This is a genomic window from Pseudomonas sp. GL_139_B (assembly GCF_057834475.1).
The window spans coordinates 3,400,764-3,456,975 of record NZ_CM174403.1 but is presented as its reverse complement, the minus strand read 5'-3'; the positions used below and the strand labels follow the sequence as shown (position 1 = coordinate 3,456,975).

The window sequence follows — 56,212 nt, the reverse complement described above, 5'->3', positions numbered from 1 at the left end:
TGGCACGCGGCACCCTGTGGGGGCGACTGCTCGCCGAACTGGCGTCGGGCGTTGATTCGCCGCTGCTCGATTCGGTGATGCGCAGGGCACAACCCGGCTGGCTGCCGCCCCGACCACTGCTCGATATCGGTGCCATGCTGCGAATGCGCGTAGAGGCCATCCGGGCAAAGTCAGAAATCTAGAAATCCGGTTACCACAAAAGAACAAAAAGGTGATTCAACATGCGCGTTAACACGATGCCCTTGATGGTCCTGCTCTCCTCGTTTTCGGCAGCCACGTTTGCCGACGAACAGGTCAATATCTCCAACTGGAACGGTTATATTGCCGACGACACCCTGGTCAACTTCACCAAGGAAACGGGGATCAAGGCCACTTACGATATTCACGACAGCAACGAAGTGCTGGAGTCCAAGTTGATGACCGGGAACACCGGTTATGACGTGGTCAGCCCGTCGAACCATTTCCTGTCCCGACTGATCAAGGCCGGTGCGATTCAGAAACTCGACAAGAGCCAATTGCCCAACTGGAAAAACCTTGACCCGGCATTGATGAAAAAGCTCGAAGTCAACGACCCCGGCAACCAGTACGGCTATCCGTATATGTGGGGCACTGCGGGTATTGGCTACAACGTCGAGAAAATCAAAGCGATCTTCGGCAACACCGATGTCACCCGTTCCTGGAGCCTGTTTTTTGATGAAAACAACATCAAGAAACTCAGTCAGTGCGGCGTGGCGATTATCGACAATCCGACGCAAGTGCTGCCGATCACCCTTAATTACCTCGGCCTGCCACCGCACAGCCATGAACCGGCGGACTACAAGAAGGCCGAGCAGGCTTTGCTCAAAATCAGACCCTACGTGCAGTATTTTCATGCCTCCAAATACATCAGCGATCTGGCGAACGGCAATGTCTGCGCGGTGATCGGTTTTAATGGCGACGTGGTGCAGGCCGCTGCCAGCGCCAAGGAAGCCAATAACGGTATCAACATCGCCTATTCGATTCCGGACGAAGGCTCGACGCTGTGGTTCGACATGGTGGTCATGCCCAAGAGCGCGCCACACGAGAAGAATGGCTACACCTACATGAACTACCTGCTGACGCCGCATGTGATTGCCAACATCAGCAACAGCATCCACTACGCCAACCCCAACAGTGCCGCGGATGAGTTCGTTGAGCCCGCCGTGAAGCAGGACCTGGCGATTTACCCGCCAAAAAGTGTGCTGGATAAGTTGTTCACCGTAGAGGAATTGCCGGCGGCCATCGCACGGTTGAGTACCCGGTTGTGGACCAAGTTGAAGACCAATACCTGATTGCTGTTTGGCCTTGGGTTCCATCGTAGGAAGCCAAGGCAATGTGTCCTCGGCCACGTCGCTTCGATAGTTCCATCAAGTGATTGAGCCAAGGGGGGATTTTCTTCTACTTCTCCCCAGTGCTGGAAGCTTTTGCCCACCAATGAAACGTTTGGAAAAACACATTCAGGCCACCCGTGAGGCCATGATCTTGTAGTCCGCGTCCTACAAAAACTTAGGAGTTGCCGCCGTTAACCTACAGCCGCACCTGCGCAAACTTCGCCGCCTCTTCTTTGTTGTTGTCGGTGGATCACCATGTTTGCGTTGGGTATGCGGTTGTCTCGGTTGTCGGTTTCGGTATCGAGTGCTTTGTTGGTGTTGGGGGCTATGCCGGGTGAGGCTGAGGCTACTTGCTATTGGTACTCCGGTTGCTACAAGACGACACAGTCTTGGGATCTCAATAATGATACCACGGTATTTTTCGGCAATAACGGCGTGTTCAGTAACAGTAGCGTAACTAATAGCCAAGTCGAGCTCCACGATACGGGGCGGGCAACGGGCATCACGGTCAAAGACAAGGGATTTCTGGAGGCCGGAGAGGACAGTTTGATCGAGGACAGTACTCTGCAAGTCGGTGGTGAAATTGAAGTGCAGGGCTCGGCCAAGGCCATTCGCATCACCGTCGAGGGGGGAACCCTGGAGCTCTATGAAAACGCTGTGGCCGAGGACAGCACTGTAAAAAAAGGTCGCATATTCGTAGACAACTCGGCCAAAGCCATTGGCACCACCGTCGAAGACAACGGGGAGCTGAATGTCTTCCACAATGCTGAAGCCCATAAAAGTGTTGTGCAAGCAGGCGGTCGACTTCAAGTCGAGAACACAGGAAAAGCAGTTCACACCACAGTGCAAGGTAAAGGGCGACTGAACGTCTACCACAATGCTGAAGCCCATGACAGCATTGTGCAAACAGGTGGTCGCCTGGAAGTCGGCGACTCGGGCAAAGTCATTCGCACCATCATCGACGGAGGAGTGTTGGATCTCTCCGACGGCAGTGTGGCCGAGGACAGTACTTTAAAAAATGGGCATATGAACCTATTCCACTCGGCCAAATCCATTCGCACCACGGTCGCAAAGGGCAACTTGTATGTCGGCGATAGCGCTGTGGCGGAGGACAGCTCTGTGGAAGGAAGTGGATTTATAACTCTGACTGGCAAGGCTAAAGCCCTTCGGACCACCGTCGACAGCGAGAATGGCTTGTATCTCGACAATAACTCTGAGGCCGAGGACACCACGGTCAATAGAGGTCGAATATCTGTAAGCGTCTCAGCCAAAGCCACTCGCACCACGGTCAATGACGGGGGGGCGATGCTGCTGGAGAAGGGGGCCGAAGCCATTGACACAACCATCCATCAGGGCGGCGAGTTGAACCTCAGGGGCAACGCGGCGCTCAGTGGAAACAATCAATTAGATGGCGACGTCAGTTTTGCTAAGCTCGACGGCTTTCACACGCTGACCATCAATGGTCCGCTTAGCGGCAACGGCCGCTTCTTGATGAGCACTGATCTGGCGTCCCGGCAAGGTGATTCGCTCAAGTTGCACGGGGCGGTCAGCGGAAACCATACGTTGGTGGTTGCCGACTCAGGCAATGCGCCTGCCGACGCGCAGCAGGGTTTGATGCTGGTGGATGGCAATGGCGGTGATGGTAACTTCAATCTGTTTGGTAATTACGTTGATGCTGGCGCCTATCGTTTCCAGTTGCAGCAGGAAGATAATGACTGGTATCTGGCCAGCCTGAACTCTCCAGAGGTGCCAATCACGCCCGAGGTGCCAATCACTCCAGAAGTGCCGACCACGCCCGAGATGCCAACTACTCCAGAAGTGCCGACCACGCCCGAGGTGCCAATCACTCCAGAAGTGCCGACCACGCCCGAGGTGCCAATCACTCCAGAAGTGCCGACCACGCCCGAGATGCCAACCACTCCAGAAGTGCCGACCACGCCCGAAGTGCCAATCACTCCAGAAGTGCCGACCACGCCCGAGATGCCAACCACTCCAGAAGTGCCGACCACGCCCGAGATGCCAACCACTCCAGAAGTGCCGACCACGCCCGTCGTGCCGAACGCACCTGACGCACCTAACACGCCGGTCGTGCCTAATGATATTCCCAAACCGAAACCGCCTGTACCCAAGGCGCAAACCCTGAGTAAAGGCGCCAACGCCGCCGTGGCCAATCAAGCCGCCGGTGCCGCCTTGATCAGTGCCCAGATGAACGCCACTACGGCGCATTTCGCTGAGCTGCGATCCGGTAAGGACAAAGGTGGCATCTGGACTCGTACCTATGGCGCCAAACAACGTGTGGATACCGGCACCAGTCGTGCCTTCACGCAACAGCTCAACGGCCTGGAAATCGGCGCCGACACCGCCGTGTCCCTCGACGAGGGGACGCTGTACGTGGGTGGTTTGATCGGCGAGGGTCGTGGCCGGCAAGATTTCGGCGAGGCCAGCAAAGGCAAGATCGACAGCACCACGCTCGGCGGTTATGCCAGCTACCTGGACCGCAGCGGGTTGTATGTCGATGGCGCACTGAAATACAGCTATCTGACCAACGACATCAACATCACCAGCAACCTCGGCGACAAGGTCAAGGCGGACTACAAGAATCACGCCGTGAGCGCAGACGTTCAGCTCGGTCAACACCTCGAACTGGGTCAAGGCTGGTTTGCCGAACCCCAGGTCGGGATGCAAGTCGCGCACATCAGTGGCGGCCGCTACACCGCCAGCAACGGCTTGAGCGTCGAGCAGGATTCGATGGTCTCAGTGCAAAGTCGCGTCGGCGGGACATTAGGGCGTGATCTGCAACTGGCAAACGGCGTGGCCGTCAAACCCTATGCCAAAGCGACCTGGGTCACCGAGCATGCGGGCGACAGTCACGTAAAGGTCAGCGGTGCGAAGCTCGACAGTCGCCTGCCGGGTTCCCGTGCCGAAATGGCAGGCGGAGTCATGGTGGCCGCGGCGGACAAACACAACGTCTTCGCTGAAGCGGGCTACACCAAAGGCAACAACATCGAGCAGCCTTGGGCGGCGACCGTGGGTTATCGCTACAACTGGTAATTCAGCGTAAGGCGGTAGTCGCTGTCGAAGCTTTCGGCAGCGGCTACAGGCAATTTCACAGCGCGCGTTTCGGCAGTTTCCAGTTAGGTCGAATGAAGTGACAGGTGTAACCGTTGGGCACTTTTTCCAGGTAATCCTGATGCTCCGGTTCGGCCTGCCAGAACGGGCCAGCGGGCACGATTTCTGTCACGACCTTGCCAGGCCACAGGCCGGAAGCATCCACATCCGCTGCCGTGTCCTCGGCCACATCGCGCTGTTCCTCGTTGAGATAGAAAATCGCCGAACGGTAGCTGAGGCCAACGTCGTTACCCTGACGATTGGTGGTCGAAGGGTCGTGAATCTGGAAGAAAAACTCAAGAATCTGGCGATAGCTGATCACCGCCGGATTGAACACGATCTCGATGGCTTCCGCGTGGGTGCCATGGTTGCGGTAAGTGGCATTGGGTACATCACCGCCCGAGTAACCGACCCGTGTCGAGAGCACGCCGGGGATTCGTCTGATCAAGTCCTGCATGCCCCAGAAGCAGCCGCCGGCCAGAATTGCGGTTTCGGTTTGCGTGGTCATTGCACTCACTCCTCAGTATTCATCGATTTGATCAAGTTGTTACGCAGCGTCACGATCGCTTTTTGCATTTGGACGAACTCGTCCGGCGTCAGACCTGTCGCGCCGGCGAGGCCCATTTCCGGGCGGCCTTCGCGCAGACCTTTGCCTTCCTTGGTCAGGTTGATCCGCACCTGACGCTCATCCTCGGGATCGCGCTGGCGCTGCAGGTAGCCCATCGCTTCGAGCTTTTTCAGGATAGGCGTGAGGGTGTTCGACTCAAGAAACAGCTTTTCACCCAGGCTGCCGACGGTCTGATCATCTTCCTCCCACAACGCTACGATGGTGATGTATTGCGTGTAGGTCAGGCCGAGTTTTTCCAGGATCGGCTTGTACGCCTTGCCGAAGGCGAGGTTGGTGGAATAGACCGCAAAACACAGAAAGTCAGAGAGCTTGGGGCTCGTGGGTGCCGCTGGGGCGGTGGGTTTCATCTGTCACCTCATTCGTCGAAGACTGCTGTCGCGCAAGGCTGAAATATACCTCGTGTGCGATGGTGTCGTAAGGGCGGTAACTTCAAAAATGATCAACGGCCAGTGGCGGGCTCGACTCAGTGCCGAACCCGCCGCGCCGTGATTTACGCCGTGAGCACGTTCAAGTCCACGTCGATGTTGCCTCGCGTTGCTTTCGAGTACGGGCAGATTTGGTCAGCAGTGTGGGCCAGTTTTGTCGCGACCTCGTGCGACAGGCCAGGTGCGCGCAGCGTCAATCGTGCTTGGAGGGAGTAGGCCTCACCGGTCTGGCCCAGGTCGACTTCGATGTCGACCGACAAATCCGCTGGCAGCACCACGTTCATGTCATTGGCGACCAGCCCGACGGCGGCGGTGTAGCAGGCCGACCAGGCGCCGGCGAACAGTTGCTCGGCAGTCGGGTGCGGCTGGGTCGCAGCAAACACGTGCGCTGGCGTGGTGTTTCCGGGCGACGAGAGCGCGATATCAAGGCTGCCGTTGTGGCCGCGCGAAGTGTGGCCGTTGCTGCTGGCGGTGGTGTGGGTTTTGCCGGTGGCCAGGACTTTTTCAATCTTGCTCATGGTGATTCCTTAAAAATTCGGTAATTTGTGTTTCGCATACGCTTACATCGTATGCGATATATGTGGGGTTTTAGACGCCAATGACTGGCTCGGTTACACGGTGCTTCAAGCCGTGAGGACGTTAATGGCCACGTCGATGTTGCCGCGCGTTGCTTTCGAGTACGGGCAGATCTGGTCAGCGTCGTGTGCCAGTTTTGTCGCGACCTCGTGCGACAGGCCAGGTGCGCGCAGCGTCAATCGTGCTTGGAGGAAGTAGGCCTCACCGGTCTGGCCCAGGTCGACTTCGATGTCCACCGCCACATCCGAGGGCAGTTCGACGTTCATTTGCTTGGCGGCGAGGCCGACGGCGGCGATGTAGCAGGCCGACCAGGCACCGGCGAACAATTGCTCGGCTTTAGGGTGTGGCTGGGTGGCTTCGAACACATGTGCAGGCGCTGCGTTGCCAGGCGAAGAAAGCTGGATGTCGACGGTGCCGTTATGGCCGCGCGAAGTAACGCCAGCAGCGCTCATTTTGGTGTGAGTCTTGCCGGAGGCCAGGACTTTTTCGATCTTGCTCATGGGATGAATCCTCAACGTTGCAGTAGGTTTGATATTGTGACGCGTACGTTTGTATCGTACGCGATGTAATAATAGTCCCGCAGACCCCCACCGGTGTCAAGGGGGAGTAGGGCGCGTTCGCGACGAGTGGTCAGAAACGAAAAAGCCCGCTTAACGCGGGCTTCGGATTTCGAGTAGGTGGCCAGTGCTGGTTTCTGGCTTACAAGGTTTATCAGGACTCTGACAGAACAGTGTTATGTACTTCTGCTTCACACGGCGTAAGGGCTGGATCTCAGCGCGGAGATCTTTCTAACCGTGTACCCTTCGGGACGTGCCCCACGTCTCCTTGCTATCCGCTTGCGCATCAGTCTGCGTCTTCACCTACATCTTCAGAATAGCAAAGCGTGCGCGGTGTAAAGCGTGCTTTTTAGATCGATTTGATCCTGGCAAAAAAGCCGCAGGACGGAAAAATACTATCGGTACAGCCTGCCCCCAAAAGACAGGCTGTCACCGCAGGCCGGATCAAATCAGATTGATCTCGACGTCGATGTTGCCGCGGGTCGCTTTGGAGTACGGGCAGGTTTGATGGGCGGCGTCCACGACGGCCCGGGCGACCGCCTGATCGAGGCCCGGAAGGCTGACAATGAGGCGTGCCTGGAGGAAAAAAGCGTTGTCGGTCTTGCCCAGGTCAATTTCAGTATCCACGGCAACGTCGCTCGGCAGAGTCACCTTCAACGCAACCGCCGCCTTACCCATTGCGCCGATAAAACAGGCCGACCAACCCGCCGCCAGTAGCTGTTCCGGATTGGTGCCGCTGCCAGACGAGCCGGGCGGGGACAGCTTGATGTCCAGGCGTCCGTCCGAACTTTTCGACTGACCGTCACGGCCGCCGGTGGTGTGGGTTTTTCCGGTGTACAGCACTGTATCGATTTGATTGATCATGGCAGGTTCCTGCTGAGGGTAGAGGGCTTCATCATTCAAGTCGCAGGGTTCTGGGAAACCCTTGCGACGAAGCCCACTTTTGCATCCTCATGTCGTGCGTATGTGTCTTGAACCGGCCGTTATGTATCGCTGTGTAAGATCCGCGTCGAACATACAGATCAATACAAATCTGCGCGTCGTCCTTCAAACCTGCACGAGAGGTCATTCAGCAAGCAAACGAAAACCGGGAAAGCGAGTTCTTTTTCATTAAGATCAAGAACGTCTTTCCCGGTTTTCCGTGAAGCGCTTTTTTATGAGTGAGTCAGGTTTGACGTCACATCATTAGTAGAACCGATCAATCACCCGAACTTCGTTCTGGTTCTGCAGCGATGCCCATGCCTGTTTCAGCGTGTGCAGAACATTACCGATGAAGTCCTTGTCGGCCGCCGCTTTCTTGCCGACATAGCCCTGGCCGCGACGGTACATCTTCAGGCGGGCGAGCAGGTTCTGGTTGTTCTGGTCGAACTCCGCTTCATGAGCGTGAGGCGACAGGCAGTCGATATGAACCTGGCCCGATTTGCTGATCCACAGAATGTGGCTGTCGAGGCTGTCTTTTTGCGCCGCGAACATACGAGCCAGTTCATCGATAGTAGGTTGGTTGTTCAGATTCATAATATGCCCCTTGACCATTTGGTGATTTTTCAAAGTTGAGTCGCTAATACAAGTAGCCCATCGGTTAGTTGATCCCTGGCACCGAAACCAGGACGTCAGCGGTCGGCCGTCGAATTCAACGGGGGTCCCGCGTCTGTTGCATGTAGTCGTGTTGAATAACTGCTACGCGTTAGCGTCACAACGAAGAGAAGCAGCGATAACCTTCTGGCCACTGCCGACTTTTGAGGGTCGGCCACAAGCTTCATGAGGATTGATCGCCAGCGCTTCTCGTCCTTGTACTGGACGTTCGGGCCAGGTCAGCTTCTTCAATCTGCCTTGTGGGCAGCGTGTATCCGGGAAAAACAGCTCGGCGGTCAGACGAGCTTGCTCAAACATGTTGCGGTACTCCCGATCGGGGAGATGTCTGCATCATGCAAGGGCAAATCGGAGGCGTCAACCACTATGTAGTGAATATTTTAATGCACTACATATTGTCGGACAAAACGGATTGGAATGAAAAAGCGAGGGCGGAACACGTCCGTCAGGCCGACGGCTGCGGGCTCTGGAAGCGGTAGAACGTGCAGGGATAACCGTCTACTGGCTGCTGATGCAGGGTGAATTGATTGCCCGTGAGATCAGGCATCACTTTGGCCCAGAACCGCCGTGCAGGCGGGTTCGCATCGATATGGAAAATCTGCCATTGACCGGGGAATTGGCTCAAGAGGGTGGAAGCGACAATCTTCGCGACTCCTTGGCCACGGAAGCGCCGACTGACAAAAAAGTAGCCGATGTTGTACTCGGCGCCGTCGATGTGGGTGTCGTTATCCACGGTCACGAAACCGGCCAGCTCACCGTCCACTCTGATCAGAAACGGTTGGGTCGCGGGGTTGCGCCAATAATCCTGTTTGGGCTGGATACTAAAAAAACCATGCTCCCCCAGTTTCAGTGGCAGCCATTCGCTGAAGTCGTAGACGTAGAACTGCATCAGGTTTTCGAGGGTGTCGAGGTCGTCGCGCTGGGCGGCGTGTAACTCTATCGAAGGCATTTGAAGACGCTCCAGATTGCGCAGGGCCGTCCGTGGTCCGGTCAGGATCTTTCAGCGCGATGCGAAGTCATACTTTGCGCCTTTCCTGAGCGCGAAGAACACTAGACCATCACCGTCCGTTCGAAGTGCAATCAAGCCTTGCTTGTCGGTTTCGCTGTGCGTTTGGTGCCCGTCGAGGGTTTGCGTGTCGCCTGTTTGCGTTTTTTCTTCCACGGTGCAGCACCACTACCGGCCGGGCTGGCCGGCCCGCTGATGGTCAGGCTCAGACCCGCGCAACGGGCGACTTGCTTGCTCATCCACGCGGCCTGTTTGGTGACGAATTCTTCCAGGCTCATTTCGCCGCTCTGCACCATATCCAGCGCCTGTTCCCAGATCGCGGTGGTGCCGGGGTCGGCAATTGCGCGGGGCACGGCATCGATCAGGCTGAAGGCCGCTGGGGTGGCGGCCAGTGCTTTGCCGTTCTTGATCAGATAACCCCGGTCGAGCAGGCCCTGGATGATCGAGGCGCGTGTCGCCTCGGTGCCGATGCCGGTGGTGTCCTTGAGCTTCTGTTTGAGCAGCGGATCTTCCACCAATTTGGCCACGTTCTTCATGGCCTTGATCAGGTCGCCTTCGGTGAACGGTTTGGGTGGTTGCGTCCACAGGTCCTTGAGCTTCACGTCAGCCACCGCGCAATCGAGCCCTTCGGCCAATGCCGGCAGGGTTTGTGGCGCGGGCGCCTCGCGACCCTTGGCGGGCGCCAGGGCTTCCGGCAGGGCACGTTTCCAGCCGGGCTCGACGATCTGCTTGCCAACAGCGCGCAAGGCTTCACCGGCGCAGTTGAAATCCGCCTGGGTACGGTCGTATTCATGATTGGGCAGGAACTGCGCCAGATAACGGGCGCGGATCAGTGTGTAGACCGCCCGCTGTTTGCCCACCAGCCGATCCAGATTCTTCGCCGCCACCGTCGGGATGATGCCGTGGTGAGCCGTGACCTTGGCATCGTTCCAGGCCCGTGAGCGCCGTTGCGGTTCCAGGTAATCGTTCAGCGCGTTCAGGGACGGATCGGCCTGGCGCAAAGCAGCGAGAATCCCCGGCGCTTCACTGTGCTGACTCAACGGCAGAAAACCGCAATCGCTGCGGGGGTAGGTGATGACCTTGTGGGTTTCGTAGAGCGCCTGGGCGATGTCGAGGGTTTCCTGGGCGCCGAGCCCTAACTTCTTCGAGCAGACTTCCTGCAAGGTGCCCAGGTCGAACGGCAAGGGCGCCATTTCACGCATGCGCTCGGTGCGCAGTTTGATCACGCGTGCAGTCGCTGCATTGCCAATCGCTTGGGCGGCGTCTTGCGCCAGGGCCTGGTTCAGGCAGCGGTCCTGATCGTCGCAAACATCGGAGGCAGCGCGCCACTGTGCCGTGAACGCCGTGCCGTCGTGCAACAGTTGCACGTCGATGGCCCAGTAAGCCACGGGGACGAAATCGGCAATGCTGCGATCACGGTCCACCACCAGCCGCAACGTGGGTGTCTGTACCCGCCCCACCGGCAACACGCCCTGGTAACCGGACTGACGCCCCAGCAGCGTAAACAACCGGCTCATGTTCATCCCGATCAGCCAGTCGGCGCGGGAGCGGCCCAACGCCGAATGATAAAGGCTGAAGGTCTCAGCCCCTGGCTTGAGCGCGGCCAGTGCCTTGCGGATCGACGCATCGTCAAGCGCCGACAACCATAGCCGGCGGATCGGCCCACGATAACGGCAGTGCTCGACCAGTTCGCGGGCGATCATCTCCCCTTCGCGGTCGGCGTCCGTGGCGATCACCAACTCATCGGCTTCGCCGAGCAAGCGTTTGACGGCTTTGTACTGGCTGGCCGTGCGCGGCTTGACGGTCATCTTCCATTTTTCGGGAATAATCGGCAGGTCCGCCAGTACCCAGCGTTTGTAGCGCGCGTCATAGGCGTCCGGCGGTGCGGTTTCGAGCAAATGGCCGATGCACCAGGTCACCGTGACGTCTGTTCCCAGCCAGCAGCCATCGCCCCGACGCTTGGCGCCGAGCACGGCCGCAATGTCTTTGGCCTGGGAAGGTTTTTCACAGAGGTACAGCCGCATAACCACCATCGTTCATCAAGTGCGCAAGAGGCGCACAGAATGGCCGCAGATGAGCAATCGATCAATCTTTATCTGTATGGATGTACAGCAAGTCTGTTGCGTTTGTTTGCTGCCGCCCACACGGCCCGTTCGGCTGCGAGCCCGTGGTGAAGGCGAATTTTGGGTTATACCTGACAGGTGTGGTCTCAGGTTTTGGGGCCGCTGCGCGATCCATCGCGGGCAAGCCGGATCGCCGCACCGCACGCTCTTACAGGTTCATCACTGTCATGAGGAACGTATTCCATGAAAAGTTCCGGTCCTAGTCCTGTCATTACCATCGCCGAGCAGCCGGGCTGCCTGCTGGTGAAGTTTCATGGCATTCAGGTGGCCGCGTCCGCGCGCGCACTGGTGTTGTTGGAAGCCAATTACCCGCCGGTGTATTACGTGCCGCGAGAGGACATCGACGAAAAGTATTTCGCCCGCACCGACCACACCAGCTATTGCCCCTACAAGGGCGATGCCAGCTATTTCAGCTTGCAAGTCCCAGGGCATGAAGGCGCCAATGCGGTTTGGAGTTACGAGAATCCTAAAATATCCGTTGAGCAGATACGCGAATATGTGGCGTTCTACCCGGATCAGGTGAAGTTCGAGTTACTGGACGCCGAGGTCTGAGGATCGTTTTCCCAAGGTGTGTGGCGAGGGAGCCCCTCGCCACAAAACCCCGTCAGTTTTTATCGAGATCGACGTTTTTGGTCTCGCGCAAACAGATCATTCCCACTACCAGGCTCACCGCGGTAATCACCACCGGGTACCAGAGCCCGTAAAAGATGTCCCCGGTGTAGACCACCAACGCAAACGACACGGTCGGCAGGAACCCGCCAAACCAACCATTACCGATATGGTAGGGCAGTGACATCGAGGTGTAGCGGATGCGCGTCGGGAACAATTCGACCATCAACGCCGCCAGCGGCCCATAGCACATGGCCGAGATGATGATCAGGATCACGATCAGCGCGACGATCATCGGTTTGTTGATTTGCTGCATGTCAGCCTTTGACGGATAGCCGGCGAGGGTCACCGCTCCACGCAGGGCCGCTTCGTCGAAGCCTTCCAGCGTCACGTCACCGACACTGACCTGCACGCCGCTACCAGCGGGTGCGGCGGCGCTGGCGTACGGCAAGCCTTGCTTGACCAGAAAGGTTTTGACCTTGTCGCACGGGCTATCAAATTTCGCCTTGCCCACCGGGTCGAACTGGAACGTGCACGTTGCCGGGTCCGCCAATACGGTGATCGGCGCCTGACGGCTGGCCTGGTCAATGGCCGGGTTGGCGTAATGCGCCAGGGATTTGAAGATCGGGAAATACAGCGCAGTGGCCAACAGCAGGCCGATCATCAGCACCGGTTTGCGTCCGACCTTGTCCGACAGCCAGCCAAAGAAGATGAAGAATGGTGCGCCGATGATCACGCTGACGATCAGCAGGCCGTTGGCCAAGGCCGGGTCCATTTTGAGGAATTGAGTGAGGAAAAACAGCACGTAAAACTGCGCGGCGTAAAAGGTCACCGCTTGCCCGGCGTTGATGCTGAACAGGGCAATCAGCACGACTTTGAGGTTTTCCCACTTGCCGAAGGAATCGCGCAGCGGCGATTTGCAGAGTTTGCCTTCGGCTTTCATTTTCACGAAGGCGGGCGATTCGTGCAGGCTCAGGCGAATCCAGGTCGAGATGCCCAGCAGAATGATCGAAAACAGAAACGGAATGCGCCAGCCCCAGACTTCGAACTGGTCGCCGGTGAAGTAGCGGCAGCCGAGCACTACCAGCAGCGACAGCAACAAGCCGAGGGTCGCGGTGGACTGAATCCAGCTGGTGTGGAAACCGCGTTTACCGATGGGGGCGTGCTCTGCGACATAGGTGGCAGCGCCGCCGTATTCACCGCCCAGGGCCAGGCCCTGAAGCATCCGCAGCGCCACGAGGATGATCGGCGCGGCGATGCCGATGCTCGCGTAGGTCGGCAGCAAGCCGACGCAAAAGGTCGCCAGGCCCATGAGCACGATGGTCGCGAGGAACGTGTATTTACGCCCGATCATGTCCCCCAAACGTCCGAATACCAAAGCGCCGAAGGGCCTCACCACAAAGCCCGCCGCGAAGGCCATCAGCGCAAAAATGAACGCCGTGGTGTCGTTGACCCCGGCAAAAAACTGTTTGCTGATTACCGCCGCCAAGGCGCCATAGAGGAAAAAGTCGTACCACTCGAAGACCGTCCCGAGCGATGAAGCAAAGATGACTTTGCGGGTGTCGCGGCTGATCGTTTCGACCGGCACGGCTTCTAGAGGCTGAACATGTTCTGACATATCGGTATCCCTCTCAGTGATTGTTTTTGTTGTTCCACTGGTGTTGCGTGTTCCTTGCAGGGGTAAAGCTCAATGCCGCGAACAACGTTCAATCCCTGGAGGACTGCAAAAATTCCCTGTGGGAGCGAGCCTGCTTGCGATGGCGTTGTGTCAGACACCATCAATGTTGCAGTTCCACCGCTTTCGCGAGCAAGCTCGCTCCTACAGGGGCTGTGTTGGCGGTAGTTTCGAGTATTAGTTGCGCCGCTTTTTCAGCAATCATCAACGTCGGCGAACAGGTATTGCCCGAGGTGATGCGCGGCATGATCGAGGCGTCAGCTATGCGTAATCCAGGAATGCCGTGGACCCGTAACTCGGCATCAACCACCGCGTCAACGTCGTTGCCCATCCGGCAGGTGCCCACCGGATGGAAAATGGTGGTGCCGATCTGCGCGGCGGCTTCGTGCAATTCTTCTTCGGTCTGCAAGCGCGCACCGGGCAAATACTCGACCGGATTGAAGGCGTGCAGCGCCGGTGCGGCAACGATGCGACGGGTCAGACGAATGGCGTCGGCCGCCACGCGCAAGTCCTCCGGGTGGCTCAAATAGTTCGGCTGGATCAGCGGCGCGTCCTGCGGATTAGCAGAACTGATGTCCACCCGGCCACGGCTTTGCGGCCGAAGATCGCAGACCGAAGCGGTAAAGGCAGGGAAGGGGTGCAACGGTTCGCCGAAACGCTCCAGAGACAACGGCTGCACGTGGTATTCGAGATTGGCCGAGGTCTGTTCCGGCCCCGAGCGGGCGAAGGCCCCTAGTTGACTTGGCGCCATGGACAGCGGGCCGCTGCGGTCATACAGGTAGCGCAGGCCCATGCCCATTTTGCCCCACACGCTGGCGGCGATCTGGTTCAGTGTCCGGGCATTTTCCAGCTTGTAGATCAACCGCAGTTGCAGGTGATCCTGAAGATTACCGCCCACCCCCGGCAGCTCATGGGCCACGCCGATCCCGAGTTTTTGCAGCAGCGGACGAGGGCCGATTCCGGAGCGCTGGAGGATGCCTGGTGAACCGACGGAGCCGGCACACAGGACGATTTCCTTGCGCGCCTTGAAGGTTTTCGCCTGACCTTGCCAGCGTGTGATGACCGCTGATGCGCGGCCGTTTTCCAGTAGCACGCGGTCCACTTCGACGTCGGTCAGCACCGTGAGATTGGCGCGATGGCGAATCGGTTTGAGAAACGCCTTGGCTGCGTTCCAACGGACCCCGGCCTTCTGATTGACCTGAAAGTAGCCGCAGCCTTCGTTATCGCCCTGGTTGAAATCATCAATGCTGGCGATGCCGCTTTGCTCTGCAGCGCTACGGAAGGCATCGAGAATCGGCCACGACAACCGCTGACGCTCGACCCGCCAGTCGCCACTGGCGCCGTGAAATTCAGAGTCGCCGGCAAAATGGTTTTCGCTCTTTTTGAACAGCGGCAACACGTCGTTCCAGCTCCAGCCCGGATTGCCGTCCGCGGTCCATCGATCATAGTCGCCCGCCTGGCCGCGCATGTAGATCATACCGTTGATCGAAGAACAGCCGCCGAGTACCTTGCCGCGCGGGTAACTCAGGGTACGACCTTGCAGGCCGGGTTGCGCCTGGGTTTTGAAGCACCAGTCGGTGCGCGGGTTGCCGATGCAGAACAGGTAACCCACGGGAATGTGAATCCACGCGTAGTTATCGCGGCCACCGGCTTCGAGCAACAGCACCCGGTGTTGCGGGTTGGCCGACAGCCGATTGGCCAGTAAACAACCGGCCGGCCCGGCGCCGACCACGATGTAGTCGAATTCATCCAGGAGAGTCTGCATCCCTGACCTCGTCTTGTTGTTCTTGTTGTCAGTCATCCTAGTTGTTAGCTTTCGGCAAAAGAATGTTAGTTTTTGCGCAGCCGCTGTGCGTTTTTAAACAGCCTTGCCTCAAGGACGGATCATGTTCGACTGGAATGACCTGCGGTTTTTTCTCGAGTTGCAGCGCAGCGGGCGTTTGCTCACCGCTGCCCGCCGTTTGAACACCACCCACGCCACGGTCGCCCGGCACATCGAGGCCATCGAAAAGAGCCTCGGCACCGCGCTGTTTGTCCAGCATGCCCAGGGTTACGAAATGACCCCGGCCGGCGAGGCGCTGCTCAAACATGCCGAAGCCATGGAAAACGTCGCGTTGCTGGCCCAGGAAGAAATCACCCAGTCCACCGCGCCGCTGGGCAAGATTCGCGTCGGCGTCACGGAAGGGTTGGGCATCATGTTCCTCGCCAGCCGCATGAATGGCCTGTTCGAACGCTATCCCGGGCTTGAAGTGGAACTGGTGGCGGTGCCGCGCTTTGTCAGCATCCTCAACCGCGAAGCCGAAATCAGCATCCACCTCGAACGCCCGGCCGCTGACATGCTGGTCACCCGCAAACTCACCGACTACCGACTGGGGCTCTACGCCAGTCAGGCGTATCTCGACCGATCACCGCCATTGCACAGCCGCGAAGACCTCGGCCGCCATGCCTGGATTGGCTACGTCGACGACTTGCTGTTCAGCCAGGAACTGATGTTCCTCAACAGCTTCTGCCGCAATCCGCGCGTGGTGTTCCACAGCACCAGCGTCATCGCCCAGCAACAGGCTGCGCGTTCCGGGTTGGGCATCGCGGTGTTGCCGTGCTACATGGCGATTGCTGATCCGGATCTGGTGCCGTTGTTGCCAGATGAAAGCATCGAGCGCAGTTACTGGATCAGTACCCGGCGCGAACTGCACAAGTCGGTCAGGCTACGGGTGGTTTGGGATTATGTGGTGGGGTTGTGTGAGGCGGAGCAGGGGTTGTTGCTGGGTTAGCGTTCGGCAGCCCATCAGCCACTGGCTGGATCTGCTTGGAACGACTGAGCAGGGCAGGCAGCGCATGTTTATGCCCTTCCAATACCCCCAGATAAAACACAATCTCCAAGGAGTGAGCCTGCTCGCGATAGCGGTGTGTGAGCCAACATCGATGTTGAATGGGCTGCCGTCATCGCGAGCAGGCTCACTCCAGGGATTTCATTAGCCTGACGCAGTGAGTAATTCCTCCATTTCGCAGACGCTTAAACAGCAAAAATCTTGCCTGTTTAAACGAAGCCTCCTGTTACCACCCAAAGGCTACAACGCCTTGCGCCATCGCCTACAGGTAAGACAGAATCCGCCGGCTTGTGCGTCTGGGACACGGGTTCTATCGTGGCTGGGTCACTGAAAAACAGTGATCGGGTTTGGTAGCCCGGTTTATGCCTAGATGCGTGGCGTCACCTTGCACAGTCGTTTTTTAAGACTTTGTTTTTATGGTGGTCATGCGTGGGGCCCATTCGTGGGCGCCGGGTTCTAGTGCGACCGGTCTACCAACCTGCGTATGGCCGCCACCTTTCGTTTGGTAGCGAGGGTGATGGCTCCTTTGAATATTCGCGCTAGAGGTTCCATGATCAAACCAACACCCAATCCACCGGAAACCGATCCGGCATCGCCCTACGAATCCCTCGATTTCAAAAAATTCCACGAAGCGGCCGAACGCGCCCTCGACCACTACCTCAACCCGGCCGCCCAAATCATGGCCAGCACCCACGAACCCGAACCCATGTTCCTCGCCAACCCCAAGTACGACACCGAATCCCTGCTGGCCAACGCCAGCGAATCACTGGGCTCGGCCACCACCATGCTGAGCAATTTCGCGGCGTTATTGGACAACTCACACCGCAAGACCCTGCAGGGGATTACGCAAGTGGTCATGTTGGGGGAATTGGCGGTGAATCAGGCGTTGGATAAGGTTGAGCTGAAGGAGTAAGCACGACCCTCTGTGGCGCGGGGTTAGTTCCTCGCCACAGAGAAGGATCACCGGTTATCCCTGGCTACCAGCCGGCCCGATGCGCCTGGCTATCGGTTCAGCAGAGGTGCCAGCAATGCACACATACCGCGCCAGTGCGAACCTTCCCAGTAAACCCGTTGGCAAGCGTCGCAGCGCAGAAAGTGCGAATAGAGGGCGCCAATGCGTGGCGGCACCTGCGGTCGAGCCAGTTCCGGGCTGATCTCGTGCAGCGGCAGGTTGCAGTGTAGGCACAGGCTGAATGGCCGCGCGCTGCGCGCCAGGTCAAGGCGCTCATACAATTCGCGCAGCTGCAGCGACGGCTTCAGGGCATGCACGTAACAGCCGTGGCTGATGATCCGCCGCTTGAGCAGTGCGCGATCGCGGGTTAGCACGATGCGTCCTTGCTGCGCCGCGATCTCGGCGATCTCGCCATCCTCGAAGCCATTGTCGTAAAGGGTATCGAAGCCGCTCATGCGCAGCAGGTTGGCCAGCCCGCCAAGGTGCGCGTCAGCGACGAAGCGCAGCACCCGTAAAGGTTGCGCACGAACCTTCAGCAGCGGGCTGATGTCCAGCGCCTCGAACTTGGGATACACCGCCAGACGGTCACCGTCGAAGATCACCCGCTCGAAGCCCACCGATTCACCGTTGAGCAGCACCAGCTCGACCTCGGTGTGCGGTATCCCGAGCGCCTCGATCATGTGCTTGACCGTCGCCCCTTGCGCGCACTTGCAGGTGAAGGACTGCCGCCGCCGTTCGGCCGGCAGGAAATCGTTGAGCTCCTCGTAGAAGCGAAAGGTTGCACTGATCATGTTTAACAGTATGGCAGGGCTGCAAGAACAGCGCCTTTTGGCCGGACATCTTGAGACGAGTTTGGTCAGAGCCCTTTCGGAGGAGCCCCGTCGCCGAAAATTGGGGGAGGCAAAGTCTTCAGAGAGACTTGAACACTCGCTGAACGATTTAGCCAATCTGTTGCATTGACCGGTTGGATCAACAGCCTAAAGCCGTCAGTGGACGGAGCAATATCAAATGAGTTGCTATGCTTTGTCTGTTGCCAGTCTCTGGTGGCAGCATCGTGAAAGGAGGCGTTTGAGATGCAACTCATCACGTTGAAAATCGATAAGCCGGATGTAACGAACTTCATTTTGGGTCAGACGCACTTTATCAAGTCCGTCGAGGACATCCACGAAGCATTGGTCAATGCCGTGCCAGGTATCCAGTTTGGCGTGGCCTTTTGTGAAGCCTCTGGCAAATGCCTGCTGCGATGGTCTGGCACCGATACCTCTATGATTGAGCTTGCACAGAAAAATGCGAAAGCCATCGCCGCAGGCCATAGTTTCATCATTTTCCTGGGCGACGGTTTCTATCCGCTGAACGTGTTAAACACCATCAAAATGGTGCCAGAGGTATGCCGTATTTTTTGTGCAACCGCCAATCCAACAGAGGTGATTCTCGCTGAGACGGAACAAGGGCGAGCCATTCTGGGCGTAGTGGATGGCTTCTGTGCCAAAGACATTGAAGGCGACGACGACATCCTGTGGCGCAAGAACTTGTTGCGGCAGATTGGCTACAAACTGTGAATTGCAGAGAATCATTTAATAGCGAATCCATTCACTGATCCGCAGATCCCGTAACGGCGAAAATGTTGCAGGGCACTTGATAGGCTGTGGATTCGACCGGTCGACAACGATGACGCTGGCTGTTTAAATTTGCGGCCTACTCAGTTCAAGGTATCTCCCCTGAATGACTGATTCCATCCAGGGCAGCTGCCTTTGCGGCGCCGTTAAATACCGGATCTTGTCACAACCCCAAGCGCTTTCTCACTGCCATTGCAGCCAATGCCGCAAAAGCCACGGGGCAGCTTTCGCCAGCTATGGCAGCGTGTTGCGTGATGATTTGCAACTTACTCAGGGTGCCACCAGCATCACGTCGTACCAGTCTTCTGAATCAGCATCTCGTCAGTTTTGCCGTCAATGCGGTTCGACGCTGTTCTGGTCGGCGAGCCAGGGTGAATACTCCGACTGGATTTCGATAGCGTTAGGGACTTTGGACACAACATTCCCCTCGGTTAAACAAAAACACGTTCAGGTGAAGTCCAAGGCCTCGTGGTACGAGATTCTGGATCAGTGGCCACAACACCCATGAGCACAATGGGTCGATTGCATCCCTTTGCAATCGGCCAAGAAACAGACACTTCATTGATCCGTTGATATTCTGTGTGACCGATAGGGAGAGAGCCCGCACATGGAAGTAGCACCGCAATTCATCGTCCACGAATCCACCCATTGGATACTCAATCATCACATGTCATCCGCGCTTCCTGGCTATCTAATGCTGGGGGCAAGGGAACATGTCGGCTCGCTGACCGAACTTACGGGCGGTGCCTTGGCTGAGTTGGGCGGCCTGCTCGCGACAATCCAGAAAATTCTTGAAGAGCGACTGAAGCCCAAGTGGCTCTATATCAGTCGATTCGGTCATGACCCACGCTATCCCATCCACTTTCACTTCATTCCCGTTTACCACTGGGTTGAAGATCTGTTCTGGAAGGATGCGAGGTACAGATTGCTGCAGACCTTTGCCACTCCCGATAATGCCCAGACACTGACCGATGGGGCGGAACTCACGCTATTCATATGGCGCGAATTTGGGGAAAGTCCGCAGCCTCCAGCCATTCAAGGCCCTTCGGTGAAGCAAGTCATTGATGAATTACGCCAGGCGTTCAAATAGAGACCCTTTGCGTGATGGGGCGATATCTGCTGGAACAACACCCCCATCCTTGCCCATCACACAGAAGCAATTTCAGGACTTCTTCGCAGCGCACAAGGACTCTTCGATTTCCTGTGCGACCAGGCTTTGTATTCGCCACATATTACGGTCACGAATGCCATGCTCTTTCAGCATAGTCACGGTGCGGAATAGATACTGGGCTGCCGAGCCCCAGTGCCCGGCTGCGCGAGCCAACACCTGTGCAACCTTTTCCATTGGCAACTTGCCTGCGTAGGCCATTCCGTCGCGTGCTGCGACAAAAGCTAGTGCACGCAATATCCCAGTCTCGGTTTTAACCGAAATCCAGCGCGGAACATTGGTCGGTGGGTTGGCGTCAATTTCTCGGAACATTAACAGTCCCAGTTGTTTGAAGTGATCCTGCGCTGGAAGGCGGTATGCCAACCCATTGCAGCTTCCGCCGCGGTCGAGGGCCAACATCAGGGCGGGTAACTCGCGTGTGCCACGCCAGCGAGTGAGTTTCAGGCAGAACGACCGATGCCACCCATAGGCGGTGGCGTTACGGCTTTCCAAAAATTCGAACTCCGGATTCCATATCAGTGAGCCATAAGCAAAGATCCAAAGATCTTCCGGTTTGTATTCACGTAAAAGTGCCTCCACCATCGCATCAAACTCTGCTTTGGTGTGTTCGGTCGTGCCCGGTTCGGGTCCAGGATCGGGCTCAAACCGCTCAACACAAGCGACGAGTTCCTCTGTCAGGTTTCGGCCTATGACTCGCGTTGTTTTTTTCATCGTTCATACCAGGCTCTCAGGGCTGATCAACAAAAAAGTCTAGCACTGCGTGCTGAATGAGTAGGCATGCCATGAGCCTCTATTGGGCTGTGGATTCAACCGGTCGATGGCACAAAGTGATTGAGGTGGCATAAACGCGAAACACGCACACCACCTCAACACCGCGGGATCAGTTAGCCATTCGTCGCTCCCGGCCAGCCGGCCTGATGCAGGGCTTTGAGCAACGTTTCCGAATCCAGGCCCGGCACGGCATGACCGTTGCGTTCGGCGGTGTCGGCGGCCAGCAAAGCATTGATGATGGCTTCTTCCACCGCTTCGGTGGCAGCCAGGAACAACTCGCTGATGTGGTCGTTGTTGACCATGCTCAGGTTGTCGGTAGTCGGCGCGTGCTTACTCTCGTAAGCGGCCGGCGGCATCTGATTACCGGTGGCGAAGGCGATGAAGATGTCACCGCTGTGGTCTTCATTACCGCCACCGGTGCGGGCGAGACCGAGGCTGGCCCGTTGCGCCAGGCGCGTACATTGATGCGGCAGCAACGGCGCATCGGTGGCCAGGCAAACGACAATCGAGCCCATGCCCGGGTGCGGCAGCGAAGCCTTGAGGAACGGCGAGTCGGCCTGTTCCATGTAGCGTCCGACCGGGTAGCCGTCGACGCGCAGTTCGTTACGAATGCCGTGGTTGGCCTGGACGATGGCGCCAACGGTCCAGCCGCCCTGAGCACTGCTCAGGCGCCGTGATGCGGTGCCGATGCCGCCCTTGAATTCATGACAGATCATGCCGCTACCGCCCCCGACGGAGCCTTCCGTTACCGGCCCGCTTTTGGCCGAACCCAGGGCCTCGGCCACGTGTTCAATCTTCACATGGAAGCCGTTGATGTCGTTGAGCAAGCCGTCGAAGGTCTCCAGCACCACCGGCATGTTCCAGTAGAGGCGACCGTCATCCGGCTGCTGCTCCCGATCCAGCACAATCAGCGCATCGCGCACCACGCCCAGGCTGTGGGTGTTGGTGAAAGCGATGGGACTGGTCAACAGACCCGCCTCGCGAATCCATTCCAGGCCGGTGGCGTCACCGTTGCCGTTCAACACATGGACGCCGGCAAAGCACGGTTGCTGGCTGGTGGAACCGGCACGCGGTTCGATAACGGTGACACCGGTCAGGATGTCGCGGCCGTTGGCGGTGCGTCCTCGCACATTGCTGTGGCCGACCCGTACGCCGGGCACGTCGGTGATGGCATTGAGCGGACCGGGTTGCAGTTGGCCGAACTGAATGTTCAGGTCACGGGCACGTGGTTTCATCGTCATTTTCATGATTTCTCTTTTGTTTGATTTGTTTCATCACGGGGCTTGGTCAGTCATCAGCAGAGCCGCGTCTGCCGATCAAGCGCCGGTCTTGACCGTGTTCCACGCGCGGGTGCGTATGCGCTCCATCTTCAGTGGCAGTGGTTCCAGCGGAAATAGCGTGTCCAACACTTGTTTGGACGGATACACACCAGGGTTGTCGCGGATTTTTTGCTCGACAAGCGCGGTGGCATCCTTGTTGGCGTTCGGATAGCTCAGGTAGTTGGATGAATCGGCGATGACTTCGGGGCGCAGCATGTAGTTGATGAAGGCCAACCCTTGCTCCGGGTTCGGCGCATCGTTGAGCTGCACCAGACTCTCCACCCACACCGGGGCACCTTCGCGAGGAATGCTGTAGACGAGGTTGCGATGGTTCCCGGCCAGTTCAGAGGCCTTTTGCGCATCGGCGACACCACCCGCCCAGCCCAGCACGACGCAGATGTTGCCGTTGGCCAGATCAGAGATGAACTTGGACGAATCGAAGTAGACGATATGGGGACGCAGTTTCAGCAACAGTTCCTCGGCTTTTTTGTAATCCTCCGGGTTCTGGCTGTTGTAAGGCAGTCCAAGGTAGTGCAACGCGATGGGAATGACTTCGCTAGGGGCGTCGAGCATGGCCACACCGCATTGACTTAGTTTGGCCAGATTCTCTTCCTTGAAAATCAGGTCCCAGGAATTAACGGGCGCATCTGGCCCGAGTATCGATTTAACCTTGTCCGCGTCATAGCCGATGCCAGTGGTACCCCACAGATAAGGGGCCGCATAGCTGTTTCCGGGATCGTTGCTCTGCAACTTGGCGAGGATTTCGGGGTCGAGGTGGGACCAGTTGGGCAACTTTGAACGATCCAGTTTTTTCAGCACACCTGCTTTGATCAGGTTCGGTAGCAGGTCGCCACTGGCAACCACTACGTCATAGCCGCTGCGGCCGGCCATCAGTTTGCTTTGCATGACGTCGCTGTTGTCGAACACATCGTACACAGCGCTGATGCCCGCTTCTTTCTGGAAGTCTTTCATCGTGTTCGGGGCAATGTAGTCATACCAGTTGTAGACGTGCACGCTGGATTTGGCAGGCTCGTCGGCCTTGGCGCAGGCCAGGCCGAAACTGAAAAGCGTGACCAGGACGAATGGCATGTAGCGAGACGATTTCATCGGGATGCTCCAGAGCATTAACGCCGGGTCCAAGGACACGAGCACTGCTCCTGCTAGTGTGTGAATTTTTGTTGTGGCAGGGTCAAAATCGAATCAATTCTGAACAATCGCTGTGGTTCAGGGGATCAGTAGTTCACGGCGACCATCAGTGTGCTCAATTTGCTCACCGTTCAGGAGCAGGCGGCGGTCACTGAGGTAGTCGTAGTCGAGGCGGGCGGTGCGTAGCAGGTTGAGATCAAGCTCTACCACCTGACGGCACTCTTCGCGCCCCGCTTCGAATAGTGTGCGGCCGAAGGGATCGATCGCTGTGCTCCCACCGGCAAAAACCAGGCCTTCATCGCCGTCGCCGACTCGATTCACCATCACCGCGAATGCCTGGTTTTCCTGAGCACGAGCCATGATCGCGGTACGGTGGACAGGGCCGTAGGGGTCCATGTTGCCGTTAGTGACCAGGATCAGCTCGGCACCGAGTTGGCCGAGGGCTCGAGCACTTTCCGGCAACTCAATGTCGTAGCAAATCAGCAGGCCGACACGGACGCCTTTCCAGAGCGCAGTGGCATAGCGGTCTCCCGGCTGGAGCAGGCCGCGTTCCGACGGCCAAAGGTGAGTCTTGCGATAGTGCAAGGCGATCCCTTGTGGTGTTATGAGCAGGGAAGTGTTGTAGAAGACGCCACCGTCGTTCTCCGCCATGCCAACCACCACCGCGACGTTCCGTTCGCGTACGGCGCGCTGCACCGCCTGCACACTCGGCCCGTCCAGGGGCTCGGCGACTTCAGCGAGTTGTTGCGCGTTGGCGAAACCCATCAATTGGGTCTCTGGAAATATCAGCAGATCGGTATCCACCGCGCAGGTAGCGATGGCCTGCAAGGTTCGCTTCAGGTTATAAGCGGTATCGCCATCGCGACCGGTAAGTTGTATGAGTTCAATCTTCATCAGTGATCCTTTCACGTGTTGTGGGCTCGCAATCGCCAAACTGAACAGCACCCGCCAGGGCTGGATGGAGTATGGAGAGCCATAAAGCGGAAAGTAATCACATCGATGGGGTAACCCCGTATGGGTAGAGTCGTGAGCATTACCTTGCAGGACATGGCCTGGCACCAGGCAATTGGCAGGCTGATTGAGGGACTTGACCGGCCAGGTTTCTGGCTGGCCTTGGTGCGTCTGCTGGACAGATACATACCGGTGGACAGTTGGGTCGTGCTGATTTTCAGCAATGGCCGCCCGCAGGTGCTCGCAGAATGCCCTGGCAAAGAGGGTGGGCCGGACCCGCTCTTTCAGGATTACCTCAAAGGCCTGTATCTGCTCGATCCCTTTTATCTGGCCAACCGGGAAGCACCGCAGAACGGTTTGTTTTGGCTGGCCGACGTGGCGCCGGAGTGCTTCGAGCAGACCGACTACTACCAACGCTACTTCCGCCTCAATATCGTCGCCGACGAAGTCCATATCAACGTCCAGCTCGACGCGGAACGTACCCTCAGCCTGTCACTGGGAAGCGAGGCCCGCTTCAGTCCGGAGCAGATCGCCTTGCTCACACTCGTCCAGCCTTGGGTCGCCGCGCTGATGCGTCAGCGTATGGCATTTGAACGGGAAGTCCTGGAGCAGATCGCGTTGCCGACCCCAAGTTGGCAGAACTGGCTGGACTCTACTGACAAGCAGCTGGATACGCCGCTCTCCGCCCGCGAACTGGAAGTCGGCCGGCTGATGCTCAGCGGCTGCTCGAACAAAGAGATCGCGCGCAAGCTGGCGATTTCCGCCGAAACGGTGAAGGTCCACCGCAAGCACATGTACAGCAAGCTCGGCATTAAATCGCAGTCCGAGCTGTTCTCACTGTTTCTGAATGCGCAGAGTTGAAGTCGACGATGGCGTCAGCTTCCAAGGCCATCGGCTTCGTCGCAGGCTGACAACGATGGTCATCAATTCACGGCTAGACTTCATCACCAACTAGAAACGTCGGAGGCATCATGAGCTTCATTCTCTGGGTCATTCTTGGCACAAACGGCGCACAGCCCGCTACAGCGATCGACCATGCCGAGTACAAGAATATGGAGGCGTGTCAGCACGCAGCCGATCAGCTCAAGGAATCACTGGGAGGGGTTCAATTCCAGATTCACACCCTCTGCACCCCCACGGGAAAGACAAAATAAAGCGCGATCATCAGGCCAGCCAAGACTCAATCTGACGCTTGGTTTCAAGGTTAAGGACAAGGCAGGGAAGGGGTTTTTAGCCTTCACTTGAGACCGGGTAATGGCCGTCCTTTCTTTCGCGAATGCTGTATTTTTTGGGAGATGTTCAGTTTTGGTGTTCAACACCCGGATTCTCACTCTGCGATCAGGGCTCAAGCTGCTGGCAGCGCTGTGCGCGGTGAGCGTGCTTGGCTGTTCACGTAGCGACGAGGAAGGGCAATGCAATGCTGCGGCGCAGGTGCCCGACCGGCAGGTCGTCATCATTGGTATCGACGGCCTGCGTGCCGACGCCGTCAGCCCGACACTGACCCCCTTCCTGTTCCAGTTGGCTGAGTCGCATGGGGTGGCTTGGGGGAGAGTCGATGTCAGCAACGGCCGCACGCAACAGACTTATTCCGCACCCGGCTGGGTCAGTGTGCTCACCTCAAGCTGGGCAAGCGCCCATGGCATTGTTGATAACAGCAGCAAAGGTCCAATCAAAGTCCAAACTGTGTTTGAGCGCCTTCATGGCCTCAAGGCCAATAGTCGCAGCGTTCTCATGACCTCCTGGCGGCCGCTGTACGACTTGGTCGAGGGGCGTTTGCGGGCTTCGCCCGAAATACACCACGCGGCGTTTTTGCGTGAGGACGATGCAGCGATCGAACATGAAGTAATGAGCACCTGGCGAGCCTGTCAGCCCGATTTGGCCTTCATTCATCTCGATGCTGTAGACCAAGCGGGCCATAAAGGGGCTTTTGACCCGTCTGATGCGGGCTACGCTGCCGCCGTGCGAGCAACAGACTCGCGCATTCGTCGCCTGTGGGAGAATGCATTTGCGTCACCCTCCACCCAAGGTGCCATGCCTCAGCGATTGGTCGTTTTTGCCAGCGACCACGGTGGCACCGGCAATGGTCACGGCGGCTATTCAGAAGCCGAGCGCTGGGCGCCGCTAATGGTCATATCGCCGTCTGGAAACCCTGCAGTGAACATCCACAATTTGGTTGATATTGGTCAGGCGTCGCTGGACTTCATTCAGTGAGGGGCCCTGTGGGCGAGCCTGCTCGCAAAAGCGGTGTGTCAGCCAAGATCCATGTTGGATGTGCTACCGCCTTCGTCAGAACGCCGCCCGTAGCAAGCTGAGCGCCAGGCATTAAAGCCTGATGGTCCGATCAACCGTGCCTGGAAAACCGCGCTGGTCAATCACAGCCGCTGCAAGCGCGATAGCAGAAAGAAAATCATCCGCGCACTGCACACCCAGACCAACAAATCTCGTTTATCGAACCAGGTGCACGCTCAATAGCCACGGTCGTCGGCACCAACGGTGAGTGCTGGTTTTAGTTGCAATTGTACGCCTTTGTTTTTAATCAACTTGCAGTTGAACAGATTCCACTTGGGTTCAGGAGCTATTCCATTCATAGGCTCATCAACGACTTGGAGGCTATAACACAAAAAAACGCGTCCGTATAATCCAGATTTAAATAAATACATAATAATAAATTGAAAGCTCATCGCCATTTAATTTCAAATACAGGTCAATTCAGCCATTGCGCTTCGTGAAATCGACTAGGCTTGCTTAACTTTCGCTTAAATCTCATCAGGGAAGGTAGCAATGGCTAAAGTTTCTCGGTTCAGCAATTGGCAACGCCAGTCGCTGACGTATCTATATGTGTTATTGAAATAAGCAAGCCATAGTGTCAGTTTGAAATATGTCGGTCTGCAAATAAGCCGCGACATACAGTGTCTTTTATTTGGCAAAGTTAACAGTGCAGGAATGATCCTTAACCATGAAGGTGAGCATGATGAGTGAAGACAGAAAACCTAATATCGGGCCGCAAGATCTGGCTGCAGTACAGGGCTCGCCATTTCTACTCAGTCAGCAGGAGTGGTATGCCATACAGCGCTATGTGGAGAGTGCGCTGTTGCTTCCCGATGATGAGAAACAAATGCGCAAGGATCTTGCCACTAAGACAAGTACGGGTGAAAAAACGCCCTATATGGGGCCTTTTGACGAGTTCAAACCTTTGCTGGCGGGTTATCAGAAAATAATTCCCCATGTTAAAGTCTGGAACGATAGCGTCTTTCCAAATACGGTCGAGTTGGCGAAGGATATTTCCGACTATGCAACTACCGCAAGAACTTACTATGGCGCGTTGATCCCGCCTATCGAGACACTTTCATTGGACCCTGGTAATACGGCGGCAAAGGACAAAATTGCCAGCATTTGTAAGAAACTCGCCAATGAAGCGAAGAATAACGAAGACAGGGCCATCGCAGTTTTTAACGAAATTAGCCTGTTTGCACAGCAAACCAGCGACGACGAGATTCTGCTCAAGAACCTTTTCCAGGAATACGAGGGGAAGTATGGCAAGCACAGTGCGTTATTAACGGCAAACAGAGAGGAGATGGCCACCCTCGCTGCCAAGATCGAAGAGATGAACAAGCAGTACGAATACGATTGCATCGTCGCCGAGACAACGCCCACCTATGCCTGGATAGTGTTTTGGGTCGCGCTGATTGTTGCGTCCATCTATGGTGACAGGGCCGCCAAGTTGAAACACGAAATAGATGTCAAGAAGGAGAGAGTGGATAAGCTTAAAGCCGAAGAGCAGGTAGCCATGGCATTGATGGGGACGCTCAATGTCGCCCTCAAGGGGCTTTCTGACATCCAGGAGCAAATAGAGGCGGCGTTGCCATGCATTCAGAAAATCAAGGGCGTGTGGAATGCGATTGGCGGTGATCTGAACAAGATCGGCAAGATCATCAAGGATGACATTCTCAATGAAGCTGATCTGAAGGACCTTGGTGTAGAAAATGCCATTGCAATGTGGTCGCAATGCAAGTTGAAGTCCGATTCGTATCGGGCGCATGCGTGGATCACTCCACCAAAACAGGAAGAAAAAACGGCTTGAGGAAATTCCCTCAGTGGTAAGGGGCGGCGGTGCAAAAAGCTTCTTTGTTCAAGGCACGATTTCACGCACGCCCTCGCTCTCCAGCCTATTTATGACAGGAACCGCAGCAATGAACCTATGGCAAACGGCGTTTGATGAAGCTCGCAACACTCCCGCATGGAAGGGTATTTTCCCAGCGCGCAGAGAGAAAATGCTCTACACGCGAGAGGTGAGAACGGTCTCGGACAAATGGATCTTCAGGGATCTGTGTATCGACTTGCAAACGGATGTTGCCCAGAGGCTGGCGGCGGCGGATACCAAGCCAATCACGATCTCCATCTTCGCCGACACGCTCTATGTGCCCTCGACGCTGAGCATGACCTTGAAAAATATTGCGCTAATTATCGTGGCGCGAAATATCGAGGTAGATACCCAGGCCACGCTTAACCTGGATTTCACCAACTCCTTCGGCGCGAGCCTTCTGCTGTTCACTACGAAAGTTAGCGGTCACTTCCAGGTTGAGTCTCTGATGGGCAAGCCAGAGCAGGTTCCTGTCAATGCTCCGCAGGCTGCCGGGCTTTGGATAAAATACGATTATGCTGCGCAAAAGACCAAGGTCCTGGAGCACCCGGCGCTGCTGGGTAAATGGTTTGAAAACGGCTCGCCACTCTGGCTGATGGCCGTGTCCGCTTTCCAGATGGCTACAGTCCTCGTTACGCCCTCCGTGAACAAAAAAAATACACCGGAACAAGAGTCGGCGTTGCGCGAGAAAGCCATTGCTATGCTCGATTTCATCTTGCGTTGTGCGAAAGACGCGGCCCCCGATAACGCAGAGTGGCAGGACCTGGCGCAGGAGAGCAAAGCGCTGACAAGCAGCCTCACGGCAGCCCTCCCTCCGAACCTGGAGTGTGCGCAGACGTACGCTCGCTTGCTGAATCGGCAGACACCCGTATACGAGCGCCAGCGCAAGTTGAAGGAAATCAGGCGCGCAAGCGACCTGAAAAATCAGGCACCGTCGTACGAAATTGTTGCTACAAAAGTGCTGCCTCCAAAACCGGAAGAGATCAAATATATCCGACATGGTGCACAAACAATCGGCGTGAAGGAGTTGAATGGGTGGATGCGTCCGGTCCGACGCGTAACCCTTTCCGGTGTCGAAATAGAACTGGACGATTTGGATCGTAGTGAGTTTCTGAAAACCTACGGCGGTCAGAAGGACATTCAAGAGCTTTGTATTCACGCCGACACGGTGGTTATAAAAACAAAGCTGCATTTCCCCCAGACCGATGTTTTCATCTATTGCCGCGAGCTTTATTTCGAAGGCGCAGATGCTTGTATCGATACACAACCCATCGCTACGGAATATCGGGGGTCACTCGGCAAGGACGGGTTCGATGGCGCCAAAGCCGGCGATATCTGTCTTTACGTGCAACGTTTCGCAACCACAGAAAAAGAATCTACAAAGCACTTCCGCGCAGTGGGAGGCAAAGGCCAGGATCCTGACGAAGGTGATCTTGCGTTTTCTTTTACCCAACGCCATCTGGAATGTATTACCAAGGAAAAGTGGGACGGTTTGTTCAGCTATACCAATCGTAAGGTCGGCGGTGCGACGGTGGCGGCTCCTGATTGGGGCAAATACAAGGAATATCAACCGGCAACAGCGCTCGATCAAACCAGGGGCATCGTATATGCAGAGTTGAAAGTCGATGGCCGAGTCGTTGAAACGGCAGGTACAAAGGATAGCCCCGGCATGGGCGGTAAAGGCCCCATCCCGGGAAGGCCGGGTACCGGAGGCGCCGGGGGCAATCTTTACAGCACTCTGCCGGATGACGTTGCTTCCTATATCGATTTGACTGGAGGCGTCTCTGGAACCCGGATTACCTCCACAAAGGGTGGATGGGGAGGAACACCAGACGCGGCTTACTGGTTCCTTTTTGAAAATAAGGATGTAAACGGCAAGATCGAGTTCGTGCCGACCATTGAAAAGAAAGAGGCGACAACGGGCCCGGATGGCCCTGCTGGTCCCGCCCCCTTGGAGCCAACAGGAAAAGCGGGTAGCTCCAAGCTGTTCGAAGATGTGCCGGTTAGCCCATGGTTGACGACTATCAACCTGAAAACCGCTGTGCAATTTGCAAAAAATGCTCTCGCCAGCGGGAATACCGACCTGGCACGCGAATTCCTGAGCCCTTATCTGGAAGGACTCGAGAAAACACCCGCAAAAGACGACGAGATGTTGCAACTGCAGGATGAAGTGTCGAGTCTGGTTGAGCAGGCGATTCAAAATGTCGACTACTTCGGCAATCCACCCGGATGGGTGCCGATGTTGTCCCTGGAAAGCGCGGTCAAAATCTATCAGAGCATACTGAAATCATCGATAGGGGAGATTTACACCTCTTATTATCTTCAAAAGGCATGGCAGGCTAAGTCAGACCGCCAGGCTGCTGTACAAAATCTCCTTGGCCTTCTTACAAAAAATACCGAAACCACACAAAAATCGTTGATCACGACTCGCGCGGACGTCATCACGACCATTCAGGCATTGAGACAGCTCAATGTCGAGGTAGAAGAGAAACTCCTCAAGCCGCTGGAGCAAATAGAAAAAAGATTGCGCGACAATGCCGACTACCTGATGGGGGAGTCTGAAAAGATGGCAATAATCGCGGCGGCCTTCAAGATCTTCGCTGCGGTGGCTAAAGCGATTCCGCTTCCTGAACCCTATCAGATGGCTGCCGGGGCGGTCGGGACAGTCTTCGATGTGGCGGGCGATTTCGTCAAGGAAGGAGGCTTCACAGACAATGCCTTCAGTAAGTTGAAAAGCGGCGTAAATGATTTCGTGACATCCAATACCGACAATTTTGTGGAGCAGTCTGCAAGGGGGATGGATGACGCCCTGCTGGACGCGAAAAAGGACATAAATCAACTAAAGGACAAGGCGGACGCAGCATCCAGGAAGAAGGATGAGTTACAGGATTCTTACGATGAGAAGAAGAAAAAACACGACGAACTGGTGAAAAATGAAAAAGAGCTGATGGAAAAAAAACGTAAACGTTTGTTGTACGGTCGTGGGTCGCGCAAGGAGGAGGAGGAAGGTCAACTCATAAAAGACTTAAAAAAATATGAGGATGATAGAAAGAAAGAGCTGGATGCCAGCACGACTGATTATAAAAACCAGGCCGGTGAGGTCACGAAGGCCGAGAGCGAAATCAAAAGGAAAGAGCTCGCGCTGAAAGCGTCGAAGGAACAAGTCGATCTGGCGAAAAAAGAAAATGCCGCGAAAGTGAAAAAGGGCATTGAACAGGTTAAAAAAATTGCAGCCGGCGTAGAAACGATCGGCAAAACCGTCAACGAGCTGATGGTGTCGCGATCACAATTAAACAGCGCATGGGATAAAACGCTGGCGAAACTGATGCTCAATGACAAGGAGTTTCAGGAGGTCACCAGTCAATTGGCGGCACTGAACCAACGTAAGACCGCTTTGGCCACCCAGCTATTGACACTGAAAACCAGTCTTGGCCAACAAAGCAATCAAATCTCGAACAACCTGCTGGCGATCAATGTTCTCGGCAGCCAGTTGGGGGGCAGTAGAGATGCCCTCGACCCCGCGGCGATCGCGTACGTGCAGTCGATCAGTCACGAGGCGCATCAAACGCTCATGCAGTTCCTCTACTACGTTGTCAAAGCCTATGAGTATTACACCGTAGAGCCATGGGGCAAACTGGATCAGGGAGCACAAAAACTCTTTGAAAGCTTGCAAAATGTACTCGAACCGTCCGACCAGATCTCCGGGATCGACAATCTCACTGAGGATGAGCAGAAAAAACTTAAGGCGTTGCTCAGTAAACCAGTCGCTTTTAAGGAAAGCATGCTGACGGAGGATGAGTTCAAACTCCTGACGATCGTGTACGAGAAGCCCTTGCGGGATATGGGGAAACGCCTGGCCAGTCAATTGGCTTCAGGATCAGGCCGCTTGTTGAAGGAAGCGCCGAAGACAGTGACATTGGGACGCGAACACCTCCAAGAGCTCAATAGCATAATCAAGGATTCAATTTTCGAGAACACCATACCTTTGTCCCTGATGCGACTGCGCCAGATCGATGAGACCAGCGAGAAGCAGCGCATTGGCAACATCAAGGTCGTGAAGGTTCAATGCAGGAAACTGGGGAAAGCGTTTCCCGACTCCATCACTTTCAAAGTCAGCCATTGCGGAAAGTCGGTTGTGCGGGCTCAGGGCAAGCTGTTTGCGTTTGAGCCAGAGGGCGGTCGTGAGGAAGATCGAGGGCAACAATCAAGTGTCGTTTTCAATACAAGAGGCGGCAAGACCGCAGACGAAGATTGGGTGATCGAAAATGAAATCGGCACTCTTCAGGGCAAGGCTTTATGGCAACCCACTACGGACAGGCAGGAAAATCTACTGACGCAGTTCCTGACGAGTGAATCTGCCAGCCAAGGCATTACGCTTTCAGAGTTTCGCCCAGGCGTGTTCTCAGACTTTGAATTGACGGTCGAAATCAGTCCCCCCGAGTACAAGATCGAGTTGGAGGAGATTCGATTGCAGATTACTACGGAGGCTGGCGAAGTACCGAAGGGACAAAAAATTGTTTGTGTCAACACTCTCCCGGAATTGGCGATTCCAATCACAACGAGCGTGAAGGACATGAGTAATTGTTCGGGAGGGCTAGGGAACTACGTTGGAGTGTTCCAGGATATGCAGAAAATGCGCGTTAGCGTGCCAGAGCGCTATGGTAACTACGTCCACACGGGTTGGTGTATTGATGGAGAAAACAAACCTGACAATGGGCAGAACTATTACGAAGTCAGTAAAAGCTCATACCTGGTGGCGCATTTTGAAGAAGAGAAGTTTTCGGCGAAATAACCCACCCTCCTGGTTGGCATATAGGGGCATGAACTCATGAGTCAATTTGCAGTGTGTGGATTTCCCAAAGTGACTCATGGGTTCAAGGGAGAAAAATCATGATTCGATGCATCTCGACAGCCAGTTCAATGATCTTGCTACTGCTGGTAGCGATGGGATTGGCATTGCCGGTGGCACGTAGCGCAATGGCAGAAGATGCACCTGTTGATTTCTCCCCAAAAGAAGCCAGTCAGTTGTTCGCCATACCCGGAGCGATGTGGTCGAACATCAATCAATTTGCGTTTTTAGTCTGTCTGGACGAGCCGGGGGTGAAAGCAACCCTCAACGACCGCCTTAGCGGATTAGGGGGATACGCTGAGCTTCGCTCTAGTTGCCAGGTTTGGGGCTCGACGACTTTCTCGAAACTGCAGATGCTGGCGACGGAACTTGCCTCTGGAGATATGAAACAACGCCTGCTGCGTCTGCAAAGCTCTGTTAAAAATCTGTCTAATAACGCCAGCGGTGCGCGGCAAGAGTTTGAGCAGGCGGCCGACGATGTCAATAACAAACTGGAAACATTGAATGAGCTCAGCCGGCAGGTGAATCAACAGTCAATGGCTTTTCACAATGCGAGCAATATCGTCATCGGGCACTACAAAAAGAACAATCCACCTGATTCGGCTTGGGTAAACATCGGGCCGAAACTGGAGGATGTTGGTTTGGCCCTGGCTTCCATGGTGGGCCGATGGAATATATTGACCGGCAATCTGGCCTATTTACGCAAGACCGTCGCGTTGCCTGCGGGAACCCCCGGAGTACCGCAGTTGTATGACCTGGACATCGAAGTCGGCCTCCATGCCTGGGATGAGATCGCCCAGCGCGCCAGTCAGTTTCTTAGCAATATGCCTGCACAGAACAAGTATTTGTCCGGGCAGAATTACTATGAAAACTGTCCGCTCGACGAGAGTAAATGGTACTTGATGACAAATATGTTCCTGTCTGGTAAAGGCTATGTACTCACTGCTCAGCGCTCTGGACCCTTGCCCCCAAGGCATACTGGCAAGACACTAATGAAGCCACTCGCACAACAAAATGATGCTAACTATAACGAAGCAGGCTCCCAGCAATGGCGATTTCACCGTTTTGGAAAAGGATGGTGGGGAATTGAAAGTCGCATAAGAAACGATACTGGCTATCCGTTTATTTTTTTACTCGGCAGCAATGCGCAAGTGGAACGTGCGTTGCAGATACAGTGGGAGGCGATTCCACAGGATTATTGGTGGCGTTGCCTGGAAACTAACCGGCCTGGATGGTTTCGGCTCGCGAATGCGGCACTGGGTGACTTAAAGCTTTTAGATACGTTCAATAACGAGCACGCATTTTTTCCTGGAACCATGGGTGACACAAAATTGGATTACAGCGGTCAGTTTTGGAAACTAGAGTCTGCTGGAAATCCATGAAAAACACTGCGCGAACATTAAGAAGAATAGTTGTTTAATAAAACTATCGTCGAACCCATTGGAAAGGTTGCGGCTTGGAAATCATCCTCAAGCGCAACCTTTAATTACCGAGAGAATATTTTCAGAGGGGCGGATTCACATATCAAATTCAATCTTATCCACTTGCCCCGTATCCCCGGTAACCTCAGCTCGATATCGACCAAATTGAAACGCTCCGTGAGCGAATCCTGGGAGATTGTCTGCCCAATTATCCACATTTGTTTGAAATGCCGCAACAAGACCACCTAAGTTATGGTTTGCAGCGAACGCCATTAGATCATTTGCTGCACTCGGACTCCAATGTGCCATGTTATCACCTGTTTGTTAAACGAATGAAATGTAGGGTTGGATATGTTTCATGTCGCTGAATAATTATGTCTGGAAATCACTAATGCGCAACGTGCTAATTGATAGTCTAACCCATTAACCGATAAGTGGTATTGGATTGGCTTGTATTGAATCTATGGATGAAAATTTCGTGTGCTTGCAGGGGTTGGGTTTAGTTGTAGGTCGGCTGCGATATGTAAAATATGAAGAGCTGCCGATTCATCTATAGCGAATCGAAGTAATCGTGAATTATTTTAAATTTGCGACTTTTCGAGTATTTTGTAATTAAGTGTTGCAGTATGAAGTTGTGGAGCTGTTTAACTTGAAAGTAAGCTACTTTGAACGCCCGACACGGGCCAGGATGTCACTTTTGACAGCTGTCACCGAGTAGGGTTGGTGGTTTTCCATACAGCAGTCGTCGTATTTCAGAGGGAAATTTCGAACGAGGTGCTCGCGAGGCGTTCGCCATTCACCAGAATGTGCACAGCATGCACGCCCACATAATGTTTGCGAGTGGTGAGTTCCTTGATCAGTTGGCTACGGCTGACCCGTTCAGTCGCCTTGCCAAGTAGCGTCAATACCTTGAGCTTGAACACCTTCGCCGAGGTGCTGCCATTGGCTTTGACATAATCAATCGCATAGTCGATTACCAGTCGCTGACTCGCCGACACCGTGGATTTCACAACAAACGACAGGGTGATTTTCTCCCCCAACCGAATCACTGCCGGTTCAACCGTCAGCCCAGCAATCTCAACGTCAGCCTTGCCACTGGCCCCAATAATCGCCAACGCCCGCTGATTGCCCTGTTTGATCAAACTGCGCAACGCATGCTTGGCAATCCACGCCGTGTGCTTGTTATCCAGCGCCCAACCCTCGATCAAGTCCAGCACCCACTCAGGATGATCCTTGGTAATGTCATTGAGATGGTTAGCCACGGATTTGCGCACATAAAGGCTTTCATCCGCCTTCAGGTTGTCGAGAATCGCCGCCGCCAGCGTCGGATCTGCCTGGACCTGCTCCAGCCGGAACGACCACGGCAACCGCGGTCGACTGCCTTCGCTGGCCAGACGCCGGACGTGCTCATTCTCATCCCGCGACCATTCCCGCATCAGCGCCAATGAGCGCTTCAAATCACTGCGCAGAAAATACCGAACCGCAAACTCCGCCGAACCAAACGTGGTGAAGTACTTGAGCGCCGCCATCGACTGCTCAAAATCATGTCCGCCATACATCGCCACATAATGCGGCAGCGAAATACTGACAAACCCACTGTTTAGCCGAGGGGCGAGGGCGCGCAGCACCTCAAGCGACTCGTCATACCCCAGCGGCAGCACCGCGTGCAGGCATTCGCTGACCCGGGCCATGCGTTGCATGATCGATAACTCTGCAAGGCCGTCGTTGGCCCTCGTCAGGAAGGCGTTGGCGTTGAACTCGGGGTAGACCGCCGTCATTTCGGTCGCGATGTGCTTGAGACGCTCGGCGTTGAAGATTTCCTTCAGCGCCGGGGCGGGTTGTTCGACGGCAGTCATGGGTGAGTCCGGTTGTGTGGGCGGCTCAGGTTATCGGGGTACTGATGAATGCCTCAAGTGTTTCTGCTTGTGTGGTGAATTCGGCGATTCGCGGAAAGCGCTCGGCATCGACCTGATCCGGCACTACCAGATTGGTGAAGCTCCAGGCGACGGCCAGCGTAATCCCGTCCTGGGCAATCAAGGTGCCGTTCGCTAATGGCTGCTTTTCCAGTTCTCGCTCAAGTGAAGAAAACGCCGCCGCCAATTGCCCTTCGACGCGTTCCACCCACGGCTGGAACTGGATTTCGGCCGGACGCAGGCTGCGTTCGTAATATAGCTGCACTGATTTCTCGCACGCCGCCAGCGCCAGGCCGATCACGCGCAAGGCGCGCAGCCGTTGCTTGAAGTCGCGGGGCATCAGGCTTTTGCCGGGGCCGGCCAAAGCTTCCAGGTAGTCGATGATCAGCGTTGAATCCATCAATACTTCGCCATCGTCCAACACCAGCGTTGGCGCCTTGACCACCGGGTTGATCTGCTGGAACTGCTCGAAGTGCCTAAACACCGACACCGATTGGTGTTCCAGGTCGATGCCCAGGTGTTTGGCGGATATGGCCACACGCCGTACATAAGGCGAATCCAGCATGCCGATCAGCTTCATTAATACGTTCCTTCAGAGGACCATTGCGGGACGGACAACCTTAGCTCAGGTTGCGCGACCTGCAACAAGCGGGGGCTGGTATGCCCGTTTGTCTTCTATATACCGCCTTTCGATTGAATTTCTTGCTATAAACGCACTCCGATAACGGCGGCAACGGTTGCCATAGAGCACTTTTGCGCACCTTGTCGGACAAATTCGCTGACTTTTCAGTTGCTGGGGCCTCAAGTCGGCCTTAGACTGCCGCCCCTCGTAAATTGAGTGCCGGGTGGCGCTTGGAATAAACGGCGCCTTTGCGGCGGACGACAGAGGTCCGCCGGAACGCTCCCTAATTCGCCTTAATGCACGTTTTTTTATAGAGATATCAATGACAAAGGACAAGTTGCTGGCCATGCCGGCGGATGACTACATGAATGCTGAGCAGCACGCTTTTTTCTCCGAGCTGTTGCAGAACATGAAAGTCGAAACCCATGAGCGCATCGAACAGAACCGCATCGCCATCGAGAGTCTGGACACCCCGGCCGATCCGGCAGACGCGGCTTCGGTCGAAGAAGAGCGCACCTGGCTGGTGAACGCGATCGATCGCGACCAGCGCATGCTGCCTCAGTTGGAACAGGCTCTGGAACGCATCAAAGAAGACAGCTTCGGCTGGTGCGACGACAGCGGCGAGGCCATTGGCCTGAAACGCCTGCTGATCAGCCCGACCACCAAGTACTGCATCGAAGCTCAAGAGCGTCACGAACAGATCGACAAGCACCAGCGTCAGGCCTGATTTCGTAGCGTCACGCATCGCGGGCGAGCCTCACTCAAAAAGGAGAAGGCTGGCCCGCGATGCTTTTTTTCGTCTGTAAAAAACCTCGCGCACCTCTGTTGATCTGCTGCAATACCCACGACTAATGGACCATAGATAATGGCCTTGTAGTGGCGTTAAATGCGCAGACAAAAATCAGAAAAGCGTGGGGTGACGAAGATGACGAGAGACGGATCTCTGGCAGCGGCAGCGTCTGCGCCAGTACTTTTGCCGAAAAGCCGTTGGCTGACGCCGACCCTGCAAAGTGTCGCATTGATGCTTTTGTTGTGCGGCATGGCACTGGGTGGCTGGTCGCTTTACCTTGGCTTGCCCTTGGCCGTGTTAATTGTCTGGTTGCCGCGTCTGCGCTCCCGCGCTACGTCCGAAGAGACCTCGACGGACAACTCCGGCCCCCTCGCCGCGTTGACTCGCGACCTTTCCTACACCACCAGTCATAACGCGCTGTCTGCTGCTGGCGTGGCTTTTTCGGTCAAGCAACTGGCAGACAAACTGCAATCGCAACTCAGCGCGGCAGCGCAAATTGTCCGCAATGCCGAGGTGATGATCGCGACCGAACAGGCTACCTCCAAACTCAGTCGCGAAGCCCTCGGTGCCGCCAGTGAGGCTCATCAAAGTAGTGCAGCAGGGCGCAAGGAGCTGATTGCATCCATCGCCCGAATGCATCAGCTCAGTCAGCGCGCCAGCAATAGTCGCCAACTGATCGAGGCACTGAGTCTGCGCAGTGACGATATCCAGCGGGTGACGCTGGTGATCCAGTCCATCGCCAGCCAGACCAACTTACTGGCGTTGAACGCTGCTATCGAAGCCGCGCGGGCCGGGGAACACGGTCGCGGCTTCGCGGTGGTGGCCGATGAAGTACGGGGCCTGGCGGCGCGAACTGCGACAGCAACTGGTGAGGTCGGCGAGATGGTTGCCGATATCCAGCAACGCACCGCTCAGGTCGTCGAACAGATCCGCCAACTGTCCAGCGACCTCGACAGCGGTGTCGAGCAAGTCGAGCTCACCGGTCAGCACCTGGAAAACATCGCGCGATTGGCCGCAGGTGTCGAAAGCCAGGTTGGGGAAATCGCCCGCGGCGCGGACACCAATCGCGAACAACTCGACAGCCTGTTCCATGCCATCGAACAGATGCGCAGCGATCTGGCGGTCAGCGACCAACAGACTCAGCGTCTGGCTCAGGCCGCTGTGCAAATGGAAGGACAGGCCGAATCCATCAGTGAACGTCTGGCCGAAGTCGGTCTGGATGACTATCACCAGCGGATTTATGACCTGGCCCGCGAAGGTGCGAGCCAGATTGCCGCGCGCTTTGAAGCAGATATTGACCAAGGCCGTGCCGGCCTCGATGACCTTTTTGATCGTAATTATCAGGCGATCCCCAACACCAACCCGCCCAAGTTCCAGACTCGCTTCGACCGCTACACCGATCAGGTCCTGCCGGCGATTCAGGAGCCGTTGTTAGCGCGTCATGAGGGATTGGTATTTGCCATCGCCTGCACCCCGCAGGGCTATGTGCCAACCCATAACAAGGCCTTTAGCCTGCCGCTAACCGGCGACGCGCAGGTTGATACCCTGCAAAACCGCACCAAACGAAAATTCGCTGATCGCACCGGTATCCGCTGTGGCAGCCATCAACAGCCCGTGTTGTTACAGACCTACACCCGCGACACGGGCGAACTAATGCACGACCTCTCGGTGCCGATCATCCTCAAGGGACGGCATTGGGGTGGTTTGCGGTTGGGTTATAAGCCACAGAGTCCTCGGTAGCGGCGGGCCATTATTACGATTCTGGCAACTAAGCTGTGCAGTCTTGTTGCTGTTTCCTCGCGAAGGATCTCATTAACATGCCTATTTGGTTAGGTTGCTGATGAAATTCGAGAGGCCAGCATGCAAAGCAAAGTTAATGTCGCGGTGATGATTGGCAGCGGTGTGCCGGCCAGTTTGCGCGCGATGGGGCAGAGCATCTGTTGGGTTGTACTGCTCAACGGCGAGCGCCGGGGGACGGCGTTTGCCAGTCGCAATGAGGCCGAAGCGTGCAGGGCTGCCTGGTTGGCGCAATTGAATGCCGATTCACCTGACAGCCTGCATTGAGTGTGCGGGCTAGTGAACCTGGTGCAGGCGCAGGTTCAGGTCGTCGACCACTCGTGCCCAATCGGCGTCTTCACGTAACTGTTCTTTCAGGAAGCCGGCTTGTTGCGGGCTCCAGAACTCGGCATCGATCAGTTTTTTGTCGTCGGCCAAGGGTGAATGGCTGGCAATAAAATCATCGATGGCTTTCTGGCTGGAGTCCAGGCCGAGTTGGTCGAACAAGCCTTTCAAGTCGTGTGTAGGTGAATCCATGTTCATCTCCTGGTGGTTCGCGTCGAGTGCGAGATCTGAAGGGCGACTTCATTGCATCTGAGGAGGTCGCGCTTCAGGAGTTCGATGGATGTTCCGAAGCAGGAGTGAGCATAGACGGCAATTTCGATGATCAGGCTTTCAGTGCACCTGCATCGACAGCCGCCTTGAGTTCTTTGGCCGATTCCTCAGCGGCTTTGGCGGCAACATCCGCCGTTTTGAACCAGCGATCCTTCTCGACCTGGTGATATGTCACTGTGGTCAATTTAGGTTTGGCGCGCATGACAATCACTGCCTGGAATTCGCCGTCGATCTCTCTGGCTTCGCCCCGGATAATAAATTCGCCAATATCAAATTCCGTCACGTAGCAGCCTTCCCTTGGAAATGTTTTGTTGTTTTGAGCGCCGTCCGACGTGGGAACGGGTTTCATGGGGCGGGCAGTATGGCAGTAGTTGCCCGCCGACGGCTGAGATAAGTCGGCGGTGTGACGAAACGTCAGTTGGATAGAATTCAGTAGTGCCTCATTCGCGTGACTCAAGTGAGCGGGCAAGTGCACAGGCTTCGTTGTGGTCGCCACGGAAACCTCTGACGCGGCCTGTGGCGACTTCCTTGATATGGAAGAACGCGTTACCGGCCAAAACCACCTGAAACCTTGGCCGGACGTGCACTCGAGGTTGTTCGAATCCCCCCTGAGGCTGTGACGAGGTGGTGTGGGTATACGGTGCCTGGGCGGTTGCAAAATGAGTCATAGTGCACATATGAAGTCCTTTTCATTGTTTTGCCGACGTATGTACGTCGTTTTGGGTAGTCTCTGTCAGCATCGCTGCTCTAGAATTGCCATCAAGGGTTGGCGAATGGAGTACATCTAAAGCAATTTTTTGCGGGCGATATGTCAGAAAAGTGCTTTTCTTGAAGCGTTTTTTCCTTAAAGTTAGTCATCCTGTGTCCTCTGGCAGTAAGAAGGGTGTTTTCCTTCAACCTCTGACGACGTTGAGGGAAGACGGCGCGAGTGATATTCCAGTACGCTCAAGGACCTCGCGATGCACGAGCCCTCTGCCCGGATCAGGATTTCAACCCGGATTTTTTGCAAGACCATCGGTATGGCCGTTTTTTTCTGCTGTGCGCTTTCCTGCGTGCGGTATCAATTTCAGATGTGGGGATGTTTCCTTGGCAGTAAGTAATCTCGATATGCATGCTTTGTTCGTGCTGGGTGATTTGCGCGCAAAGTTGGTTAAGCAGTTTCAATCTCGTTTCGTCTACATCACCGAACAGAACGCCGAAGGCATTTACATTGCCGAGATCGACACCGAAGAATCGCTGGTGGTGGACGATAAGCCTGGCCTCAAACTCAAGGTCGGCGATCATTTCAGCGCCTCTGTTCTGCCGAGTCGCGAAGGTGGCAAGCTGGACATCAAGTTCCGCGAAATCAAACTGACCGTGTATGGGTTGGGCGATTACGCGTTTGTCACCACCGCCGATGGTCACGCGATTGTGTTCAAGGAAGGCCATAGCGTGGTGACTGTGTTCGCCGCCCACCAACAGTTGCAGGAAGGCCTGACCAAAACCTTGAAAGCCGTGACCGCCAAGGCCGCCAAGTGGCGCAAGGGCGAACTGGTAACCTTCAAGGCTAGCGAGTAATGACCCTGACCCGCGCCGATTTCCACGAACAGAACCAGGTCAGTGCACACACTGAAGCCCGGCGGCTGTTCGAGCAGAAGGCTGTTATGCAGGGAGCCTGGCTGAATTGGGTGGCGTCACAGATCTATACGCTGCGCCCGGCAGCGTACGCCAGCATGGTCAGAAGAGATCTGTCACGCCTGCAGGACGCTGGCGAAATTTAATTCCCTTCCCTCGACATCAGGATCCTCTACTACAGTCAATTGACTGAATATTTTGAGGCTTGCGGTCTTTATCAGGCCATCCTGCTATTGCTGTGAACAGCACGAGGTGCAAAAGCATGAAAGGATTTCGACGATTGCTGGTGGCGTCGTTGGCCAGTTTCGGGTTATTGACCTTACCCGTTCCGGTATTCGCGGCACAGGCACCGATCCACTTTGCCGACCTGAATTGGGAAAGCGGCAGTCTGATCACCGATATCCTGCGAATCATCGTCGAGAAGGGTTACGGGCTGCCGACCGATACCTTGCCGGGCACCACGATCACCTTGGAAACCGCGCTGGCCAACAATGACATTCAGGTCATTGGTGAAGAATGGGCCGGTCGCAGTCCGGTCTGGGTCAAGGCAGAGGCTGAAGGCAAGGTCGCGAGCCTGGGCGATACGGTCAAGGGCGCGACCGAGGGCTGGTGGGTCCCTGAATATGTGATCAAGGGCGACCCGGCCAAAGGCATCAAGCCGCTGGCGCCGGAGCTGCACAGTGTCAGCGACCTGCCCAAATACAAAGACGTGTTCGCCGACCCGGAAACCCCGGGCAAGGGGCGCTTCCTCAACAGCCCGATCGGCTGGACGTCGGAAGTGGTCAACAAGCAGAAACTCACCGCCTATGGGCTGAACGACAGCTATGTGAACTTTCGCAGTGGCTCCGGGGCGGCGCTCGACGCAGAAATCACGTCCTCGATCCATCGGGGTAAACCGGTTCTGTTCTATTACTGGTCACCGACGCCCTTGCTCGGACGCTTCAAGCTGATTCAGCTGGAAGAGCCACCCTTCGATGCCGAAGCCTGGAAAACCCTGACCGACGCCGACAACTCCAATCCCAGGCCGACACGTTCACTGCCCTCAAAGCTGTCCATCGGTGTGTCTGCGCCGTTTCAAAAACAGTACCCGCAAATCGCCGAGTTTTTCAGCAAAGTCAATTTGCCGATCGATCCACTGAACAAGGCCCTGGCCCAGATGAGCGAAAAACACACCCCGCCACGCCAGGCGGCGGAAGCGTTCATGAAAGCGTACCCGCAGATCTGGGAGGCCTGGCTGCCAGAGGAGGTGGCTGATAAAGTCTCCGCCGGTCTGAAGTAAACCGCATCTCACACGATTGTATTTTTCCGAGTATCGCTGTCACCGCCCGGAGCAAATTTGCTCCCACTGGATGGATGCCCGAATATGAGTTTGATGGTCGCGCAGTGGATGGCTTCAATCTTTTTGATTATCAGCCTGGTTCATGTGTATTGGGCGTCGGGCGGCAAGTGGGGCAGCGAGGCGGCGGTGCCGCGAGTGCCCGGGGAGGGCGGCGGGCAATCAAGGCCGGCGTTCAAGCCATCGGGTTGGGTGACGTTGCTGGTGGCGGCGGGGCTGCTGTTGATCGCCATGCTGGTGTGCCTGCGAGTCGGGCTGTGTTTGCCTGCAGTGCATGACGGGTGGCTGCAATGGGTGATCAGCGCCATTGCGATACTGATTTTCGCTCGTGCGATAGGCGATTCGAACCTGGTGGGGTTCTTCAAAGAGGTCAAGGATTCGACGTTCGCCCGGCTCGATACCTGGGTGTATTCGCCGTTGTGTGTGGTGTTGGGGGCCGGGTTGTTGGCAGTGGCCTGGATTTGAGTTGCGAGGGCTACAGCTATCGCGAGCAGGCTCACTCCCACACTGAATCGGTATCACGGCGCAGATCACTGTAGGAGCCGAGCTTGCTCGCGATGAGGCCAGTCCAGTCAAACAATTTCTCCGGGCTTAACTCCCGCTCTCCCTCCGTCGACTGCTCACCTCAGCCGGCACATCATCCCCGGCCATGCGTTTGCGAAACAGCGCCGCCCGAGCCAGCAGCAAGGTGGTCACCGGTACGGTAATCGCCAACAGAATCGGAATCAGCCAGGCATGCAGTACCAGCTCGGACTTGAGCGCGGAAAAGTAAATGATCGACGCCAGTGCCACACACCACGCGCCCAACGTCGAGGCCAGTGCCGGTGGGTGCATGCGTTGGAAGTAATCCTTCATCCGCACCAGGCCAATGGCGCCGATCAGCGCAAACAGACTGCTGAGCAGCAGCAGGATCGCCACTGGAATCTCAACCCACAGCGACAGTTCGCTATTCATTCGATCACCTCACCTCGCAGCAGGAATTTCGCCAGCGCAAACGAGCCGACGAAACCGAACAGGGCGATCAGCAACGCCGCCTCGAAGTAGGTATCACTGGCATAACGGATGCCCAGCGTCAGCATCATCAGCATCGCGATGATGTACAGATAATCCAGGGCCAGAACCCGGTCTTGGGCCGATGGCCCTTTGAACAGGCGGATCAGCGTCAGGATCATTGCCACGCAAAACATGAACAGGCTCAGCAGGACTGCGTTCGACAGCAATGCACTCATTCGAAGATCTCCATCAAGGGGCGCTCATAGGTCGCCTTGAAGTGCTGGATGAACAGCGCTTCGTCATCCAGATCGAACACATGCAGCAACAGGATGCTGCGGTCCAGCGCCAATTCCGACCAGACGGTGCCAGGGACCACGGTGCAGATCGCCGACAGCGCGGCGAGGCCGTTGGCGTCGCGCAAGTCCAATGGCACCTTGATGAAGCGCGAGCGGGGCGGTCGGCGACCGGCGTTCAGCACACCCCAGGCCACAGCGAGGTTGGACGCCACCACGTCGCGACCGACCACTAGCAGCAAGCGCAGGATCACCCCAGGGCGACGAATACGAATCGGCAACGGTCGCAACCTGCGCATCATCAGCGGCGCACAGAAACCCAATATCGCACCAAGCAACAGGTTGCCCGGACTGATCGACTGGTTCAGCACCAGCCACAACAGCCAGAGCGCCAGCGACAACCAGGGAGCAGGAAACAGTCGTTTCATGGTTGCGCCTCCAACATCGCAGCCTTCGCTTCCGGGCTTGGCACAGCGCGGGTATTGAGCACAGCCATCACGTATTGCTGCGGGTTGTTCAAGGCATCGGCGGCGGCCTGGGTGTAACGCAGCAGCGGTTGGGCCTTGAACGTCAGCGCTATGCTCAGCCCAAGCAGCACAAAGATCGGCACGCACTCAAAACGGCGCAGTAATGGCGATGGACGTTCTTGCGGGGTCCAGAAGCGCTGGATACCCAGGCGCGAAAACGCGATCAGCGAGGCGAGCCCCGACAAAATCAACAGGGCCAGCAATCCCCACGCCGCGTTCGACACCGGTTCGCCTGCGCCATTGCCCAAACCCAGCGGGTTGAGGAGGGCGCTGAGCAGGCTGAGTTTGCCGATGAACCCGGAGAGTGGCGGCATGCCGATAATCAACAGTGCGCAGGCAATGAAGCTCAAGCCGAGAAAGGCCATGGTCCAGGGAATCACCTGGCCGACCACGGCTTTCTGATCGTCATCGAGGTTGGTGCCTTTGAGCGGTTGCGAGGAAGGTATCGGTCGCGCAATCAGGTCGGCGTCATCGAACAGCGGTATTTCATTGACCGAACGGGAACGCTCGATCAACTCGACCAGCAGAAACAGCGCGCTCAACGCCAGTGTCGAGCTGACCAGATAGAACAGCGCCGCCGAGATCAGGTTCGGTTGGGCGAAGCCGATGGCTGACAACAGAATCCCGGCCGACACCAGAATGCTCAGGCTGGCCATGCGCTCAAGGCGTTGGGCCGCCAGAATCGCCAGTGCCGCGCAGACGATGGTCGCCATGCCGCCGTAGATCAGCCAGTCGCCGCCAAAGTAGGCGGATGCACCGGCCTGACCGGAGAACAGCAACGTCCACAAGCGCAGCAAGGTGTAGACGCCCACTTTGGTCATGATCGCGAACATGGCCGCCACCGGCGCGCTGGCCGAAGAGTAGGCCGGCACCAGCCAGAAGTTCAGTGGCCACATCCCGGCCTTGGCCAGAAACGCCACCGCGAGAATTCCCGCGCCGGCATGCAGCAAGCCGCGATCAGCGTCGGGTACCAGCGGGATTTTCAGCGCCAGGTCGGCCATGCTCAGGGTGCCGGTGACCCCGTAAATCAGTGCCGCGCCAATCAGGAACAGCGACGACGCCAACAGGTTGATCGAGATGTAATGCAACCCCGCCGACACGCGCGGCCGGCCGGAACCGTGAAGCATCAAGCCGTAAGACGCCGCCAGCAGTACTTCGAAGAATACGAACAGGTTGAACAGGTCGGCGGTCAGGAACGCGCCGTACAGCCCCATCAATTGAATCTGGAACAGCGCGTGGAAGCTTGAACCGGCGCCGTCCCAACGGGCCATGGCGAAGAGCAAGGCGCTGACGCCGATGATCCCGGTCAGCACCAGCATCAAGGCCGACAGCCGATCGACCACCAGTACCAGGCCGAACGGCACTTGCCAGTTGCCCGGCAGGTACACGCCGATGGAACCCGGCACGCCGGTGGTTTGTGTCCACTGCAACAGCAACACGGAAATCCCCAGGCCGAGCAGGCTGGAGAACAGGTTGATCTTGGCCTTCAGCGGACGGTGTTTCTCGCCGAGCATCAACATGATGGCAGCGGTCAGTAGCGGCAGCAGAATCGGTGCGGCGATCAGGTGCGTCATCGCATTCATTCTTTAGGCTCCCGGCCATCGACATGGTCGGTCCCGGTCAAGCCCCGGGAAGCGAGCAGTACCACCAGAAACAGTGCGGTCATGGCGAAGCTGATTACGATGGCGGTCAGCACCAATGCTTGCGGCAGGGGGTCGGTGTAGTGCAACAGGTCCTGCGGCACGCCGTCCTTGATGATCGGCTCTCGGCCGATAAACAGGCTGCCCATGCTGAAGATGAACAGGTTGACGCCATAGGACAGCAGGCACAGGCCCATCACCACCTGAAAGGTCCGTGGCCGCAGGATCAGCCAGACGCCGGACGCAGCAAGAACGCCGATGGCGATTGCGATGACTTCTTCCATCAGACGGCTCCTTGCGTGGCGACGGGTTTAGGCTGAGCTGCGGTTTTGTGGCCGCGAACCGATTGGTGGGCGAGGGCGGTGAGGATCAACAGCGTCGAACCGACCACCACGGCATACACGCCGATGTCAAAAAACAAGGCGCTGGCGATGTGAATGTCACCCAGTGCCGGCAGGGTGAAATGCCAGGTGTGGGTGGTCAGGAATGGATAACCGACCGCCATGGCCCCAAGCCCCGTGACCGTGGCGAACAGCAACCCGGTGCCCATCCAGCGCAGCGGTCGCAGGCTCATTTGCGCCTCGACCCACTGAGTGCCGGCGACCATGTATTGCAGGATGAATGCCACCGACATCACCAGCCCCGCGACAAAACCACCACCCGGTTGGTTGTGCCCGCGCATGAACAAGTAGAACGACACCACCAGGGCAATTGGCAGCAGCAGGCGCACCAGCACCGCCGGGACCATCATGAAACCCAGCGCCGTGTCGCTGGCGTGGCGCGGGTTGACCAGATCGGTGACCACGTCCGGTGCCAACAAGCGTTGCTGCGCAGGTAGCTGCAGACTTTCTTTTGGAGGGCGGAAGCGTCGCAGCAGGGCGAACACGGTCAGGGCCACGGCCACCAACACGGTGATTTCACCGAGGGTATCGAAGCCACGGAAGTCCACCAGCATTACATTGACTACGTTGCTGCCGCCACCTTCGGGCAGGGCGCGACTGAGGTAGAACGAGGAAATGTCGTTGGGCGTCTGGCGCGTCAGCATCGCGTAGGCCAGCAAGGCCATGCCGCCACCGACCACGGTCGACAACAGCAAGTCGCGGATACGCCGGATGCGTGCCTTGCGCAGGCTGCTCGGCAGTGGAGAGACCTCTTCGATCCTTCGTGGCAGCCAGCGCAAGCCCAGCAGGATCAACACCGTGGTCACCACTTCGACCGCCAGTTGCGTCAGTGCCAGGTCCGGCGCGGAGAACCAGACGAACGTTACGCAGGTCATCAGGCCGCAGACGCTGACCATGGTCAGGGCCGCGAGCCGGTGATACTTGGCCTGCCACGCCGCGCCGAGGGCACAGACAATCGCCAGCAACCAGAGGGTTACGAAGACGATCGAACCAGGAATTTTCGGCCGGTCGCCCCAGCTCAGGCTGCTGTGCAACATCGGAATCAAACCGGCCAACACGGCGGCGAGGACTATCAGGAACAATTGGGTTTGCAGGCGATGGGTACTGATCCGTCGCACCAGACGACGGGCCAGGCGCATCATGATCACCAGGCTGCGCTCGAACAGGCGCTTGCCGTTGAAGCGGCCAATGATCGGCGGGTACTTGAAGCGCCCGCGCTTGAGCTGATTGCGCAACAGCAGGTAGAGCACGATGCCGCCGGACATGGCGATCAGGCTCATGATCATCGGCGCGTTCAAACCGTGCCAGATCGCCAGGCTGTATTCAGGCAGGGTGCCGCCCACCACCGGCAGGGCCGCGGCGGCCAGTATGGAACCGACCACTTGCGCCGGAAATATCCCCACAATCAGGCAGGTAAACACCAGCAATTCCACTGGTGCGCGCATCCAGCGCGGAGGCTCGTGCGGGGTATGGGGCAGGTCGGTGGCGGTCGGGCCGAAGAACACGTCGACGGTGAAGCGTAGTGAGTAGGCGACGCTGAACGTGCCAGCGATGGTCGCGACAATCGGCAGGCTCCACTCGACCCAGGCCGTGGCATTGATGAACACGGTTTCGGCAAAGAACATTTCTTTCGAGAGGAAACCGTTGAGCAGCGGCACGCCGGCCATCGAGGCGCTGGCGACCATGGCCAGGGTGGCGGTGAACGGAATCAGTTTGATCAGGCCGCTGAGCTTGCGAATGTCGCGGGTGCCGCTTTCGTGGTCGATGATCCCGGCGGCCATGAACAGCGAGGCCTTGAAGGTGGCGTGGTTGAGAATGTGGAACACCGCGGCCACGGCCGCCAACGGACTGTTCAAGCCCAGCAACAGAGTGATCAGGCCCAGATGGCTGATGGTCGAGTAGGCCAGCAAACCTTTGAGGTCGTTCTGGAACATCGCGCAGTACGCACCCAGCAACAGGGTGCAAGCACCGGCGCCGCTGACGATGTAGAACCATTCTTCGCTGCCGGACAGCGAAGGCCAAAGCCGTGCCAGCAGAAACACCCCGGCCTTGACCATGGTCGCCGAGTGCAGATAGGCCGAGACCGGTGTCGGTGCCGCCATCGCGTGGGGCAACCAGAAGTGGAAAGGGAATTGCGCGCTTTTGCTCAAGGCGCCGATCAGGATCAGGGGTAACAGCAGCGGGTAGAGCGCATGTGCGCGTATCAGATCGCCAGCGGCCAGGACCTTGTCCAGGTCGTAGCTGCCGACTACATGGCCGAGGAGCATGACCCCCGTCAGCAGGCACAAGCCGCCCGCTCCCGTGACCATCAGCGCCATGTAGGCGCCGCGTCGTGCGTCACTGCGGTGGTGCCAGTAACCGATCAGCAGGAATGAGAAGAGGCTGGTCAGCTCCCAGAAAAACACCATCTGGATCAGGTTGCCGGAAATCACCAGCCCAAGCATGGCACCCATGAAAGCCAGGAAAAACGCAAAAAACCGCGGCACCGGATCGTCCGGCGACATGTAGTAGCGTGCGTACAGTGAGACCAGCGTGCCGATGCCCAGCACCAGCATCGAGAACAGCCAGGCGAACCCGTCCAGGCGCAAGACGAAGTTCAGACCGAGGCTTGGCAGCCAGAAATATTCTTCGCGGATCACGCCGCCATGGGCGATTTGCGGGTACAAGAACGCGATCTGAACCGTGCCGATCAGTGCGATCAAGCCAGCCAGCAGGGGCGCAGTGTTACGCGCGTTGTGCGGCAGAACGGCTGCCAGACAGCTGCCGATAAAAGGCAGAAGCAGTAGAACTATCAGGGACATAGGCTTCTAATCTGCGGAAGTTTGTTAAGCATCATACGTGCCACTCCCCAGATCGCCAAACGCCATGCTGTCGCAGAATCCTTCACGGTAGACGGTAAAAGGCTGATTCACATTATTTCAAAGAGTCGGTTTAAACCGTTGCGGCCCCATCGCGAGCAGGCTCACTCCTACATCAGGTATTTGGTGTACGCATAGATCCGAGTACACCGCGATCAACTGTAGGAGTGAGCCTGCTCGCGAAAGCGATCTATCCGGCAACCGAGTTATCAAGGTTCTACCGACGTTTCCCGCTCCAACTCCTCCGCCGCGACACCCTTACCCTTGGTCTTCAACTCACTCACAATCACCGCCGCCACGATCAACCCCGCGCCAACCAGTGCAATCGCTGGCAGCCGCTCTCCGGCAATCCGCCCGACAATCCCGGCCCACACCGGTTCTCCCGCATAAATCAACGTCGCCCGCGTCGGTGAAACACTTTTCTGCGCCCAGTTCATCGCCACCTGAATCGCAGCACTCGCCGCGCCCAGACCCAACGCACTGCAGAGCAGCAGCCAGGAGAAGTCCGGAATGCGTTCCTGAGTGGGCACCACCATCAAAAACGCCAGCACTGACGTGGTCGCCAATTGCACCACGGTGACCCGACGCACATCCACCTGACCGGCGTAGGTGCTGATGAGAATGATCTCCGCGGCAATCGCGATGGCGCTGATCAGCGTGGCAATTTCACCGGGGCTGAAATTGAACGAAGCGCCGGAAGGTCCCGACAACAGCATCAACCCGGTAAACGCCAGCATGATCCCGACGCTCGGCATCAACCCCGGACGTCGCCCCAACACCATCCATTGCAGCAACGGCACAAAGGGCACGTACAACGCCGTGATAAACGCCGACTGGCTGCTGGGAATGCTCTGCAAACCGACCGTCTGCAAGCCGTAACCGAGCATGATCGCCACGCCGATGAAGGCCCCGGCCTTGAGTTCGAACAGGGTCAGTTCCCGCAGGTGGCGCCAGGAGAACAGCGCAACGAGGCTCGCCGCAGCGGCGAAGCGCAGGCCGACGAAAAACATCGGGCCGCTGACGGTCATTGCGTGCTGCACCAACAAAAAGGTGCCGCCCCACACCATGGTAATCAGCACCAGCACGCATTCGGCTTTGCTGAGCCGTAAGAAACGGGGGGAAGAGTTTGCCGACGTCATGACCTTGCACGCTACCTGAGGGGGACGCACAATGCGCCGAATGTTGCGCAGTATACTGCCCAACCCCACCGAGTGAGCAATATAGTGCACAAAGATTCCCCGCAACGGGCTTCGGTCCTCCAGCACGTCAGCCAGAACGTTCGGCGTTTGCGCCACGCCGCCGACATGAGTCAGACCGCGCTGGCCGAAAAGTCCGGAGTCAGTCGCCGGATGCTGGTGGCTATGGAGGCCGGCGAAAAGAATGTCAGCCTGACCACCCTCGATCGCGTGGCCCAGGCGCTGGACGTGGCGTTCAGCGATTTGATCCAGGCCCCGGATGCCCGCGACCCGAGCCGCATCAACGAAGTGGCCTGGGCCGGATTAATCCCCGGCAGCAAAGCCGTTTTACTGTCCAAGGCCACCGCGACTCGCGAAGTGGAACAATGGGAATGGTGCCTGCAACCGGGGGAAATTTATCCGTCGCAGCCGGATGCCGAGGGCTGGAGCGAACAGATCTACGTGTTCGAAGGCTGCCTGACTCTAATGCTGGGCGACACGCCGCAGCACATTGCCGCCGGTGAGTTCTTTATGTTTGCCAGCAACCAGCCGCATTGCTATCGCAATGATGGGCCGGTGGCGGCGCGGTTTGTGCGCAATGTGGTGATCTGACTGATGACTGCATAGACGCCATCGCGGGCAGCCTCTCTCCTACCAAGGAGGGATTTGTTGCTGGAGAGCAATACATTAAGGTGGCACGCAGCATCTTTCCATTCCGGCAACCATTAACCTTCGAGCAGGGCATGAGCGAAATCAAAAGCGCGCAGACGATTGACGCCACCCGTCACGCAGACATTCTGATCATCGGCGGCGGCCTCAGCGGCGCGATGCTGGCGGCGCAATTGCTGCGCTTGCCTGGCCGTCGTTCGGTATTGGTGATCGAACCCCGTGCAGAGCTCGGTCGAGGCGAGGCCTACAGCGCAGTTGAGTTGGGCCATACGCTGAATGGCAACGCGGCGCGGATGAGCGTCGAGCCGGACAACGCCGATGACCTGACGCAATGGCTGACCGCACACATCGCCGCCGGTGGCTGGCCTGAATCGGCGGAGCAATCTGTGCCGATCAGTGAGTTGTTCCCGCCACGGGGCCTGTTCGGTGTGTACGTGCAGCAACGTCTGATCGAAGCGCAAGCCGTCGGGGCACTGAATGGCTCAACAGTCGAGCATGTACAAGCCGAAGTGATCGATCTGCAAGCGGACGACGATTCGGTTCGTCTGACATTGAGTGACGGGCAACGCTTGCAGGGCGCTCATGCGGTGTTGGCGACCGGGATGTTTCCTGCGGCGCGCACACCACAGAAAGAGTCCAGCGGTTTGAACGCCGCAGCGCTGGATCCGTGGGATGTCGCCGCCATGCGCCAGCTCGATCCACAGTCGACGGTGCTGATCATCGGTTCGGGCCTGACCATGGTCGATGCCGTGGTGTCGCTGGAACAAGCTGGGCATCGCGGGCCAATCGAAGTGTTTTCTCGTCACGGCTTGCTGCCGCATGTGCGCCGGCAACCACCGGCCTGGGTAGACTTTTTGGCTGACGATCACAGCATTCGCACACCACGCCAGTTGGTGCGCGAACTGCGTCGTCATTGCCGGGACGCTATAGCTCAAGGCATCGACTGGCAAGCACCACTCGACACCGTTCGGGCACACATTGGCCGGTTGTGGAATCAGGCGACAGACCGGCAGCGGCAGCAGTTTGTGCGACATGTCCGGCCGTGGTGGGAAAGTCATCACCACCGCTCGCCACCCTTGAGTGCCGCCCTGGTGGAGCGCTTGCATAGGGAAGGGCGGTTGCGGATTCAGGCGGCGTCGTTCAAGGGGCTTGAGCCGGCGTCGCAGGGCGGAGTCAGCATCCGCATTCGCCGCCGTGGCGAGGCCGGCACTTGTGTGGTGCGCGGCTCGGCATTGATCAACTCCAGTGGTATCGAATATGACTGGCGTCGGGTCGCCCGACCGCTGCCACAGCAACTGTTGGCGCGTGGATTGATCCTGCCAGGACCGTTGGCATTGGGAATTGCAGCGGCTGTCGACGGTGCCGTATTGGGCGCCGATGGCCAGGTCGCCCAACGGCTGTTTGCCATGGGGCCCCCGTTGCGCGGGATGTGGTGGGAAAGCACGGCAGTCACCGACGTAGCCCTACAGGCTAAAGCCCTGGCGGCGCGCCTCGTCGGGGATTGCGTTTAACAAAAAAAACCGGGTAGATCGGATCTACCCGGGGTTTCTTGTTCAAGCGGGGCAAAGCCGTTGATCAATAGCGTTGATATTTCGAGCCGAATTCAGGACGGTTTTCAGCGACATACAGTGTGTTCGGCTGACTGTCTTTATGATCGCTTCCAACAGTGTTCACATTGAGTGTGGCCGGTTGGCTGACTTTAACGGCGACTACCTGGGAGGTGGCGTGTGGCGCCGCGATGGCGGATGTTGCGCCAAGAACCGACAGGGCGAAACCCAGACCGATGAGGCTTTTCATGATGTTGCTCCAGAGCGTGGGGAGAAGATGTCGCCACTGTAGTGCTGGAGCCAGGTGATGAAAAAACACCCTTGGGCATAGTCGTTATCGAGAGCGTTGATCCCTGTCAGCGAGGTGTGCAGGCTCGCTCCCACATGGAATCTTCATTTTGGTGTAGATCCCGATTCTGCGCCAAGCAACTCCACCGGGTAAGAGAACACATAGCCCTCGCTGCGCACGGTCTTGATGTAGGTCGGTTCGCGTGAATCATCCAGCAAGCGTTGGCGCAAACGGCTTACCAACAAGTCTATGGAACGGTCAAACAGGTCAGAATCGCGGCCCTGGGTCAGGTTGAGCAACTGGTCACGGCTGAGTACGCGTTGCGGGTGATCGAGGAACACGCGCAGCAAGCGGTATTCCGCGCCACTGAGGGCGACCATCGTGCCGTCTTCATCCAGCAAGTGGCGCGCCGTTGTGTCGAGGCGCCAGCGGCCGAAGCCGAGCAGCCGGCCCGTTTCGGTGATTAGCAGGTTGGGCGGCAGCATCCGCGTGCGGCGCAATACGGCGTTGATCCGCGCCAGCAGCTCGCGGGCGGCGAAAGGTTTGGTCAGGTAATCGTCGGCGCCCATCTCCAGACCGAGGATGCGATCGGTTTCGTCGTTGCGCGCGGTGAGCATCAGGATCGGTGTGGCTTTGTGTTTGCCTGCGCGTAATTCGCGGCACAGCACCAGGCCGTCATCGCCGGGCATCATCAGGTCCAGCACAATCAAATCGACTTGATTGGCTTCCAGAAAATGGCGCATCTGCCGGCCGTCGGCCACCACGGTTGTGCGCAGGCCGTTTTTCTTCAGGTAATTACCCACCAGCTCACGAATCTCGCGATCGTCATCGACGATCAGAATGTGATTCACATGCTCCATTACTCAACCCTCTGGTTGTTCGCACGGTACGCATCACGGGCCGGTGCGGGGATTTGTATCGCACTGTATCAGGCGTCCTGTTTGACACCTTACGCCTTAATAAGGCGGTTTTGACGACACATGGTAGATACCTGCGGGCGATTAAATGGCTTCCATCGAGACAACACGACTTGCCTCACACCCACCGCCTATCGCAACCCTGAGGTATTCATCATGAACTGGAACACACTCGTTGCCGCCAGCTTCTTCGCCGTCCCGAACGCGGTTGATCCATCCACTACGTCGTTCAAAACAACAGATCAATGACTTGTAGGGAAATCACCATGAAGATAAATGTGTTGAGCCGTAAAACCGCATCGCGCAGGCGCTTTATGGCGCCGACAATGCTCGCTTTCGCGCTGATGCAGTTCGGTGCCCTTGGCGCTGCCAATGCGCAAGCCGGCACCACGACCGCCGAGTCGGTGGTGGCCAGTGCGGGCGCTTACACCCCGTTCGGTCCGCTGAAGCACGTCAAGGCTGGCTTGCTGAATGTGGCTTACGCGGAGGCGGGGCCCGCCGATGGCCCGGTGGTGATTCTGCTGCACGGCTGGCCCTACGACATTCACAGTTATAGCGAAGTGGCACCGTTGCTGGCAGCCAAGGGGTATCGGGTATTGATCCCGTATGCACGGGGTTACGGCGACACGCATTTCCTGTCTGAAAAGACTCTGCGTAACGGCCAACCCGCTGCGTTGGCCAGTGACGTCATCGACTTCATGGATGCGCTGAGGATCAAGCAGGCCGTGCTCGGCGGCTACGACTGGGGTGCGCGTTCGGCGGACATCGTCTCGGCGCTGTGGCCGGAGCGGGTCAAGGCGCTGGTGTCGGTGAGCGGCTACTTGATCGGCAATCAGGCCGCAGGCAAGAACCCGCTACCGCCCAAGGCTGAGTTGCAATGGTGGTATCAGTTTTATTTCGCCACCGAACGCGGCCAGGCCGGTTACGAAAAAAACCGCCACGACTTCGCCAAGTTGATCTGGCAACTGGCGTCCCCGAAATGGGCCTTCGACGACGCAACCTATGACCGCAGTGCAGCGGCCCTGGACAACCCCGACCACGTCGCCATCACAATCTTCAACTACCGCTGGCGGTTGGGCATGGTTCCAGGCGAACCGCAATACGAAGCGCTGGAGCAGCAACTGGCCAGGGCACCTTCGATCACGGTGCCGTCCATCACCATGGAAGGCGACGCCAACGGCGCACCGCACCCGGCGGCCGAGGATTACGCCAAGCGCTTTACCGGCAAGTATGAGTACCGACTGATCAATGGCGGCATCGGCCATAACTTGCCGCAGGAAGACCCGCAGGCCTTTGCCAAAGCGATCATTGACGCTGATCACCTATAAACCACTGTGGGAGCGAGCGTGCTCGCGATGGCGGCGTGTCACTCAATATCAATGTTGAATGTCACACCGCTATCGCGAGCAGGCTCGCTCCCACATGGATT

55 protein-coding genes (1 of these 55 running past the window's edge) are annotated in these 56,212 nt (G+C 56.9%); 25 read left to right on the top strand and 30 right to left on the bottom strand.

Annotated elements, in window-relative coordinates:
- From AC3ISI_RS15705 to AC3ISI_RS15695, 3 genes are all read left to right on the top strand, one after another.
- Window positions 1-182: the end of an NAD(P)/FAD-dependent oxidoreductase gene (locus AC3ISI_RS15705; protein WP_489332745.1), read on the top strand. The gene continues 1,120 nt to the left of window position 1, outside the view; the window shows 182 of its 1,302 coding nt (coding positions 1,121-1,302); its start codon lies off the left edge, out of view; the stop codon is at window positions 180-182.
- Window positions 183-221: 39 nt separating this feature from the next.
- The gene (locus AC3ISI_RS15700) at window positions 222-1,310 is read left to right on the top strand and encodes a polyamine ABC transporter substrate-binding protein (protein ID WP_489332744.1); all 1,089 of its coding nucleotides are present in this window, start codon (window positions 222-224) and stop codon (window positions 1,308-1,310) included.
- Between the two features lie 294 nt (window positions 1,311-1,604).
- A complete protein-coding gene (locus AC3ISI_RS15695) occupies window positions 1,605-4,400 on the top strand; it encodes an autotransporter outer membrane beta-barrel domain-containing protein (protein WP_489332743.1) in 2,796 nt (931 codons plus the stop codon).
- A 55-nt stretch (window positions 4,401-4,455) separates the two neighbouring features.
- Here the strand turns inward: AC3ISI_RS15695 and msrA are convergent, their stop codons facing one another.
- The 9 genes from msrA to AC3ISI_RS15650 form a co-directional block, all read right to left on the bottom strand.
- On the bottom strand, window positions 4,456-4,965 hold the full coding sequence (msrA, locus tag AC3ISI_RS15690; protein ID WP_489332742.1) for a peptide-methionine (S)-S-oxide reductase MsrA: 510 nt from the start codon (window positions 4,963-4,965) through the stop codon (window positions 4,456-4,458).
- Between the two features lie 5 nt (window positions 4,966-4,970).
- A complete protein-coding gene (locus AC3ISI_RS15685; protein ID WP_489332741.1) occupies window positions 4,971-5,432 on the bottom strand; it encodes a MarR family winged helix-turn-helix transcriptional regulator in 462 nt (153 codons plus the stop codon).
- 143 nt (window positions 5,433-5,575) lie between these two features.
- A complete protein-coding gene (locus AC3ISI_RS15680) occupies window positions 5,576-6,028 on the bottom strand; it encodes an Ohr family peroxiredoxin (protein ID WP_489332740.1) in 453 nt (150 codons plus the stop codon).
- A 105-nt stretch (window positions 6,029-6,133) separates the two neighbouring features.
- Window positions 6,134-6,586 (bottom strand): Ohr family peroxiredoxin, encoded by a 453-nt coding sequence (locus tag AC3ISI_RS15675; RefSeq protein ID WP_489332739.1) that lies wholly within the window; start codon window positions 6,584-6,586, stop codon window positions 6,134-6,136.
- A gap of 501 nt (window positions 6,587-7,087) precedes the next feature.
- On the bottom strand, window positions 7,088-7,507 hold the full coding sequence (locus AC3ISI_RS15670; protein WP_489332738.1) for an organic hydroperoxide resistance protein: 420 nt from the start codon (window positions 7,505-7,507) through the stop codon (window positions 7,088-7,090).
- A 321-nt stretch (window positions 7,508-7,828) separates the two neighbouring features.
- Window positions 7,829-8,158: a hypothetical protein gene (locus tag AC3ISI_RS15665; protein ID WP_489332737.1), complete on the bottom strand. Its 330-nt coding sequence runs from the start codon at window positions 8,156-8,158 to the stop codon at window positions 7,829-7,831.
- 162 nt (window positions 8,159-8,320) lie between these two features.
- Entirely contained in the window at window positions 8,321-8,533 is a 213-nt protein-coding gene (locus AC3ISI_RS15660; RefSeq protein ID WP_223511233.1) for a hypothetical protein, read from the bottom strand.
- A gap of 145 nt (window positions 8,534-8,678) precedes the next feature.
- Window positions 8,679-9,182, bottom strand: coding sequence for a GNAT family N-acetyltransferase (locus AC3ISI_RS15655; RefSeq protein WP_489332736.1), 504 nt, complete (start codon window positions 9,180-9,182; stop codon window positions 8,679-8,681).
- A gap of 131 nt (window positions 9,183-9,313) precedes the next feature.
- Window positions 9,314-11,263, bottom strand: coding sequence for a DNA topoisomerase III (locus AC3ISI_RS15650; protein WP_489332735.1), 1,950 nt, complete (start codon window positions 11,261-11,263; stop codon window positions 9,314-9,316).
- A 282-nt stretch (window positions 11,264-11,545) separates the two neighbouring features.
- Here AC3ISI_RS15650 and AC3ISI_RS15645 point away from each other — a divergent pair, with 282 nt between their 5' ends.
- Entirely contained in the window at window positions 11,546-11,914 is a 369-nt protein-coding gene (locus AC3ISI_RS15645; protein WP_489332734.1) for a DUF427 domain-containing protein, read from the top strand.
- A gap of 52 nt (window positions 11,915-11,966) precedes the next feature.
- Here AC3ISI_RS15645 and AC3ISI_RS15640 read toward each other — a convergent pair whose 3' ends face one another.
- Together AC3ISI_RS15640 and AC3ISI_RS15635 are read right to left on the bottom strand one after the other, a co-directional pair.
- Window positions 11,967-13,589: an MFS transporter gene (locus AC3ISI_RS15640; RefSeq protein WP_489332733.1), complete on the bottom strand. Its 1,623-nt coding sequence runs from the start codon at window positions 13,587-13,589 to the stop codon at window positions 11,967-11,969.
- A gap of 160 nt (window positions 13,590-13,749) precedes the next feature.
- Window positions 13,750-15,411 (bottom strand): GMC family oxidoreductase, encoded by a 1,662-nt coding sequence (locus AC3ISI_RS15635; protein ID WP_489332732.1) that lies wholly within the window; start codon window positions 15,409-15,411, stop codon window positions 13,750-13,752.
- A 121-nt stretch (window positions 15,412-15,532) separates the two neighbouring features.
- Here AC3ISI_RS15635 and AC3ISI_RS15630 point away from each other — a divergent pair, with 121 nt between their 5' ends.
- Window positions 15,533-16,417, top strand: coding sequence for a LysR family transcriptional regulator (locus AC3ISI_RS15630; protein WP_489332731.1), 885 nt, complete (start codon window positions 15,533-15,535; stop codon window positions 16,415-16,417).
- Between the two features lie 607 nt (window positions 16,418-17,024).
- Window positions 17,025-17,387, top strand: coding sequence for a DUF6124 family protein (locus AC3ISI_RS15625; protein WP_489332730.1), 363 nt, complete (start codon window positions 17,025-17,027; stop codon window positions 17,385-17,387).
- An 89-nt stretch (window positions 17,388-17,476) separates the two neighbouring features.
- Here AC3ISI_RS15625 and AC3ISI_RS15620 read toward each other — a convergent pair whose 3' ends face one another.
- Window positions 17,477-18,217 carry a Mut7-C RNAse domain-containing protein gene (locus tag AC3ISI_RS15620; protein ID WP_489332729.1) on the bottom strand — a complete coding sequence of 247 codons (741 nt, stop codon included), beginning with the start codon at window positions 18,215-18,217 and terminating at the stop codon, window positions 17,477-17,479.
- A 282-nt stretch (window positions 18,218-18,499) separates the two neighbouring features.
- Between AC3ISI_RS15620 and AC3ISI_RS15615 the strand changes: the two genes are divergently transcribed.
- The 3 genes from AC3ISI_RS15615 (at window position 18,500) to AC3ISI_RS15605 (ending at window position 20,132) form a co-directional block, all read left to right on the top strand.
- Window positions 18,500-18,985, top strand: coding sequence for an adenosine-specific kinase (locus AC3ISI_RS15615; protein WP_489332728.1), 486 nt, complete (start codon window positions 18,500-18,502; stop codon window positions 18,983-18,985).
- A gap of 163 nt (window positions 18,986-19,148) precedes the next feature.
- Complete coding sequence (locus AC3ISI_RS15610) at window positions 19,149-19,550, top strand: GFA family protein (RefSeq protein ID WP_489332727.1); 402 nt, start codon at window positions 19,149-19,151, stop codon at window positions 19,548-19,550.
- A gap of 99 nt (window positions 19,551-19,649) precedes the next feature.
- On the top strand, window positions 19,650-20,132 hold the full coding sequence (locus tag AC3ISI_RS15605) for an HIT family protein (RefSeq protein WP_489332726.1): 483 nt from the start codon (window positions 19,650-19,652) through the stop codon (window positions 20,130-20,132).
- Between the two features lie 72 nt (window positions 20,133-20,204).
- Here the strand turns inward: AC3ISI_RS15605 and AC3ISI_RS15600 are convergent, their stop codons facing one another.
- From AC3ISI_RS15600 to AC3ISI_RS15585, 4 genes are all read right to left on the bottom strand, one after another.
- Window positions 20,205-20,921, bottom strand: coding sequence for a gamma-glutamylcyclotransferase (locus AC3ISI_RS15600; RefSeq protein WP_489332725.1), 717 nt, complete (start codon window positions 20,919-20,921; stop codon window positions 20,205-20,207).
- 173 nt (window positions 20,922-21,094) lie between these two features.
- The gene (locus AC3ISI_RS15595; protein ID WP_489337726.1) at window positions 21,095-22,216 is read right to left on the bottom strand and encodes a DmpA family aminopeptidase; all 1,122 of its coding nucleotides are present in this window, start codon (window positions 22,214-22,216) and stop codon (window positions 21,095-21,097) included.
- 81 nt (window positions 22,217-22,297) lie between these two features.
- Window positions 22,298-23,407 carry a polyamine ABC transporter substrate-binding protein gene (locus AC3ISI_RS15590; protein ID WP_489332724.1) on the bottom strand — a complete coding sequence of 370 codons (1,110 nt, stop codon included), beginning with the start codon at window positions 23,405-23,407 and terminating at the stop codon, window positions 22,298-22,300.
- Window positions 23,408-23,524: 117 nt separating this feature from the next.
- Window positions 23,525-24,340: a carbon-nitrogen hydrolase family protein gene (locus tag AC3ISI_RS15585; RefSeq protein WP_489332723.1), complete on the bottom strand. Its 816-nt coding sequence runs from the start codon at window positions 24,338-24,340 to the stop codon at window positions 23,525-23,527.
- A 132-nt stretch (window positions 24,341-24,472) separates the two neighbouring features.
- On the opposite strand from AC3ISI_RS15585, the gene AC3ISI_RS15580 reads away from it, so the two are divergent.
- From AC3ISI_RS15580 to AC3ISI_RS15555, 6 genes are all read left to right on the top strand, one after another.
- Window positions 24,473-25,258: a helix-turn-helix transcriptional regulator gene (locus tag AC3ISI_RS15580; RefSeq protein WP_489337725.1), complete on the top strand. Its 786-nt coding sequence runs from the start codon at window positions 24,473-24,475 to the stop codon at window positions 25,256-25,258.
- A 110-nt stretch (window positions 25,259-25,368) separates the two neighbouring features.
- Window positions 25,369-25,551, top strand: a complete 183-nt coding sequence (locus AC3ISI_RS15575; RefSeq protein ID WP_489332722.1) for a hypothetical protein — start codon at window positions 25,369-25,371, stop codon at window positions 25,549-25,551.
- Between the two features lie 100 nt (window positions 25,552-25,651).
- On the top strand, window positions 25,652-26,608 hold the full coding sequence (locus tag AC3ISI_RS15570; protein ID WP_489332721.1) for an alkaline phosphatase family protein: 957 nt from the start codon (window positions 25,652-25,654) through the stop codon (window positions 26,606-26,608).
- 757 nt (window positions 26,609-27,365) lie between these two features.
- Window positions 27,366-28,478 carry an alpha-xenorhabdolysin family binary toxin subunit A gene (locus AC3ISI_RS15565; protein WP_489332720.1) on the top strand — a complete coding sequence of 371 codons (1,113 nt, stop codon included), beginning with the start codon at window positions 27,366-27,368 and terminating at the stop codon, window positions 28,476-28,478.
- Entirely contained in the window at window positions 28,435-33,330 is a 4,896-nt protein-coding gene (locus tag AC3ISI_RS15560) for a hypothetical protein (RefSeq protein ID WP_489332719.1), read from the top strand. The genes AC3ISI_RS15565 and AC3ISI_RS15560 overlap by 44 nt, the downstream gene beginning before the upstream one ends.
- A gap of 98 nt (window positions 33,331-33,428) precedes the next feature.
- Window positions 33,429-34,769, top strand: coding sequence for a hypothetical protein (locus tag AC3ISI_RS15555; protein WP_489332718.1), 1,341 nt, complete (start codon window positions 33,429-33,431; stop codon window positions 34,767-34,769).
- A gap of 791 nt (window positions 34,770-35,560) precedes the next feature.
- Here the strand turns inward: AC3ISI_RS15555 and AC3ISI_RS15550 are convergent.
- Together AC3ISI_RS15550 and AC3ISI_RS15545 are read right to left on the bottom strand one after the other, a co-directional pair.
- Window positions 35,561-36,664, bottom strand: coding sequence for a DNA alkylation repair protein (locus tag AC3ISI_RS15550; protein ID WP_489332717.1), 1,104 nt, complete (start codon window positions 36,662-36,664; stop codon window positions 35,561-35,563).
- 25 nt (window positions 36,665-36,689) lie between these two features.
- Window positions 36,690-37,301, bottom strand: coding sequence for a glutathione S-transferase family protein (locus tag AC3ISI_RS15545; RefSeq protein WP_489332716.1), 612 nt, complete (start codon window positions 37,299-37,301; stop codon window positions 36,690-36,692).
- A gap of 364 nt (window positions 37,302-37,665) precedes the next feature.
- Here AC3ISI_RS15545 and AC3ISI_RS15540 point away from each other — a divergent pair, with 364 nt between their 5' ends.
- The 3 genes from AC3ISI_RS15540 (at window position 37,666) to AC3ISI_RS15530 (ending at window position 40,197) form a co-directional block, all read left to right on the top strand.
- The gene (locus AC3ISI_RS15540; RefSeq protein WP_007907888.1) at window positions 37,666-38,070 is read left to right on the top strand and encodes a TraR/DksA family transcriptional regulator; all 405 of its coding nucleotides are present in this window, start codon (window positions 37,666-37,668) and stop codon (window positions 38,068-38,070) included.
- Window positions 38,071-38,229: 159 nt separating this feature from the next.
- Entirely contained in the window at window positions 38,230-39,873 is a 1,644-nt protein-coding gene (locus AC3ISI_RS15535; protein WP_489332715.1) for a methyl-accepting chemotaxis protein, read from the top strand.
- Window positions 39,874-39,993: 120 nt separating this feature from the next.
- Window positions 39,994-40,197: a hypothetical protein gene (locus AC3ISI_RS15530; RefSeq protein ID WP_489332714.1), complete on the top strand. Its 204-nt coding sequence runs from the start codon at window positions 39,994-39,996 to the stop codon at window positions 40,195-40,197.
- A gap of 9 nt (window positions 40,198-40,206) precedes the next feature.
- Here AC3ISI_RS15530 and AC3ISI_RS15525 read toward each other — a convergent pair whose 3' ends face one another.
- From AC3ISI_RS15525 to AC3ISI_RS15515, 3 genes are all read right to left on the bottom strand, one after another.
- On the bottom strand, window positions 40,207-40,446 hold the full coding sequence (locus AC3ISI_RS15525) for a DUF2789 domain-containing protein (RefSeq protein WP_477792386.1): 240 nt from the start codon (window positions 40,444-40,446) through the stop codon (window positions 40,207-40,209).
- A 130-nt stretch (window positions 40,447-40,576) separates the two neighbouring features.
- A complete protein-coding gene (locus AC3ISI_RS15520) occupies window positions 40,577-40,807 on the bottom strand; it encodes a hypothetical protein (RefSeq protein ID WP_489337724.1) in 231 nt (76 codons plus the stop codon).
- 157 nt (window positions 40,808-40,964) lie between these two features.
- On the bottom strand, window positions 40,965-41,201 hold the full coding sequence (locus AC3ISI_RS15515) for a hypothetical protein (protein WP_489332713.1): 237 nt from the start codon (window positions 41,199-41,201) through the stop codon (window positions 40,965-40,967).
- A gap of 409 nt (window positions 41,202-41,610) precedes the next feature.
- On the opposite strand from AC3ISI_RS15515, the gene AC3ISI_RS15510 reads away from it, so the two are divergent.
- From AC3ISI_RS15510 to AC3ISI_RS15495, 4 genes are all read left to right on the top strand, one after another.
- Window positions 41,611-42,081: a hypothetical protein gene (locus tag AC3ISI_RS15510; RefSeq protein WP_489332712.1), complete on the top strand. Its 471-nt coding sequence runs from the start codon at window positions 41,611-41,613 to the stop codon at window positions 42,079-42,081.
- On the top strand, window positions 42,081-42,284 hold the full coding sequence (locus tag AC3ISI_RS15505) for a hypothetical protein (RefSeq protein ID WP_489332711.1): 204 nt from the start codon (window positions 42,081-42,083) through the stop codon (window positions 42,282-42,284). The genes AC3ISI_RS15510 and AC3ISI_RS15505 overlap by 1 nt, the downstream gene beginning before the upstream one ends.
- A gap of 116 nt (window positions 42,285-42,400) precedes the next feature.
- Complete coding sequence (locus AC3ISI_RS15500; protein ID WP_489332710.1) at window positions 42,401-43,417, top strand: ABC transporter substrate-binding protein; 1,017 nt, start codon at window positions 42,401-42,403, stop codon at window positions 43,415-43,417.
- An 84-nt stretch (window positions 43,418-43,501) separates the two neighbouring features.
- Window positions 43,502-43,939, top strand: coding sequence for a DUF3995 domain-containing protein (locus tag AC3ISI_RS15495; RefSeq protein ID WP_489332709.1), 438 nt, complete (start codon window positions 43,502-43,504; stop codon window positions 43,937-43,939).
- Window positions 43,940-44,065: 126 nt separating this feature from the next.
- On the opposite strand, the gene AC3ISI_RS15490 is transcribed toward AC3ISI_RS15495, so the two are convergent.
- The 7 genes from AC3ISI_RS15490 to AC3ISI_RS15460 form a co-directional block, all read right to left on the bottom strand.
- Window positions 44,066-44,428, bottom strand: a complete 363-nt coding sequence (locus AC3ISI_RS15490; RefSeq protein WP_489332708.1) for a Na+/H+ antiporter subunit G — start codon at window positions 44,426-44,428, stop codon at window positions 44,066-44,068.
- Window positions 44,425-44,703, bottom strand: a complete 279-nt coding sequence (locus AC3ISI_RS15485; RefSeq protein ID WP_489332707.1) for a K+/H+ antiporter subunit F — start codon at window positions 44,701-44,703, stop codon at window positions 44,425-44,427. The genes AC3ISI_RS15490 and AC3ISI_RS15485 overlap by 4 nt, the downstream gene beginning before the upstream one ends.
- A complete protein-coding gene (locus AC3ISI_RS15480) occupies window positions 44,700-45,188 on the bottom strand; it encodes a Na+/H+ antiporter subunit E (RefSeq protein ID WP_489332706.1) in 489 nt (162 codons plus the stop codon). The genes AC3ISI_RS15485 and AC3ISI_RS15480 overlap by 4 nt, the downstream gene beginning before the upstream one ends.
- Entirely contained in the window at window positions 45,185-46,870 is a 1,686-nt protein-coding gene (locus AC3ISI_RS15475; protein ID WP_489332705.1) for a monovalent cation/H+ antiporter subunit D, read from the bottom strand. The genes AC3ISI_RS15480 and AC3ISI_RS15475 overlap by 4 nt, the downstream gene beginning before the upstream one ends.
- Window positions 46,867-47,211: a Na+/H+ antiporter subunit C gene (locus AC3ISI_RS15470; protein ID WP_007944721.1), complete on the bottom strand. Its 345-nt coding sequence runs from the start codon at window positions 47,209-47,211 to the stop codon at window positions 46,867-46,869. Before AC3ISI_RS15470 ends, AC3ISI_RS15475 begins: the two co-directional genes overlap by 4 nt.
- Window positions 47,211-50,129: a monovalent cation/H+ antiporter subunit A gene (locus AC3ISI_RS15465; protein WP_489332704.1), complete on the bottom strand. Its 2,919-nt coding sequence runs from the start codon at window positions 50,127-50,129 to the stop codon at window positions 47,211-47,213. Before AC3ISI_RS15465 ends, AC3ISI_RS15470 begins: the two co-directional genes overlap by 1 nt.
- A gap of 266 nt (window positions 50,130-50,395) precedes the next feature.
- Window positions 50,396-51,415 carry a DMT family transporter gene (locus AC3ISI_RS15460; protein ID WP_489332703.1) on the bottom strand — a complete coding sequence of 340 codons (1,020 nt, stop codon included), beginning with the start codon at window positions 51,413-51,415 and terminating at the stop codon, window positions 50,396-50,398.
- Between AC3ISI_RS15460 and AC3ISI_RS15455 the strand changes: the two genes are divergently transcribed.
- Window positions 51,410-51,973, top strand: a complete 564-nt coding sequence (locus AC3ISI_RS15455; protein WP_489332702.1) for a helix-turn-helix domain-containing protein — start codon at window positions 51,410-51,412, stop codon at window positions 51,971-51,973. The two genes, AC3ISI_RS15460 and AC3ISI_RS15455, sit on opposite strands and share 6 nt — an antisense overlap.
- A gap of 131 nt (window positions 51,974-52,104) precedes the next feature.
- Window positions 52,105-53,541 (top strand): FAD/NAD(P)-binding protein, encoded by a 1,437-nt coding sequence (locus AC3ISI_RS15450; RefSeq protein ID WP_489332701.1) that lies wholly within the window; start codon window positions 52,105-52,107, stop codon window positions 53,539-53,541.
- 64 nt (window positions 53,542-53,605) lie between these two features.
- On the opposite strand, the gene AC3ISI_RS15445 is transcribed toward AC3ISI_RS15450, so the two are convergent.
- Both AC3ISI_RS15445 and AC3ISI_RS15440 read right to left on the bottom strand, forming a co-directional pair.
- Window positions 53,606-53,827 carry a hypothetical protein gene (locus AC3ISI_RS15445; protein WP_489332700.1) on the bottom strand — a complete coding sequence of 74 codons (222 nt, stop codon included), beginning with the start codon at window positions 53,825-53,827 and terminating at the stop codon, window positions 53,606-53,608.
- A gap of 143 nt (window positions 53,828-53,970) precedes the next feature.
- Window positions 53,971-54,726, bottom strand: coding sequence for a response regulator (locus AC3ISI_RS15440; protein WP_007944727.1), 756 nt, complete (start codon window positions 54,724-54,726; stop codon window positions 53,971-53,973).
- A gap of 323 nt (window positions 54,727-55,049) precedes the next feature.
- Here AC3ISI_RS15440 and AC3ISI_RS15435 point away from each other — a divergent pair, with 323 nt between their 5' ends.
- Window positions 55,050-56,111 carry an alpha/beta fold hydrolase gene (locus AC3ISI_RS15435; RefSeq protein WP_489332699.1) on the top strand — a complete coding sequence of 354 codons (1,062 nt, stop codon included), beginning with the start codon at window positions 55,050-55,052 and terminating at the stop codon, window positions 56,109-56,111.
- The last annotated feature ends 101 nt before the right edge of the window (window positions 56,112-56,212 follow it).

Coding starts and splice junctions, on each gene's coding strand:
- AC3ISI_RS15655 (WP_489332736.1), bottom strand. CDS start 9,182: ATGCCTTCGATAGAGTTACACGCCGCCCAGCGCGACGACCTCGACACC.
- AC3ISI_RS15480 (WP_489332706.1), bottom strand. CDS start 45,188: ATGAAACGACTGTTTCCTGCTCCCTGGTTGTCGCTGGCGCTCTGGCTG.
- AC3ISI_RS15500 (WP_489332710.1), top strand. CDS start 42,401: ATGAAAGGATTTCGACGATTGCTGGTGGCGTCGTTGGCCAGTTTCGGG.
- AC3ISI_RS15605 (WP_489332726.1), top strand. CDS start 19,650: ATGGAAGTAGCACCGCAATTCATCGTCCACGAATCCACCCATTGGATA.
- AC3ISI_RS15560 (WP_489332719.1), top strand. CDS start 28,435: ATGCGTGGATCACTCCACCAAAACAGGAAGAAAAAACGGCTTGAGGAA.
- msrA (WP_489332742.1), bottom strand. CDS start 4,965: ATGACCACGCAAACCGAAACCGCAATTCTGGCCGGCGGCTGCTTCTGG.
- AC3ISI_RS15625 (WP_489332730.1), top strand. CDS start 17,025: ATGATCAAACCAACACCCAATCCACCGGAAACCGATCCGGCATCGCCC.
- AC3ISI_RS15670 (WP_489332738.1), bottom strand. CDS start 7,507: ATGATCAATCAAATCGATACAGTGCTGTACACCGGAAAAACCCACACC.
- AC3ISI_RS15635 (WP_489332732.1), bottom strand. CDS start 15,411: ATGCAGACTCTCCTGGATGAATTCGACTACATCGTGGTCGGCGCCGGG.
- AC3ISI_RS15535 (WP_489332715.1), top strand. CDS start 38,230: ATGCGCAGACAAAAATCAGAAAAGCGTGGGGTGACGAAGATGACGAGA.
- AC3ISI_RS15555 (WP_489332718.1), top strand. CDS start 33,429: ATGATTCGATGCATCTCGACAGCCAGTTCAATGATCTTGCTACTGCTG.
- AC3ISI_RS15620 (WP_489332729.1), bottom strand. CDS start 18,217: ATGATCAGTGCAACCTTTCGCTTCTACGAGGAGCTCAACGATTTCCTG.
- AC3ISI_RS15550 (WP_489332717.1), bottom strand. CDS start 36,664: ATGACTGCCGTCGAACAACCCGCCCCGGCGCTGAAGGAAATCTTCAAC.
- AC3ISI_RS15525 (WP_477792386.1), bottom strand. CDS start 40,446: ATGGATTCACCTACACACGACTTGAAAGGCTTGTTCGACCAACTCGGC.
- AC3ISI_RS15545 (WP_489332716.1), bottom strand. CDS start 37,301: ATGAAGCTGATCGGCATGCTGGATTCGCCTTATGTACGGCGTGTGGCC.
- AC3ISI_RS15465 (WP_489332704.1), bottom strand. CDS start 50,129: ATGTCCCTGATAGTTCTACTGCTTCTGCCTTTTATCGGCAGCTGTCTG.
- AC3ISI_RS15675 (WP_489332739.1), bottom strand. CDS start 6,586: ATGAGCAAGATCGAAAAAGTCCTGGCCTCCGGCAAGACTCACACCAAA.
- AC3ISI_RS15600 (WP_489332725.1), bottom strand. CDS start 20,921: ATGAAAAAAACAACGCGAGTCATAGGCCGAAACCTGACAGAGGAACTC.
- AC3ISI_RS15435 (WP_489332699.1), top strand. CDS start 55,050: ATGAAGATAAATGTGTTGAGCCGTAAAACCGCATCGCGCAGGCGCTTT.
- AC3ISI_RS15585 (WP_489332723.1), bottom strand. CDS start 24,340: ATGAAGATTGAACTCATACAACTTACCGGTCGCGATGGCGATACCGCT.
- AC3ISI_RS15470 (WP_007944721.1), bottom strand. CDS start 47,211: ATGGAAGAAGTCATCGCAATCGCCATCGGCGTTCTTGCTGCGTCCGGC.
- AC3ISI_RS15680 (WP_489332740.1), bottom strand. CDS start 6,028: ATGAGCAAGATTGAAAAAGTCCTGGCCACCGGCAAAACCCACACCACC.
- AC3ISI_RS15490 (WP_489332708.1), bottom strand. CDS start 44,428: ATGAATAGCGAACTGTCGCTGTGGGTTGAGATTCCAGTGGCGATCCTG.
- AC3ISI_RS15630 (WP_489332731.1), top strand. CDS start 15,533: ATGTTCGACTGGAATGACCTGCGGTTTTTTCTCGAGTTGCAGCGCAGC.
- AC3ISI_RS15615 (WP_489332728.1), top strand. CDS start 18,500: ATGCAACTCATCACGTTGAAAATCGATAAGCCGGATGTAACGAACTTC.
- AC3ISI_RS15570 (WP_489332721.1), top strand. CDS start 25,652: ATGGCCGTCCTTTCTTTCGCGAATGCTGTATTTTTTGGGAGATGTTCA.
- AC3ISI_RS15685 (WP_489332741.1), bottom strand. CDS start 5,432: ATGAAACCCACCGCCCCAGCGGCACCCACGAGCCCCAAGCTCTCTGAC.
- AC3ISI_RS15575 (WP_489332722.1), top strand. CDS start 25,369: ATGAGCTTCATTCTCTGGGTCATTCTTGGCACAAACGGCGCACAGCCC.
- AC3ISI_RS15660 (WP_223511233.1), bottom strand. CDS start 8,533: ATGTTTGAGCAAGCTCGTCTGACCGCCGAGCTGTTTTTCCCGGATACA.
- AC3ISI_RS15505 (WP_489332711.1), top strand. CDS start 42,081: ATGACCCTGACCCGCGCCGATTTCCACGAACAGAACCAGGTCAGTGCA.
- AC3ISI_RS15515 (WP_489332713.1), bottom strand. CDS start 41,201: ATGTGCACTATGACTCATTTTGCAACCGCCCAGGCACCGTATACCCAC.
- AC3ISI_RS15695 (WP_489332743.1), top strand. CDS start 1,605: ATGTTTGCGTTGGGTATGCGGTTGTCTCGGTTGTCGGTTTCGGTATCG.
- AC3ISI_RS15595 (WP_489337726.1), bottom strand. CDS start 22,216: ATGAAACCACGTGCCCGTGACCTGAACATTCAGTTCGGCCAACTGCAA.
- AC3ISI_RS15495 (WP_489332709.1), top strand. CDS start 43,502: ATGAGTTTGATGGTCGCGCAGTGGATGGCTTCAATCTTTTTGATTATC.
- AC3ISI_RS15590 (WP_489332724.1), bottom strand. CDS start 23,407: ATGAAATCGTCTCGCTACATGCCATTCGTCCTGGTCACGCTTTTCAGT.
- AC3ISI_RS15540 (WP_007907888.1), top strand. CDS start 37,666: ATGACAAAGGACAAGTTGCTGGCCATGCCGGCGGATGACTACATGAAT.
- AC3ISI_RS15700 (WP_489332744.1), top strand. CDS start 222: ATGCGCGTTAACACGATGCCCTTGATGGTCCTGCTCTCCTCGTTTTCG.
- AC3ISI_RS15485 (WP_489332707.1), bottom strand. CDS start 44,703: ATGAGTGCATTGCTGTCGAACGCAGTCCTGCTGAGCCTGTTCATGTTT.
- AC3ISI_RS15610 (WP_489332727.1), top strand. CDS start 19,149: ATGACTGATTCCATCCAGGGCAGCTGCCTTTGCGGCGCCGTTAAATAC.
- AC3ISI_RS15650 (WP_489332735.1), bottom strand. CDS start 11,263: ATGCGGCTGTACCTCTGTGAAAAACCTTCCCAGGCCAAAGACATTGCG.
- AC3ISI_RS15445 (WP_489332700.1), bottom strand. CDS start 53,827: ATGAAAAGCCTCATCGGTCTGGGTTTCGCCCTGTCGGTTCTTGGCGCA.
- AC3ISI_RS15645 (WP_489332734.1), top strand. CDS start 11,546: ATGAAAAGTTCCGGTCCTAGTCCTGTCATTACCATCGCCGAGCAGCCG.
- AC3ISI_RS15565 (WP_489332720.1), top strand. CDS start 27,366: ATGATGAGTGAAGACAGAAAACCTAATATCGGGCCGCAAGATCTGGCT.
- AC3ISI_RS15450 (WP_489332701.1), top strand. CDS start 52,105: ATGAGCGAAATCAAAAGCGCGCAGACGATTGACGCCACCCGTCACGCA.
- AC3ISI_RS15640 (WP_489332733.1), bottom strand. CDS start 13,589: ATGTCAGAACATGTTCAGCCTCTAGAAGCCGTGCCGGTCGAAACGATC.
- AC3ISI_RS15475 (WP_489332705.1), bottom strand. CDS start 46,870: ATGAATGCGATGACGCACCTGATCGCCGCACCGATTCTGCTGCCGCTA.
- AC3ISI_RS15440 (WP_007944727.1), bottom strand. CDS start 54,726: ATGGAGCATGTGAATCACATTCTGATCGTCGATGACGATCGCGAGATT.
- AC3ISI_RS15530 (WP_489332714.1), top strand. CDS start 39,994: ATGCAAAGCAAAGTTAATGTCGCGGTGATGATTGGCAGCGGTGTGCCG.
- AC3ISI_RS15665 (WP_489332737.1), bottom strand. CDS start 8,158: ATGAATCTGAACAACCAACCTACTATCGATGAACTGGCTCGTATGTTC.